General features: G+C 71.5%; 54 protein-coding genes, 2 tRNA genes and 1 pseudogene (2 of these 57 cut by a window edge). 13 read left to right on the top strand and 44 right to left on the bottom strand.

Translation table 11 applies throughout. The features are described 5' to 3' along the window. The 3 genes from FY030_RS03415 to FY030_RS03405 all read right to left on the bottom strand — a co-directional run. Positions 1–70, bottom strand: partial view of a YihY/virulence factor BrkB family protein gene (locus FY030_RS03415; RefSeq protein WP_238348530.1) — the beginning only. The gene continues 1,076 nt to the left of window position 1, outside the view; 70 of the gene's 1,146 nt are visible here — the first part of the coding sequence; its start codon is at positions 68–70; its stop codon lies off the left edge, out of view. A gap of 76 nt (positions 71–146) precedes the next feature. Further along, positions 147–222: transfer RNA gene (locus FY030_RS03410), tRNA-Lys, on the bottom strand. A gap of 55 nt (positions 223–277) precedes the next feature. Further along, positions 278–847 carry a nucleoside/nucleotide kinase family protein gene (locus FY030_RS03405; RefSeq protein ID WP_238348529.1) on the bottom strand — a complete coding sequence of 190 codons (570 nt, stop codon included), beginning with the start codon at positions 845–847 and terminating at the stop codon, positions 278–280. A gap of 114 nt (positions 848–961) precedes the next feature. On the opposite strand from FY030_RS03405, the gene tdh reads away from it, so the two are divergent. Both tdh and FY030_RS03395 read left to right on the top strand, forming a co-directional pair. Next, on the top strand, positions 962–2,011 hold the full coding sequence (gene tdh, locus FY030_RS03400; protein WP_158060288.1) for an L-threonine 3-dehydrogenase: 1,050 nt from the start codon (positions 962–964) through the stop codon (positions 2,009–2,011). Between the two features lie 10 nt (positions 2,012–2,021). Continuing rightward, complete coding sequence (locus FY030_RS03395) at positions 2,022–3,224, top strand: glycine C-acetyltransferase (RefSeq protein ID WP_158060287.1); 1,203 nt, start codon at positions 2,022–2,024, stop codon at positions 3,222–3,224. A 24-nt stretch (positions 3,225–3,248) separates the two neighbouring features. On the opposite strand, the gene FY030_RS03390 is transcribed toward FY030_RS03395, so the two are convergent. The 3 genes from FY030_RS03390 to FY030_RS03380 all read right to left on the bottom strand — a co-directional run bounded on the left by FY030_RS03390 (position 3,249) and on the right by FY030_RS03380 (position 6,363). Then, a complete protein-coding gene (locus FY030_RS03390) occupies positions 3,249–4,211 on the bottom strand; it encodes a metal ABC transporter substrate-binding protein (RefSeq protein ID WP_238348528.1) in 963 nt (320 codons plus the stop codon). A 2-nt stretch (positions 4,212–4,213) separates the two neighbouring features. Beyond that, positions 4,214–5,542, bottom strand: a complete 1,329-nt coding sequence (gene aztD, locus FY030_RS03385; protein ID WP_158060286.1) for a zinc metallochaperone AztD — start codon at positions 5,540–5,542, stop codon at positions 4,214–4,216. Between the two features lie 521 nt (positions 5,543–6,063). Continuing rightward, entirely contained in the window at positions 6,064–6,363 is a 300-nt protein-coding gene (locus FY030_RS03380) for a DUF3618 domain-containing protein (RefSeq protein WP_158060285.1), read from the bottom strand. 86 nt (positions 6,364–6,449) lie between these two features. On the opposite strand from FY030_RS03380, the gene bcp reads away from it, so the two are divergent. Next, the gene (gene bcp, locus FY030_RS03375; protein WP_158060284.1) at positions 6,450–6,926 is read left to right on the top strand and encodes a thioredoxin-dependent thiol peroxidase; all 477 of its coding nucleotides are present in this window, start codon (positions 6,450–6,452) and stop codon (positions 6,924–6,926) included. Positions 6,927–6,930: 4 nt separating this feature from the next. Here the strand turns inward: bcp and FY030_RS03370 are convergent. Beyond that, positions 6,931–7,015, bottom strand: a tRNA-Leu gene (locus tag FY030_RS03370). A gap of 82 nt (positions 7,016–7,097) precedes the next feature. Here FY030_RS03370 and FY030_RS03365 point away from each other — a divergent pair. Beyond that, on the top strand, positions 7,098–7,925 hold the full coding sequence (locus FY030_RS03365) for an SGNH/GDSL hydrolase family protein (protein WP_158060283.1): 828 nt from the start codon (positions 7,098–7,100) through the stop codon (positions 7,923–7,925). A gap of 3 nt (positions 7,926–7,928) precedes the next feature. Here FY030_RS03365 and FY030_RS03360 read toward each other — a convergent pair whose 3' ends face one another. The 5 genes and pseudogenes from FY030_RS03360 to rph form a co-directional block, all read right to left on the bottom strand. Further along, the gene (locus FY030_RS03360) at positions 7,929–8,792 is read right to left on the bottom strand and encodes a PhzF family phenazine biosynthesis protein (RefSeq protein WP_158060282.1); all 864 of its coding nucleotides are present in this window, start codon (positions 8,790–8,792) and stop codon (positions 7,929–7,931) included. Between the two features lie 36 nt (positions 8,793–8,828). Further along, positions 8,829–9,767, bottom strand: coding sequence for a homoserine kinase (locus tag FY030_RS03355; protein WP_158060281.1), 939 nt, complete (start codon positions 9,765–9,767; stop codon positions 8,829–8,831). A 7-nt stretch (positions 9,768–9,774) separates the two neighbouring features. Further along, a pseudogene (gene thrC / locus FY030_RS03350) lies at positions 9,775–10,868 on the bottom strand (threonine synthase). Positions 10,869–10,993: 125 nt separating this feature from the next. Beyond that, positions 10,994–11,704 (bottom strand): non-canonical purine NTP pyrophosphatase, encoded by a 711-nt coding sequence (locus FY030_RS03345; RefSeq protein ID WP_158060280.1) that lies wholly within the window; start codon positions 11,702–11,704, stop codon positions 10,994–10,996. Further along, on the bottom strand, positions 11,698–12,489 hold the full coding sequence (gene rph, locus FY030_RS03340; RefSeq protein ID WP_158060279.1) for a ribonuclease PH: 792 nt from the start codon (positions 12,487–12,489) through the stop codon (positions 11,698–11,700). The genes FY030_RS03345 and rph overlap by 7 nt, the downstream gene beginning before the upstream one ends. A 74-nt stretch (positions 12,490–12,563) precedes the next feature. Here rph and FY030_RS03335 point away from each other — a divergent pair, with 74 nt between their 5' ends. Next, positions 12,564–12,845, top strand: coding sequence for a DUF7218 family protein (locus FY030_RS03335; RefSeq protein WP_158060278.1), 282 nt, complete (start codon positions 12,564–12,566; stop codon positions 12,843–12,845). A 3-nt stretch (positions 12,846–12,848) separates the two neighbouring features. Here the strand turns inward: FY030_RS03335 and FY030_RS03330 are convergent, their stop codons facing one another. Further along, positions 12,849–14,093 carry an MFS transporter gene (locus FY030_RS03330; RefSeq protein WP_158060277.1) on the bottom strand — a complete coding sequence of 415 codons (1,245 nt, stop codon included), beginning with the start codon at positions 14,091–14,093 and terminating at the stop codon, positions 12,849–12,851. Positions 14,094–14,159: 66 nt separating this feature from the next. Between FY030_RS03330 and FY030_RS03325 the strand changes: the two genes are divergently transcribed. Beyond that, positions 14,160–14,804 carry a winged helix-turn-helix domain-containing protein gene (locus FY030_RS03325; protein ID WP_158060276.1) on the top strand — a complete coding sequence of 215 codons (645 nt, stop codon included), beginning with the start codon at positions 14,160–14,162 and terminating at the stop codon, positions 14,802–14,804. On the opposite strand, the gene yczE is transcribed toward FY030_RS03325, so the two are convergent. Next, positions 14,704–15,426: a membrane protein YczE gene (gene yczE, locus FY030_RS03320; RefSeq protein ID WP_158060275.1), complete on the bottom strand. Its 723-nt coding sequence runs from the start codon at positions 15,424–15,426 to the stop codon at positions 14,704–14,706. The genes FY030_RS03325 and yczE overlap by 101 nt on opposite strands. A gap of 142 nt (positions 15,427–15,568) precedes the next feature. On the opposite strand from yczE, the gene FY030_RS03315 reads away from it, so the two are divergent. Beyond that, entirely contained in the window at positions 15,569–16,834 is a 1,266-nt protein-coding gene (locus FY030_RS03315) for an MFS transporter (protein ID WP_158060274.1), read from the top strand. Between the two features lie 58 nt (positions 16,835–16,892). Here FY030_RS03315 and FY030_RS03310 read toward each other — a convergent pair whose 3' ends face one another. From FY030_RS03310 to FY030_RS03300, 3 genes are all read right to left on the bottom strand, one after another. Then, the gene (locus tag FY030_RS03310) at positions 16,893–18,536 is read right to left on the bottom strand and encodes a molybdopterin-dependent oxidoreductase (RefSeq protein WP_158060273.1); all 1,644 of its coding nucleotides are present in this window, start codon (positions 18,534–18,536) and stop codon (positions 16,893–16,895) included. Between the two features lie 62 nt (positions 18,537–18,598). Further along, a complete protein-coding gene (locus tag FY030_RS03305; protein ID WP_158060272.1) occupies positions 18,599–19,717 on the bottom strand; it encodes a DNA glycosylase AlkZ-like family protein in 1,119 nt (372 codons plus the stop codon). 63 nt (positions 19,718–19,780) lie between these two features. Continuing rightward, positions 19,781–20,599 carry an MBL fold metallo-hydrolase gene (locus FY030_RS03300; protein WP_158060271.1) on the bottom strand — a complete coding sequence of 273 codons (819 nt, stop codon included), beginning with the start codon at positions 20,597–20,599 and terminating at the stop codon, positions 19,781–19,783. Between the two features lie 100 nt (positions 20,600–20,699). Between FY030_RS03300 and FY030_RS03295 the strand changes: the two genes are divergently transcribed. Beyond that, the gene (locus tag FY030_RS03295; RefSeq protein ID WP_158060270.1) at positions 20,700–21,248 is read left to right on the top strand and encodes a DUF488 domain-containing protein; all 549 of its coding nucleotides are present in this window, start codon (positions 20,700–20,702) and stop codon (positions 21,246–21,248) included. Between the two features lie 49 nt (positions 21,249–21,297). Here FY030_RS03295 and murI read toward each other — a convergent pair whose 3' ends face one another. The 3 genes from murI to FY030_RS03280 all read right to left on the bottom strand — a co-directional run bounded on the left by murI (position 21,298) and on the right by FY030_RS03280 (position 24,314). Beyond that, positions 21,298–22,116, bottom strand: coding sequence for a glutamate racemase (gene murI, locus FY030_RS03290; protein ID WP_158060269.1), 819 nt, complete (start codon positions 22,114–22,116; stop codon positions 21,298–21,300). 7 nt (positions 22,117–22,123) lie between these two features. After that, positions 22,124–22,930 (bottom strand): fumarylacetoacetate hydrolase family protein, encoded by an 807-nt coding sequence (locus tag FY030_RS03285; RefSeq protein WP_158060268.1) that lies wholly within the window; start codon positions 22,928–22,930, stop codon positions 22,124–22,126. Positions 22,931–23,090: 160 nt separating this feature from the next. Continuing rightward, complete coding sequence (locus tag FY030_RS03280) at positions 23,091–24,314, bottom strand: amidohydrolase (protein ID WP_158060267.1); 1,224 nt, start codon at positions 24,312–24,314, stop codon at positions 23,091–23,093. A gap of 121 nt (positions 24,315–24,435) precedes the next feature. Between FY030_RS03280 and FY030_RS03275 the strand changes: the two genes are divergently transcribed. Further along, positions 24,436–25,380, top strand: coding sequence for a 3-methyladenine DNA glycosylase (locus FY030_RS03275; RefSeq protein ID WP_238348527.1), 945 nt, complete (start codon positions 24,436–24,438; stop codon positions 25,378–25,380). Here the strand turns inward: FY030_RS03275 and FY030_RS03270 are convergent. The 11 genes from FY030_RS03270 to gatC all read right to left on the bottom strand — a co-directional run bounded on the left by FY030_RS03270 (position 25,365) and on the right by gatC (position 38,304). Further along, positions 25,365–26,465: a branched-chain amino acid aminotransferase gene (locus FY030_RS03270; protein ID WP_158060266.1), complete on the bottom strand. Its 1,101-nt coding sequence runs from the start codon at positions 26,463–26,465 to the stop codon at positions 25,365–25,367. The genes FY030_RS03275 and FY030_RS03270 overlap by 16 nt on opposite strands. Before the next feature lie 118 nt (positions 26,466–26,583). After that, complete coding sequence (locus FY030_RS03265; protein WP_158060265.1) at positions 26,584–27,453, bottom strand: ketol-acid reductoisomerase; 870 nt, start codon at positions 27,451–27,453, stop codon at positions 26,584–26,586. Between the two features lie 62 nt (positions 27,454–27,515). Further along, a complete protein-coding gene (locus FY030_RS03260; RefSeq protein ID WP_158062603.1) occupies positions 27,516–28,307 on the bottom strand; it encodes an ABC transporter permease in 792 nt (263 codons plus the stop codon). Between the two features lie 59 nt (positions 28,308–28,366). Further along, complete coding sequence (locus tag FY030_RS03255) at positions 28,367–29,275, bottom strand: ABC transporter permease (RefSeq protein ID WP_238348526.1); 909 nt, start codon at positions 29,273–29,275, stop codon at positions 28,367–28,369. Next, complete coding sequence (locus FY030_RS03250) at positions 29,268–30,206, bottom strand: ABC transporter ATP-binding protein (RefSeq protein ID WP_158060264.1); 939 nt, start codon at positions 30,204–30,206, stop codon at positions 29,268–29,270. The genes FY030_RS03255 and FY030_RS03250 overlap by 8 nt, the downstream gene beginning before the upstream one ends. Before the next feature lie 154 nt (positions 30,207–30,360). Beyond that, a complete protein-coding gene (locus FY030_RS03245) occupies positions 30,361–33,246 on the bottom strand; it encodes a cell wall-binding repeat-containing protein (protein WP_192498699.1) in 2,886 nt (961 codons plus the stop codon). A gap of 139 nt (positions 33,247–33,385) precedes the next feature. Further along, positions 33,386–33,916, bottom strand: coding sequence for a SixA phosphatase family protein (locus FY030_RS03240; protein ID WP_158060262.1), 531 nt, complete (start codon positions 33,914–33,916; stop codon positions 33,386–33,388). A gap of 29 nt (positions 33,917–33,945) precedes the next feature. After that, entirely contained in the window at positions 33,946–34,821 is an 876-nt protein-coding gene (locus FY030_RS03235; protein ID WP_238348525.1) for an NAD(P)-dependent oxidoreductase, read from the bottom strand. A 95-nt stretch (positions 34,822–34,916) separates the two neighbouring features. Continuing rightward, positions 34,917–36,467 carry an Asp-tRNA(Asn)/Glu-tRNA(Gln) amidotransferase subunit GatB gene (gene gatB, locus FY030_RS03230; protein WP_158060260.1) on the bottom strand — a complete coding sequence of 517 codons (1,551 nt, stop codon included), beginning with the start codon at positions 36,465–36,467 and terminating at the stop codon, positions 34,917–34,919. Then, positions 36,464–37,999: an Asp-tRNA(Asn)/Glu-tRNA(Gln) amidotransferase subunit GatA gene (gene gatA, locus FY030_RS03225; protein ID WP_158060259.1), complete on the bottom strand. Its 1,536-nt coding sequence runs from the start codon at positions 37,997–37,999 to the stop codon at positions 36,464–36,466. Before gatA ends, gatB begins: the two co-directional genes overlap by 4 nt. Positions 38,000–38,007: 8 nt before the next feature. Continuing rightward, on the bottom strand, positions 38,008–38,304 hold the full coding sequence (gatC, locus tag FY030_RS03220; RefSeq protein ID WP_158060258.1) for an Asp-tRNA(Asn)/Glu-tRNA(Gln) amidotransferase subunit GatC: 297 nt from the start codon (positions 38,302–38,304) through the stop codon (positions 38,008–38,010). Between the two features lie 147 nt (positions 38,305–38,451). Between gatC and FY030_RS03215 the strand changes: the two genes are divergently transcribed. Beyond that, positions 38,452–39,258, top strand: coding sequence for a hypothetical protein (locus tag FY030_RS03215; RefSeq protein ID WP_158060257.1), 807 nt, complete (start codon positions 38,452–38,454; stop codon positions 39,256–39,258). Here the strand turns inward: FY030_RS03215 and FY030_RS16720 are convergent. The 13 genes from FY030_RS16720 to FY030_RS03150 all read right to left on the bottom strand — a co-directional run bounded on the left by FY030_RS16720 (position 39,233) and on the right by FY030_RS03150 (position 51,730). Then, positions 39,233–39,658 carry a glutaredoxin domain-containing protein gene (locus FY030_RS16720; protein ID WP_238348524.1) on the bottom strand — a complete coding sequence of 142 codons (426 nt, stop codon included), beginning with the start codon at positions 39,656–39,658 and terminating at the stop codon, positions 39,233–39,235. The genes FY030_RS03215 and FY030_RS16720 overlap by 26 nt on opposite strands. A 12-nt stretch (positions 39,659–39,670) precedes the next feature. Further along, entirely contained in the window at positions 39,671–41,890 is a 2,220-nt protein-coding gene (gene ligA, locus FY030_RS03205) for an NAD-dependent DNA ligase LigA (RefSeq protein ID WP_158060256.1), read from the bottom strand. Between the two features lie 121 nt (positions 41,891–42,011). Continuing rightward, positions 42,012–43,034, bottom strand: a complete 1,023-nt coding sequence (locus tag FY030_RS03200) for a uroporphyrinogen decarboxylase/cobalamine-independent methonine synthase family protein (RefSeq protein WP_238348523.1) — start codon at positions 43,032–43,034, stop codon at positions 42,012–42,014. Positions 43,035–43,048: 14 nt separating this feature from the next. Next, the gene (locus FY030_RS03195; RefSeq protein ID WP_158060255.1) at positions 43,049–43,591 is read right to left on the bottom strand and encodes a hypothetical protein; all 543 of its coding nucleotides are present in this window, start codon (positions 43,589–43,591) and stop codon (positions 43,049–43,051) included. Between the two features lie 142 nt (positions 43,592–43,733). Next, positions 43,734–44,837, bottom strand: a complete 1,104-nt coding sequence (gene mnmA, locus FY030_RS03190; protein WP_158060254.1) for a tRNA 2-thiouridine(34) synthase MnmA — start codon at positions 44,835–44,837, stop codon at positions 43,734–43,736. Beyond that, the gene (locus FY030_RS03185; protein ID WP_158060253.1) at positions 44,837–46,045 is read right to left on the bottom strand and encodes a cysteine desulfurase family protein; all 1,209 of its coding nucleotides are present in this window, start codon (positions 46,043–46,045) and stop codon (positions 44,837–44,839) included. Before FY030_RS03185 ends, mnmA begins: the two co-directional genes overlap by 1 nt. 62 nt (positions 46,046–46,107) lie before the next feature. Next, entirely contained in the window at positions 46,108–47,067 is a 960-nt protein-coding gene (locus tag FY030_RS03180; RefSeq protein ID WP_158060252.1) for an electron transfer flavoprotein subunit alpha/FixB family protein, read from the bottom strand. A 36-nt stretch (positions 47,068–47,103) separates the two neighbouring features. Continuing rightward, positions 47,104–47,895 (bottom strand): electron transfer flavoprotein subunit beta/FixA family protein, encoded by a 792-nt coding sequence (locus tag FY030_RS03175; protein ID WP_158060251.1) that lies wholly within the window; start codon positions 47,893–47,895, stop codon positions 47,104–47,106. A gap of 129 nt (positions 47,896–48,024) precedes the next feature. Beyond that, positions 48,025–48,828: a hypothetical protein gene (locus FY030_RS03170; protein ID WP_158060250.1), complete on the bottom strand. Its 804-nt coding sequence runs from the start codon at positions 48,826–48,828 to the stop codon at positions 48,025–48,027. Positions 48,829–48,945: 117 nt separating this feature from the next. Continuing rightward, positions 48,946–49,719 carry a hypothetical protein gene (locus FY030_RS03165; RefSeq protein ID WP_158060249.1) on the bottom strand — a complete coding sequence of 258 codons (774 nt, stop codon included), beginning with the start codon at positions 49,717–49,719 and terminating at the stop codon, positions 48,946–48,948. A 1-nt stretch (position 49,720) separates the two neighbouring features. Further along, the gene (locus tag FY030_RS03160) at positions 49,721–50,077 is read right to left on the bottom strand and encodes a PadR family transcriptional regulator (RefSeq protein WP_158060248.1); all 357 of its coding nucleotides are present in this window, start codon (positions 50,075–50,077) and stop codon (positions 49,721–49,723) included. A gap of 250 nt (positions 50,078–50,327) precedes the next feature. Continuing rightward, positions 50,328–51,128, bottom strand: a complete 801-nt coding sequence (locus FY030_RS03155; protein ID WP_158060247.1) for an enoyl-CoA hydratase/isomerase family protein — start codon at positions 51,126–51,128, stop codon at positions 50,328–50,330. Then, on the bottom strand, positions 51,125–51,730 hold the full coding sequence (locus FY030_RS03150; protein ID WP_192498698.1) for a hypothetical protein: 606 nt from the start codon (positions 51,728–51,730) through the stop codon (positions 51,125–51,127). Before FY030_RS03150 ends, FY030_RS03155 begins: the two co-directional genes overlap by 4 nt. Positions 51,731–51,801: 71 nt before the next feature. Here FY030_RS03150 and glgX point away from each other — a divergent pair, with 71 nt between their 5' ends. The 3 genes in view from glgX to treS are tightly spaced (at most 44 nt apart) and all read left to right on the top strand, a layout consistent with a single transcriptional unit that may run on beyond the window. Then, positions 51,802–54,039: a glycogen debranching protein GlgX gene (gene glgX, locus FY030_RS03145; protein ID WP_158060246.1), complete on the top strand. Its 2,238-nt coding sequence runs from the start codon at positions 51,802–51,804 to the stop codon at positions 54,037–54,039. A gap of 44 nt (positions 54,040–54,083) precedes the next feature. Further along, positions 54,084–56,171, top strand: a complete 2,088-nt coding sequence (locus FY030_RS03140) for a maltotransferase domain-containing protein (protein WP_158060245.1) — start codon at positions 54,084–54,086, stop codon at positions 56,169–56,171. A 13-nt stretch (positions 56,172–56,184) separates the two neighbouring features. Next, positions 56,185–56,553: the 5' end (the start) of a maltose alpha-D-glucosyltransferase gene (gene treS / locus FY030_RS03135; RefSeq protein WP_158060244.1), read on the top strand. The gene runs 1,368 nt beyond the window's last position; only the first 369 of its 1,737 coding nucleotides appear in the window; the start codon lies at positions 56,185–56,187; its stop codon lies beyond the right edge, outside the window.

Here is a 56,553-nt window from a genome sequence, read left to right as displayed (position 1 = left end):
CCTGCGCCCGCTCGAACTTCCCGTCGTCCTTGCCCCGCTCGATGGTCTCTCGATGCTGCGTATCACTCACGTCGAGAAGTGTGGCACGGGGATGCAGAAGGGGCAGGCCCGAACCGGACCTGCCCCGTGCTGATGCTGCCGTGCGATGGTGCGCCCACAGGGACTCGAACCCCGAACCCGCTGATTAAGAGTCAGCTGCTCTGCCAATTGAGCTATAGGCGCGCAACAGCGAAGAATATTACCACCCGCCGATACCTCGGCGAAATCGGCGAACTCCTCAGGTCCGGACCAGCACGTCTGCCCGCTCACGGGTGCCGTCCGCCCTGAACAGGACCTCCTCCTGGGCCGCCCACCGCTCCCAGTGCGGGCGGTAGCTCTCCCCGTCCCGGGCCAGCCCGCGCCGCATCCGCTCCGCCGGGTCCGCCTCCACCCAGACCGCCACCGCGACATACCTCGCGGCTGGTCCGACGCTGCTGCCGCACCCCTCGACGACGAGCAGTTGCGTGGGCGGGACCGCAACTGACTGCGCCCAGTCGTCCCGGTGCCAGTCCCAGCGCCGGTATGCCGCCCGATCACCCCGCGCAAGCGGCTCCAGCACCTGCGTGGCAAGCAGACCGGGCGCCTGCGCCAGCCCGCCCCAGCCCGGGAAGAGGTCATCCATGTGCACCAGGGGCGCGTCCAGCCGCGCGGCCAGAGCCGTGCCCAGCACCGTCTTGCCGGACCCGCTGGGCCCGTCCACGGCGACCACCAGCGGACCATCCGTCGAGCGCCGACCCCCCTCCCGCCGGACGACGGCCAGCACCCGGGCCACGTCATCCTCGTGAGCCACCCCCACCTCCCGCGTCACCACAGGCCTCCTGCGATCGTCTCCACCCGCTCCTCCACCGCGCCACCGTAGCGGCAGGTCGACCGGCACCCCCGCACCGCGGTCTGGGCTGACGGATACGTCAGGATGGGGACCATGCGCGCCCTCGTCAAGCCCAGTGCCGGGCCCGGCCTGGTCCTTACCGACGTCCCCGAGCCCTCCCCCGGGCCGGGCGAGGTGAAGATCAGGGTGCTGCGGGCGGGGTTGTGCGGCACCGACCTGCACATCCAGGCCTGGGACGACTGGGCCGCCTCCATGCTTCAGCCGCCGCTGGTCGTCGGGCACGAGTTCTACGGCGAGATCGTCGAGCTCGGCCAGGGGGTGCCCGGCGACCGCTACGGACTGCAGGTCGGGCAGCGCTGCTCGGTCGAGGGGCACGTGGTCTGCGGGCACTGCCGCAACTGCCGCGCCGGCCGCCGGCACATGTGCGTCAACACCTCTAACCTCGGCGTCAACCGCGACGGCTGCTTCGCCGACTACGTGGTCGTGCCCCACAGCAACGTCTGGGTGCAGCCTGACCTCATCGACCCAGACCTGGGCGCCGTCTTCGATCCGCTCGGCAACGCCGTGCACACCGCCCTGTCGTTCCCGCTGGAGGGCGAGGACGTGCTCATCACCGGCGCGGGGCCGATCGGGGTGATGGCCGCCGCGGTGGCCCGGCACGCCGGCGCTCGGTATGTCGTGGTGACTGACGTCTCGGCGCCCCGTCTGGAGCAGGCGCGGGCGGTCGGGGCCGACCTGGCCGTCGACGTCTCCCGCGAGCGGATCTCGAACGCTCAGCGGCGGCTGGGCATGACCGAGGGCTTCGACGTGGTGCTGGAGATGAGCGGCAGCCCGCGCGCGATGAGCGAGCTCATCGACAACTGCACCCACGGCGCCAAGGTGGCCATGCTGGGGCTGCCCGCCGAGCCCTACGCGATTGACTGGGGCAAGGTGATCACGCACATGATCACGCTGAAGGGGATCTACGGCCGGGAGATGTACGAGACCTGGTACAAGATGACCGCCATGCTGCAGACCTCGCAGCTGCTGCGGGACCGGATCCGCTCGGTCATCACCCACCGCTTCCCCGCCGAGCAGTGGGAGCAGGCCTTTGCCGCCGCCCGCTCCGGCGAGGTCGGCAAGGTCATCATGGACTGGAGCTGAGGAGAGAGACATGTACGGAGTCAAGGACCAGCTGCGCGCCGAGCTCGACCAGATCGAGGCGGACGGGCTGACCAAGAAGGAACGGCTGATCACCACTGCCCAGAGCAGCCACATCGGCACCACCCAGGGCGACGCGCTGAACTTCTGCGCCAACAACTACCTGGGCTTGGCCAACCACCCCGAGGTCGTCGCCGCCGCGCGGGAGGCACTCGATGAGTGGGGTTTCGGGATGGCCTCGGTGCGCTTCATCTGCGGCACCCAAACTCTGCACCGGGACCTGGAGCGGGCCATCGCCGACTTCGTCGGCACCGAGGACGCCATCCTCTTCCCCTCCTGCTTCGACGCCAACGGCGCGATCTTTGAGGTCCTGCTCACCGCCGAGGACGCGGTGATCTCCGATGAGCTCAACCACGCCTCGATCATCGACGGCGTCCGGCTGTCCAAGGCCCAGCGCTTCCGCTTCCGCAACCGGGACATGGTCGACCTGCGGGCCCAGCTCGAGGCCGCACGTGCGGCCGACACGCGTCGCACCTTGATCGTCACCGACGGTGCCTTCTCGATGGACGGCTACCTCGCCCCGCTGGAGCAGATCTGCGACCTCGCCGAGGAGTTCGGCGCGATGGTCATGGTCGACGACTCGCACGCGACCGGTTTCGTCGGTCAGGGCGGCCGTGGCTCGCACGAGGCCTGCGGGGTCTTTGACGGCGTCAACAACCGTATCGATATTCTCACCGGCACCTTTGGCAAGGCCCTCGGGGGCGGCTCGGGCGGCTTCGTCGCCGGTCCGCAGGAGGTCGTCGACCTGCTCAAGCAGCGTGGCCGGCCCTACCTGTTCTCCAACGCCGTCGCGCCGTCGGTGGTCGCCGGGTCGCTGAAGGCGCTGGCGATCGCCCGCGACTCCGACGAGCCCCGCCAGGTGCTGCGCCGCAACGCCGAGCTCTTCCGCTCGCTCATGACCGAGGCCGGTTTCGACCTCCTGCCCGGCGAGCACGCGATCGTCCCGGTGATGTTCCCCGGCGAGGACGGCGCCCTCAAGGCCAGCCAGATCGCCGACGTCATGCTCACCAAGGGTGTCTACGTCATCGCCTTCTCCTTCCCCGTCGTCCCGAGAGGCCGGGCCCGGATCAGGGTCCAGCTCTCCGCGGCCCACTCCGAGGACGACGTCCGCGCCTGCGTCGGCGCCTTCGTCGCAGCCCGGGACGAGGTCGGTTGACCCGGCGCTGACCACGCCGTCAGCTCAACTGCACCCCTGGCCGTCGCGAAGCGCCTCGAGGTTGCTGCGCATCACCTCCAGGTAGTTGGAGCCGGGGCTGGCTGACGTAATGCCCTCGACGGGGTCGAGGACGAGCACTCGGGCTCCCGTCTCGCTGGCGATCGTCTCGGCGAGCTGGCTACCGAGGATGACCTCGGCATAGACGGTGTCGACGTCGTGCTCCCGGACGACGGCGGCGATGTCAGCCATCCGCGCCGGGCTGGGCTCCGCCTCCGGCGCCAGACCGGAGATGCCGACCTGCACCAAGCCGTGGGCGTCGGTGAGGTAACCGAAGGCCTCGTGCGAGGTGACAACGATCTGCTGCCGGCACTGGGCCAGCCCATCCTCGTACTCCGCGGCGAGCTCGCCCAGGTCACCCGCGAGCGCCTCCGCGCCACGACGGTAGGCGTCGGCACCAGCCGGGTCCAGGAGGCTGAGCTCGTCGGCGATCACCCCGGCCGCGACGGCGTAGCGGTCCAGATCAAGCCACCAGTGCGGGTCCACCGGGTGAGGGGTGCCTTCAGCATCGGACACCTCCTCGTCGACGCCCGCCCCGGTCCGTTTCAGGTCCAGCAGGGGCGCCACGTCCAGGGCATGGACGTCTCTTGTGGCGTGCACGACAGAGTCCACTGGAGCCTGCATGCCGCCGGAGTAGACCACCAGGTCTGCCTCGGCCACCGTCCGCACGTCCCCCGGTGACAGTTCCAGGGTGTGCGGGTCCGCGCCCGGTGCGGTCAGTGTCGTCAGTTCCACGCGATCACCCGCGACCCGCTCCACGGCATACGCGAGCGGGTAGAAGGCGGCGACCACGGCGAGGCTGTCCTCGTCGCTACCACCGGAATCCTTCGTGCTGGCCTCGTCAGGGGGACCGGCGCCGCCGCAGGCGGTGAGCATGAGCGCCGTGGCTGCCGCGACGCCGGCCCGGAGCAAAAGATGGGCGGCGACCACGGTCAGCCCGAGACCCCGGTGATCTCGTTCGGCACCTGCGGTAGTTCGGCGTCGTCGATCACCTCGCCGCTGCGTAGGTCCACCACGTGCAGCTGTGAGGTGGCGGGCTCGGTCACGTAGCCAAAGTTGCCCAGCACGTGCAGCGTCGGCCGCGGCTCCTGCCAGTCCGTAGGCTCCTCCCACGGCGCCACGACTGCGATCGAGTCGAGGATCTCCCCCTGCTCGGTGTCGATGACGTGCAGCGCGCCGTCCGTGCCGAGCACCAGCGCCTGACCGTCCGGCCCGATCCCCAGGGAGCGGAAGCTGTAGCTGGCTGGCAGCTCGACCAGGGTGAGCTCCTCGGCCTCGACGTCGATGAGAGAGACCGTGGTGGGACGCTCCAGATCGGCGTCCGGGTCGGTCTTGTAGTCACCCAGCACAACCGGGAAGTCCTGATGACCAGCGAGGTTGCCGATGCGGGAGTACTCCTGCCCGGTGCTCACCTTGTGGAAATGGTCCCCGTGCAGGACCAGCACGCCGTCCTCGCAGCCCAGCACAACGGCGTCCCCGCCTGCCACGGCCTCACCGTGCACACCGGGGCACTGCTCGCTGCGTGCCAGCTCCTGGCCGTCGGCGTCGACGATGGCGGCGCCGACGCGGGCGTCCTCATCGCCCAGGGTATGCAGCAAGGACCCGTCCTCGAGAATGAGCGCCACCCCGTGGTGCGGCTCGGGGGTGCTGTGCTCAACCGTTGCCGGCAGAGCGTCGATGGTCAGCTCGTCGGGGTCGAGCACGGTGATCTGCCCGGTGCCGTCGTCGAAGAGCACGGTCTGGTCAGCGTGGGTGACCACGTGGCCAGGTCGTTCGGCCTGGAACGCGAGGTCGGTCAGCAGCGGCTCGGTGGTGTAGGAGTGGTCGTGGTCACCGTGCGGCACGCTCCACGCGCCGGTGTCGAGGAGACGGAAGCCGGGACCTCCGGTCAGCAGCAGGTGCCGGTCGTCACCGGCCGGGTTGAGCCGCACGAAGCCCTCGGCGGGGAAGTCGCCGAGCACCTCCAGCGTCATCGCGTCGACGACCAGGACCCCGCCGTCGTAGGTCAGGCCCAGCCGGGGGCTGGCACCGGCCACTTCGGCGCTGGGACGAGCATCGTCCGCCGAGCCGCCCGGGTCGTGGTCGTGCCCATGGCCGTGGTCGTGGTCGTGCCCATGGCCGTGGTCGTCGTCGTCGCCATGGTCCTCGGTCTGGCCTTCTTCGTCCTGACCGCCCGCCTCAGCTGTGCCAGTCCCCTCCTCGCTGACCTCAGCAGTCGGCTCGGTGGCGGGGTCAGGGGCGTCTTGGGCGCATGAGGACACGCTAAATGCCAGCCCAAGGACAGCGGCGGGCCACAGGACGGAACGGCCCGAAAGGGTCAGTGTTGGAGTACGCATATGAGAATGATTGTCATATCGCTTCTCACAAGTCAAGCGCGCTCGTCTGCGCGCCGACTGGCTTCCGAGGGGTCGCCGCAGGGACGGCTCGGCCGCGGGGGCGGCCCCGGACTAGCACACTGCGCTGACGCCGCAGGGGTCGCGGAGGGACGGCCTCGCCGCGGGGGCCTGCCCCGAACTGCAGGCTGCGGTGACGCCGCAGGGGTCGCGGGATTGCCGCAGGCCTGGTGACTCGCCTCCAGATGGCGTACTTCACGCCCGCCGCAGCCGCGGGCACCCCCTACCTGTGCGGGCCGCGCACGGCCTCACCTGCGCACAGGGGGCCCTACGGGGCGGACAACCACCCTCCGGCGGCGTTCTGGGCTACGTGGTGCTCACTGCGCGCTGACCCATCTGGCCGACACGCCGTAAGACCTGTCCGTCCTGGACAGGTCTTAGGGCCAGAGTCAGCCCCTGTTGAAGAGCCTGCGCAGGGTGCCCAGGGTGAGCGCGGTCGCGGCCACGCCCCCCAGCGCCTTGGCGATGTTCTCGTAGCGCGGCTCCCCCGTCGGATCCACGACCTTGTCCTGGGCCCGGTGCACGACCTGCTGGATCTCGCCCTGGACGCGGGCGATGGCGTTGGCCTTGAGGGTCTGCGGGTTCACCCGGTAGGCCAGCTCGTCCACGGTGCGCGCCATACGGCTGCGGGTCGCGGCGATGTCGGCCTCGATCTCCTGCATGGAGCGGTCGGGCTGCTTGTCGGCCATGTACGGGTCCTCCGATGGAGAAGGTGAGCGGTCCGTTTGAGACGATAACCCAACTTGCCCCCAGACGAATCTTCGGAGGTCACCCCATGTCCCGACTCGAGCCCGGCCAGCCCGCCCCTGGCTGGACCTTGACCGACGCGGCGGGCAGGACGGTGAGCCTGTCAGACTTCGCCGGCCGCAAGCTGATCATCTACGTCTACCCCGCCGCGATGACCCCGGGCTGCACCACCCAGGCCTGCGACTTCCGCGACAACGAGGCCGTCTTCCAGCAGCACGGGTATGCCGTGGTGGGGGTCTCCCCGGACTCCTCCGAAAAGCTCGCCCGGTTCGCCGAGAAGGAGTTGTTGCCCTTCCCGCTGCTCTCCGACCCCGACAAGGAGATGCTCACCGCCTACGGCGCCTACGGGGAGAAGAAGAACTACGGCCGGACGGTGGTCGGCGTCATCCGCAGCACCTTCGTCATTGACGAGGAGGGCGTGCTCGAACTGGCGAAGTACAACGTGCGCGCGACCGGCCACGTGGCCTCGCTGGCCAAGCAGCTGGGGATCGCCCTGCCTGCCTGACCGCTGGTGCGCTCGGCGGGACTTGAACCCGCACACCCGAAGGCACAGGAACCTAAATCCTGCGTGTCTGCCAGTTCCACCACGAGCGCGTCGAGGGTCAGCCTAACGACCCTCGGTTGGGCCCGGGCCCACACCTGGCCTGGCGGGTCGTCGACCGACTAGCCTCCTGGCATGAACACCCCTCACCCGGGCCGCCGTCACCTGCTCATCGTCGCCGGCTGCGGGCTCGCCCTCGCCGCGGCGAGTGCCTTCCCCGCCAACGGTTCCCCGCAGCGGTTCGTCTACGACGCCCTGGGCGACTCCTTCGCTTCGGGCTCGGGTGCGGCGGCAGCGCAGGACGCGTGCGGACGCAACGACCTGGCCTACCCGCACGTCCTGGACGGGCGCATGCGGATCGCCCTGGATGACTTCGCCGCCTGCGGCGGCGCCACGATCCCCAGCATGCTCGCCACCCAGATGGCCGCGCTGGGCACCGAAACCGACCTGGTCACGGTCTCGATCGGCGGCAACGACATCGGCTGGTCGGCAGCCGTGACCGCCTGTCTGGTCGGAACCGAGGCACAGTGCGCCCAGTCCATCCAGGCCACCACCCAGTCCATCGAGCAGCAGCTCCCTGCGGACCTGGGCGCGGCCTACACCCAGATCCGGGTGGCAGCCCCGGACGCCCACGTGGTCGTCACCGGTTATCCCCGCCTCTTCTCGCCCGAGCACGGCGACTTCGTGCCCTTCCCGCAACTGCCTGGGATGATCTCGGTGGCCGAGCAGCGGCTGCTGAACGACGGCGCCGACCTGCTCAACGCGGTGATCGCCGACGTCGCTGCGGACCATGGTTTCCAGTTCGTGGACGTGACCAGCAGGTTCACCGGCCACGGGGTCAACGCCGGTGATGCGTGGCTCACCGGTCTCGACCACCCGGTGCCCCTCCACCCGACGGCCGAGGGCCAGCACGCCTACGGCGTGGCGCTGCGCTCGCAGATCAACCCGACCAGCCTGCGTTGACGTTCACCGGAGCAGCACCTGCCCCCTGACGGTCACCGTCGCGTCGCCGCCGACCCAGACCTCGCCGGCCTCGCTCACGACATACACCCGGCCGTCGCGGCGCAGCCGCGAGCCCTGACCCGCGACATACCGGTCTGGCAGGCGGCCCTGGCCGACGAGCCACTGCGCCAGTCCGGCATTGAGGCTGCCGGTGACCGGGTCCTCCATAAAGGCCACACCGTCGCCGTAGAAGGCCCGCACCTCGACGTCCTTGCCTGCCGCCTCGGGATCGGGCCAGCGGCCGACGAGCCCGGCCTTGAGCTGCCCACTCAGGTGCAGGACCGGTTCGACCGCCAGCACCTCCTGCGCGCTGACCAGCTCGATCCCCACCCAGCCGGGGCCGTTGTCGACCCAGCCCATCTGCAGCACCTGCTCCTCGTGCAGGCCCAGGGCCTGCCGCACCACGGCGGCCTGCCCGGCGTCGACCGGGCCCGAACGCAGCAGCGGCGGCGCAGCGAAGGCCAACCGCTCGCCCCGGCGCACGGGCACCAGCCCGACCCCGCACTCCTGCACCACCCGATCGGGGTTCCGTGGCACCCCACCCGCCTCCAGCCAGGCGTGGGCGCTGCCCAGGGTGGGGTGGCCCGCGAACGGCAGCTCGCCGCCGGTGGTGAAGATCCGGACTCGGTAGTCGGCGGCCGGGTCGGTCGGCCGCAGCAGGAAGGTGGTCTCGGACAGGTTGGTCCAGCGAGCGAACGCGCCCATCGTCTCCTCCGCCAGCCCGTCGGCGTCATGGACCACGGCGACCGGGTTGCCGTGCAGCCCGCTGGCGCTGAAGACGTCCACCTGGGAGAAGCGCAAGGTGGCGGGCGAGGCTGACGTGGTCATGCGGTGCATCCTCGCACCACCGGACGAAGCCTCACCTCACCGCAGCTGTAGCCCGATGCCCGGAACGCCCGGGGCAGCCACCTTCCACTCCCTGCCCCACGAGCGGGCCTCGGCCACCACGACGTCCTTCAGCTCGCGGGTGGTCAGGCAGAGGACGGTTGGCCCGGCACCGGAGACCACCGCGGCGTGGCCCAGCGCGCGCAAGGTCTCGACTGCGCCCATCGTTACCGGGTAGACCTCCCGGCGCTGCTCTTGGTGCATCCAGTCCTCGGTCGCGTCCAGCAACAGCGTCGGCTCGCTGGTGAGAGCGTGCACGAGCAGGGCTGCCCGACCGGCCTGACGGATCGCGTCGACCCGAGCTACCTGTGGGCCCAGCACGGACCGGGCCAACGCCGTGTCCAGGCGGTGCCCGGCAGGCATCAGCACGACGGGCACGACGTCGGGGTGCAGCACCGGCCGGGCCGTGCGCACCACCTGGGGCGAGGGCATCCAGGACACGGTCAGGCCGCCGTAGACCGATGCTGAGGAGTTGTCGGGGTGGCCCTCCGTCACCCCGGCGTGCGTGTTGACCAGCCCCAGGTCGGCCTCGGTCAGTGCCCCGTCCCGGACCAGCGCGAAACCCAGGCCCAGCCCGCCGACGATCGCCGCGGCGGAGGACCCCAGACCGGCGGACATGGGGATGGTGTTGCGGCAGGTCAGCCGCAGTCCGTAGCCGCCCAGCCAGCCGATGCCGCCGGCCTCCAGCGCCTCCCGCAGCCGACCGGCCACCAGGTGCCCCTCGTCGGTGGGTAACTGTCCAGCCCCCTCCCCCTCGAGCAGGACCTCGAGGTGACCCGGCTCTGGCAGCACCTGCACCGCATACTCGTCGTGCAGCCCGAGCGCCAGCCCCACCGTGTCGAAACCGGGCCCGAGGTTGGCCGTGCTCGCCGGGACCCGCACCGCCACCGACAGGCCGGCCCGCAGCGCACCTGTCATCCCGGGCTCACCCCAGCCCCAGCGCGTCGGCCGCGCTGACCACGTCGACGCTGACGCGCACCGGCTCCACCTCGTCACCGTCGGCGTTGCGCAGCGCCCACTGCGGGTCCTTCAGACCGTGACCGGTGACCGTGCACACGACCGTCGAGCCTGGGGGCACCAGCCCGGCCGAGTGCGCCTTCAGCAGCCCGGCGACCGACGCCGCCGAGGCTGGCTCGACGAAGATCCCCTCCCGGGAGGACAGCAACCGGTGCGCCGCCAGGATCTCCTCGTCGGTCACAGCGTCGATCAGCCCGCCGGACTCATCGCGCGCGGCCTCGGCCTGCGCCCAGGACGCCGGGTTACCGATCCGGATGGCGGTCGCGATCGTCTCCGGCTCGTCCACCGGGTGACCGAGCACGATCGGCGCTGCCCCCGCGGCCTGGAAGCCGAACATTCGCGGTCGCCGGGTGGCCACCGCGACGCCACCTGCCCCCGGGCGCCGGCGTCGGCATACTCCGCGTAGCCCTGCCAGTAGGCGGTGATGTTGCCGGCGTTGCCGACCGGCAGGCAGTGGATGTCCGGGGCGTCGCCCAGCGCGTCGACGATCTCAAAGGCAGCGGTCTTCTGACCTTCGATCCGGGCCGGGTTGACGCTGTTGACCAGCTCGACCGGGTAGGCCTCGGCCAGCTTGCGGGCCACGGTCAGGCAGTCGTCGAAGTTGCCGTCCACCTGGATGAGCGTCGCCCCGTGCGCGATCGCCTGCGACAGCTTGCCCATCGCGATCTTGCCCTCCGGCACCAGCACACCGCAGGTCATCCCGGCCTTGGTCGCGTAGGCGGCGGCGCTGGCCGAGGTGTTGCCGGTCGAGGCGCAGATGACCGCACGGGCACCCTTGCGGGCCGCGTCGCTGATCGCCGCGGTCATGCCCCTGTCCTTGAACGACCCGGTCGGGTTCAGCCCCTCGTACTTCACGTGCACCTGAGCCCCTACGAGCTCGGAAAGGTGCTCGGCCGGGATGAGCGGCGTGCCGCCCTCGCGCAGGGTCACGACCTGCTCCGTGAGGCCGGCGGGGAGCCGGTCGGCATACTCGGCGATCACGCCGCGCCACTGGTGCGCCATGGGTACCTTCTTCTGACGGGTGACGTCGAGTCTCTTCTGACGCGTGACGTCGGGTCAGGGCAAGAGTATGGCGTGCCGCAGGCACCGAGCGAACGGCACCTGGGCAGGTGCCCGGCGGGCGCCGGTCAGCCCAGGAGCCGCTCGATGTCCCCGGCCAGCTCGCGGAAGGCCGCGCCGCGGTGGGAGATCGCGTTCTTCTCCCCGGCGGTGTGCTCGGCCAGGGTCCGACCGTCGGGCCGGACCAGGAGCGGGTCGTAGCCAAAGCCGTTGGCCCCCCGGGGCTCGCGGGCGAGCACGCCGCGGCAGGTGCCCTCCCGGACCACCTCCGTCGCGGCGACTCCACCACCGACTCCACCACCGGCTCCACCGCTGCCAGCTGCACGGCCCGCCTCGCCCTCGACACCTCCCCGCCCGGGCACCACCAAGGCCGCGGCGCAGACGAAACCGGCCCCTCGGTACTCGTCCGGCACGTCGGCCAGCTGGGCCAGGAGCAGCCGGTTGTTGGCCTCGTCCTTGGCGACACCGGTGGCCTGCGCGAGCGGCCCGGCCCACCGCGCGGAAAAGACACCGGGCGCGCCGCCCAGCACGTCGACCGCCAGCCCCGAGTCGTCCGCGAGCGCCGGCAGCCCGGTGGACGCTGCGGCATACCGTGCCTTGAGCAGGGCGTTCTCGGCAAAGGTGACCCCGGACTCGACCACGTCCTCCAGACCCGCGAAGGCATCGAGCCCGACGAGCTCGAGCCCGGTGGTCCGGAGCACGTCGGCGAGAATCTCGCGCAGCTCGCCGACCTTGTGACCGTTGCGGGTGGCCAGGACCAGTCGGCGCTCGCTCACCACGTGGGCGGACCCAGGTCGATGGCGGCGCCCGCCTCGTGTGAGTCGGCCCCGCCCATGTCGTCGCCGCCGAAGGCCATCGCCTGCCGAGCGGTCAGCTCGGCGCAGCCCTCGGCCGCCAGGTCCAGCAGGGCGTCGAGCAGCTCGCGGTCGAAGGGCACCCCCTCGGCGGTCCCCTGGATCTCAACGAACCGGCCGTCGCCGGTCATCACGACGTTCATGTCGGTGTCTGCGTCAACGTCCTCCACGTAATCCAGGTCCAGCACCGGCTCCCCGGCGACGACCCCCACGCTGACCGCGCACACCGACCCGGTCATCGGCTCCTTGCCCTTGGGGATCAGGCCCTGGGCGCGGGCGTTCTCGATCGCGTCGACCAGCGCGACGTAGGCCCCGGTGATCGCGGCAGTGCGGGTGCCACCGTCGGCCTGGAGCACGTCGCAGTCGATCTGGATGGTGTTCTCCCCCAAGGCCTGCAGGTCGACGACCGCCCGCAGGGACCGCCCGATGAGCCGGCTGATCTCGTGCGTGCGCCCGCCGATCCGGCCACGGACCGACTCACGGTCCGAGCGGGTGTGCGTGGCGCGCGGCAGCATCGCATACTCGGCCGTCGTCCACCCCTTGCCGCTGCCCTTGCGCCAGCGCGGCACCCCCTGGGTGAAGCTGGCGGCGCACAGCACCCGGGTGCGGCCGAACTCGACCAGCACGCTTCCCTCGGCGTGGTCGAGCCAGTTGCGGGTGAAGCGGATGTCGCGGAGCTGGTCGGGCGTGCGGCCGTCGTGGCGGGTCATGCTTATCAGGGTATGCGGTCCCCCACGGACCCCTCAGCCTGCCGCGCGGGGCGGGACGGCATATCGTCGGGCTCATGGCGCAGAAGAAGCAGGAGGAGGACCCCGGCCCGAGCGTGAAGGACCCGGAGGTGTACGAGGCCCTGCGCGACGATGGGGCGTCCAAGGAGAAGGCGGCCCGGATCGCCAATGCGGCCGCCAACAGCTCCCGCAGCGAGGTCGGCGAACGCGGCGGCGAGGCCGGCAGCTACGAGGACCGCACGGTGGAGGATCTGCGCAAGCGCGCCGCCGAGCTCGATATCGAGGGGCGTTCCTCGATGACCAAGGGCGAACTCATCGACGCGCTGCGCAACCACTGACCCTCAGGCCTGCGGCTCGGGCCAGTCGGCCGGCCGGGGCAGCGTGCGCAGGCCCCGATCCGCGAGGAGGGCCAGCACGGCCAACAGGCAGATCGTCCCTGCCGTCATCAACGTCGGGGTCAAACCCACCCAGGCCAGGCCGAGGCCGGCGATGACCGGCGAGAGCGGGACCGCTCCGGTGGTGAGCAGGGAGGCGCCGCTGAGGGCCCGACCCAGCAGCCGGCGCGGCACCAGGTGCATGAAGTAGCTCATCATGGCGGCGTTGCAGGCCGGGGCGCCGAGCGTACCGACGAAGAGCACGGCCAGGGTCGGCCAGAAGCCCGGCACGAACGGTAGCGCGGCCATCGACAGCCCGGCCATCGCCATCCCTACCGTCGCCACGACGCCCGAGGGCACGTGCTGCACGATCCGGGTCGCGGCCACGGCCCCGACCAGCATGGCCGAGCCGATGGCGCTGGTGACCAGACCGATGCGGGCGGGGTCCAGCCCCTGCACGCTCAGGCCGTAGATCAGCGTGGTGACGCCGCTGGTGAGCCCCAGGTTGAGCAGCATCGCAACGCACAGAATCCGACGCAGCACCTGCTGGCCCCAGAGCCAGCGCACCCCGTCGGCCGCCTCACGCCAGGCCGAGCCGGCGGTGGAGGGGTCGCGGTCGGCCTGAAAGTCGCCCTTGAGCGCCAGCGCGGAGAGCGCGCTGGTGACGAAGACCGCCGCAGTGGTCAGCAGCGCGATCACCGGGCCGAGCACCAGGAGGGCGCCACCCGCCGGGCCGGCCCCGAGCTGCACGGCGGCGTCCCGGGCCTGGTTGGCGCTGGAAGCAACCGGCAGCTGCTCGCTGCTGACCACCTGCTTCAGGGCCGCGTCGGAGGCGACGCCCAGCAGCCCAGCGCGAATGCCGGCGAGCATGTTGAGCACGGCGAGCGCCGTCACGCCGAGGCCGGTGGCGTAGGCCACCGCCATGAGGACAGCCAGCCCGGCGCCGAGCCCGCCGCTGAGGACCATGAGCCGGCGCAGGTCGTGCCGGTCGGCGAGCACGCCTCCGACCAGGGTGGTCACCACCCGGGCGCCGACGCCGAGAGCGGCGACGGCCCCGGCCAGGGCGGGGTCACTCGTCAACAGGATGACGACCAGGGGGAGCACGAAGGCCTGCACCTGGGTCGCGAGCCCCACCGCGGTGTCGGTCAGCAGCCAGGTCAGGTAGCCCGGTTGGCGCCACAGTGGCGCCGCCGAGGAAGCAGGTCGGAACATATCCGCAACATATAGTGCGCAACTACACTTGCGCAACTGTCCTTGCGCACTTGGTAGACTGCCTCTATGGCCGCCCACGTCCGGATGACCTCGCCCATGCTCAAGGCGATGACTCACCCCCTGCGCCGCCGCATCGTGAGCCTGATGCGGCACGACCAGCCGATGCGGGCTGTGGACCTGGCCCGCCAGCTCGACGTGCCGGCCAACTCGGTGAGCTTCCACCTGCGCACGCTGGCCGACGCCGGGATGATCATCGAGGCGCCCGAGCACGCCCGCGACCGCCGGGACAGGGTCTGGGTGGCGGCGGGCGACGGGTTTAGCGTCCCCGACCCCGGCACCCTGCAGGAGGAGGACGAGCCGGCCCTGCGTGCCTACCTGGACCAGGCCGGCATCGACCTCCAAGAGTTGGTCCGCACGGCGCTGGTCTGGGCGGTGGAGTGGAGCAGCGGGCGGGACGAGGTGCAGCGGGCCGCGATCAGCCTGGGCACCCTGAGGGCCACCCGTGCGGAGATCGACCTACTGGTTGAGGAGCTGGAGTCCGTCATCAGGCGGACGCGCCAACGGCTGCAGGAGTCGGAGGCGGGCGAGGTCCGTCAGGACTGGGACTTCCTCACCCTGGTGGCTGAAGCAGGCCTGGGTCAGGCTGGCTCCGCGCAGGCTGCACCGGCACCACGAGCCACGGCAGCAGCAGCTGGGTCAACGGACCGATGAACAGGGCGTAGAGCACCGTCCCAAGGCCCAGGACGCCGCCCAGGACGAAGCCGACCACGACCACCCCCACCTCGATAAGGGTGCGCACCAGCCGAATCGAGCGGCCGGTCGTGCGGGCCAAGCCGGTCATCAGCCCGTCGCGGGGGCCGGGACCCAGCTGGGCGCCGATGTACATCGCCGTCGCCAGGGCGTTGAGCATGATCCCGGCCGTCATCAGCCCGATCCGGGGAAGCCAGCCCTCCGGCGGGTCCACCCAGGACAGGACCGGGTCGACGACCAGCCCGACAAGGACCGCGTTGGCCACCGTCCCCAGGCCCGGTGACTGGCGCAGCGGGACCCAGATCAGCAGCACCGCCACCGAGGTGAGGATGACCACCTGGCCGAAGGTCAGCGGCACGTGCCGGGCCAGGCCCTGGTGCAGCACGTCCCAGGGCATGACCCCCAGGGCGCCGCGGATGAGCAGGGCCATCGAGACGCCGTAGAGCACCAGCCCGAGCACCAGCTGCGGGATCCGCAGACCCAGTCGCCCGGCGCGCAGCTGCTCCAGCGGACCCAACGCCTGGAGCTGACGGCGGGGGTCGGCCGCCCGGGCTGACACACGCTCGCGTCGATGGCTCGTCATGGGCGAAGCGTATGTCGAGCCAGTCCTGCGTCTGCGCCGGTGGGGTACCATGGGAAATTGCATCAAGGGTCCCGTGCGTCGGGAGGCAGGGACGGCGCACACGTCCTTCGACGGACCCTTGCCCGAAAGGTCTTCCTCACGGATGTCTCCTGTGCAGTCTTACCTCCGACTGTTCGGCCTCACCGGCCCCCTCTATGTCGCCGTCGCCTTCATCGGCCGCCTGCCGATGGCGATGTCGCAGATCGCGGCGCTGCTCGCGGTCACCGCAGCGACCGGGTCCTACGGCGCGGGGGGCGCCACCGCCGGTGCCCTGGCCGTGGCCAACGCGATCGGCGCCCCCATCGCCGGCTCCCTCACCGACCGGGTCGGACAGCGTCCGGTCCTGCTCGTCCAGAGCATCGCGGGGGCCATCGGGCTGGGCGTGCTGGCCGTCCTCACCGCCACTCACGCCCAGGGTGACCCGTGGTGGCCGCTGCCGGTGGTGGCGGCCCTGGGCGGGGCTTTCGTCCCCCAGGTCGGCACCATGGCGCGGGTGCGCTGGCGGCCGATCAGCCGGGCGGCCGGCAGCGAGGATCCCCGGGTCATGGACGCCGCCTTCTCCTACGAGGGCGCGGCCGACGAGGCCTCCTTCGTGCTCGGCCCGGCGGTCGTCGGGCTCATCGCCGCCCTGCTCAACCCGATGGCCGCGCTGGCCGTGGCCGCCGTCATGCTGGGCATCTTCGCCACCTGGTTCGCCGTCCACCCGACCGGCGCGCTGGTCATCCCCGCCGGCCTGACCGGTGCGGGCCGGGGCCGGCTGCTCACCCCCGCCCTGCTGCTCCTGGCTGCGACCCAGCTGTCCATCGGCATGGTCTTCGGCTCGGTGCAGACCGGCACCTCGGTGCTGGCCACCCAGGCCGGCGAGCCCGGCCTAACCGGGCTCCTGCACGCCCTGCTGGGCGTCGGCAGCGTCATCGCCGGTCTCCTGGTCGTGGCCCTGCCCCAGCGGTTCGCCTACCCCCAGCGGCTACGCGTGTTCACCTCCTCGATGCTGGTGCTCGCCCTGCCGCTGCTGCTGGTCGACACCCTGGTCGGCCTGGCCTTCGCCCTGCTCGGCCTGGGCGTGGCGATCGCGCCGTCGATGATCACCACCTTCACCCTTGCTGAGCGGGCCACCCCCGTGGAGCGGCTGGGCGCGGCGATGACCATCCTCTCGGCGACCACCGGCACCGGGTATGCCGTGGGCGCGGCCCTCGCCGGCCGGCTCGCCGACATCGGTGGCCACCGGCCTGCCCTGGCGGTCTCGGTCGGCGCGACCGCCCTGGCCTGCGCGCTCGGCGTCGGCGGCTACCGCCTGCTGACCCGGACCGACCGCGCCCGGTCCGAACCAGAGCCGGCGCCGCAGCACCCGGAGCTCAGCGCGCGCTGATCCGGCGGCCTGGAGTCGGCCCACACGGCCCAGGGATGCCCCGAGTCGACCCACCCGGTCAGGTGACGCGGACGCTGACCTCGTGCCACCCGCTGGCCCCGTCCGGTGCGGGCCGGGCGACGAGGTCCGTCTGCACCTCTCCCGTAGCGTCCGTGGCCCGCACCCGGAGCCGGTGCCGGCCCGGTGTCGCGTCGGGCCACGTCCAGCGCCACAGCCGCCAGGCGTCCACCGACGGCTCGGCCAGCAGCTCGGCCACCTGCCACGGACCGTCGTCGACCTGCACCTGCACCTGATCCACGCCGCGGAGCTGGGCCCAGGCGACACCGGCGACGACCACCTCCCCGGCCACGACCCGAGCACCGGTCCGGGGCACGTCGATCCGCGAGGCCGTCTTGATCGGCCCGAGAGCCGACCAGCCGCGGGGCGTCCAGTAGCCTTCGTCGGCATCGAACCGGGTCACCTTGAGCTCGGTCACCCACTTGGTCGCCGAGACGTAGCCGTAGAGTCCGGGCACGACCAGTCGGACGGGGTATCCGTGCCTGGCCGGCAGCGGCTCACCGTTCATGGCCACCGCCAGGAGGGCGTCGCGATCGTCGGTCAGCGCCTCCAACGGCGTGCCGGCCGTCCACCCGTCGACGCTGCGGGAGAGCACCATGTCGGCCTCGGGAGCCACCCCGGCGCGCGCGAGCAGGTCACGCACGGGCCAGCCCTGCCAGCGGGCGTTGCCGACGAGGTCGCCACCCACCTCGTTGCTCACGCAGGTGAGGGTGACCAGCGCCTCGACGTGCTGCTCCGCCAACAGGTCGGCATAGCTCATCTCGATCTCCCGCTCCACCAGGCCGGTCACCCGCAGCGTCCAGGTCTCAGGGTTCACCCGCGGCACCCGCAGTGCGGTGTCGATGCGGTAGAAGGCGTCGTTCGGGGTCAGGTATGCCGTGTGCCCCGGTGTGCTGCTGCCCGCAACGTCCGGGACGCCCACCGTGCGGATCGGTCGGGGCAACGGCATCGCCGGGGTCGCCGGGCCAGCCGTCCTGAGCAGGCCGCTGCCACTGGTGCCGATCGCCACCCCGACCAGCCCGAGGGCGGTGAGGCCGCCCGCCGTGCGGAGCACCTCCCGGCGCGGTGCACCGACCGGCATGGGCTCGACGGCTGCGGGATGCGCTCCGGGATGCGCTCCGGGATGCGCTGCGGCACGCCGGGGATGGGCGAGGGGCGGCACTGGACCGGCCTGAGCCGCCCGGCCCTGGTCGCTCAGCCGCCCCAGCAGCCAGGTGCCGACGGCTGCGCCCACCACGGTCGGCACCGCGTCCAGCAGTCCGCTGTCCGGCCGGCTCAGCACCGCTGCCACCCCCAGGGCAGCCACCGCCAGGAAAAGGACCTGCGCCAGGTCCTTGCGCCGGGTTGCCAGCAGGCCCACGGCGGCACAGACCACGGACAGGACGAGCGCCATACCCACCCCGAGCGCGATCTTGTCCGCGGTCCCGAAGATCGCGATTGCCCAGTCCTTGAGCCAGGCAGGCGTGCGGTCCACAAAGGCGGCGCCCACGGCCAGCAGCGGCGAGGGTGTGCCCGCGCTGGCGAGCGGCCCGGACCAGGCTGCGGCCAGCAGCTCGGCGGTGCCGAGGGTGACCGCCCCGGCGGCGATGCCGGTCAGCCCCGCACCACGAAGGTCGCTAGCGCGGCGCACGGTGCGGGTGTCCATGCTGCAGTGTCCACCCCCAGCCTGGACGTTGCCCGGTTCAGCCGTCGCCTCGCAGCACGACGTCACCGGTCCCCGACGACCACGTCCACCTGCAGGTCTGCTCCGAGGAGCTTGGCCAACCGGCCTGCCTCCTGGCGCAACTCATCCCTGGGTGGGGGTCCATCGTCCAGCCAGTGCACCGTGAGCTGGTCCTGCTTGCGCACCCAGGTCCCACGCACCACTCCACCGAGGAGGACCGGGTTGGCCTTGCGGGTCATCAGCTGCCGTCGCGACGCCGGGGTGATGGAGGTCTCCTGGGTCCCGGGCCCGATGACCCACTGGTCGTGGCCGGGCAGGAACCGGACCGCCTCCGACGGTCGCGCCGCCACCAGCGCGTCGAGGTGCTCCCGCACCACATACGCCCTGGTCCCCTCGACGTCGACCTCGACCAGGCGGTCGGCCAGGCTGCCCCACCAGGCGACCAGCCGTCGCCGACCTGCGCTGAGGCCGTCCCCGAGCCAGTAGTGCACGTGGTCGAGGGTGGCCGGGCCATAGGTGCGGAGGTAGGCGGTGATCGCCCCGGGGCCGGCGACGTCCAGGTCGGTGATGCCGCCCCAGCGCGGGTTGGTGTCGAGCCGTTGCAGGGTGAGACGGCCCCCGCGCGGGGGTCCGATGCTGACGTCGCCCTGCCAGGTCAGCGGCTTGATCAGGGTCCCCGCACCCTCCTCGAAGACCGGCCGGAGGTGCCGGTAGTCAGAGTGCCGAGCGACCACCTCACCGAGCTCGGTCACGGTCAACGGCCCGTCTGCCACCGCCTCCCGCACCGCGGCCCGGAAGTGCGGCCACTGGGCCGCAGTGAGCCGGTAGTGCTCGACCCAGCTGCGCAGCTCCCACTGCCGACCCGCCGCACGCACGGCAAGGTAGATCCCGCCTTCCTCCGGCGAGAGGTAGTGGACAGCACCCCGGAACGCGAAGGCCTTGATCACCTCCCCCGTCGCCAGCGCGGCCGCGAGCCCGCCGGGCGGGTCGGTCATGCTCCGGGTGCGCACCGCGAGCTCGGCCAGCCCCTCGTCCATCGAGAGCACGGCGCCGAGACGGCGCACCACGCCAGCCGGCGGCTCGGCGCCGACGGGGTCCAGCAGGTGACGCGACAGCCGCCACGACAGCGCCTGCGCCCACGACACCCGTGCCGTCCCGGTCATCGACTCAGTGTGGCACCGACGGGTGGCGACGGTGCTGATGGCCGGGGCGGGGGGTGTGCGCGGTCACACCCCCGAGGCGGCTCCGACCGTCCCTCTCCCTGGCCCGATCCGGTAGGTCGCACCCGGCCGCACTACGTCTGTCGCGCCGTCCCAGACGTCCCGCGCCTCGCCGAGCACGACCTCCGGCGGGGTCCAGGGCGGCAGGTGGGTGAGCAGTAACCGGCCGACCGGTCCCTGCCCGCCCTGCTGTCCGGCCTCGACCACGGCCTCCGCAGCGCGGCGTCCGGTCAGGTGCAGGCCCCGCGCCTCGTCCCGGCCCTCGACGAAGGCGGCCTCGGCCAGCACCATGTCCGCACCGGCCATCAGCGGCACGAGCCCAGGGCAGGTGTCCGTGTCTCCCGTGTAGGCGAGCACGGCGCCGTCCGCCTCCACCCGCAGCCCGAAGGTGGGGACGGGATGCCGCACCCGGTGGGGCGTGATGCTGAACGGCCCGACGGTGAAGGACTGCCCGTCCGCGAGGGTGCGGAAGGTCATCCCGGTCATCGGCGAGGGCTTGTCCACGCCGTAGGCCCGGGCCATCCGCTCGGCCGTCCCTGCCGGCCCGTAGACGCGCAGGTCGGCGCCGGGCCCGCCGGGCCCGTGGCTGCGCCAGACCTTGAGCGCGGTGAGGTCCAGGCAGTGGTCGGGGTGCAGGTGGGACAGGACCACCGCGTCGAGGGAGTCTGGATCGGTGTGGCGTTGCAGCGCCCCGAACGCCCCTGAGCCGAGGTCGAGCAACACGCGCCAGAGCCGATCCCCGTCGGCGGCGGTGACCAGGTAACAGCTGGCGGGGCTGTCCGGGCCGGGGACGGACCCGCTGCAGCCGACGATGGTGAGGTCCATCCATCCATCGTGCCAAACACCCGCAGGCCCGTGCAGGACTGCGCGACCCACGTCAGCGCATCGCGACGACACACGGCATCCCCGTCCCTAGCATGGCGGCATGCCAGAGCAATCCACTGTGCTGACCGTGGGGCACGGCACGCTGGACCGCCACGGCCTCGGTGACCTGCTGACGCGGGCCGGGGTGGAGCATCTCGTCGACGTCCGCCGCTTCCCCGCCAGCCGGCACAACCCGGACTCGCGCCAGGAGGCGCTCCAGGAGTGGCTCCCGGCGCGCGGCGTCGGCTACCGGTGGGACGAGCGGCTCGGCGGGCGCCGCCGGCTGACCGCCGAGGATGACGCGCAGAGCCCGGACCCCTGGTGGCGGGTCGACCAGTTCCGTGCCTACGCCGCCGGGACCCGCACCCCACCGTTCGCCGCGGCCATGGAGCAACTCCTCGCCGACGCGGCAGCGCGGCGCACGGTCATCATGTGCAGCGAGACGGTCTGGTGGCGGTGCCACCGCCGGATCGTCGCCGATGTCGCCACGCTCCGGTATGACGTCGAGGTCCGCCACCTCATGCACGACGGCCGGCTCACCGACCACCCGGTGAGCGAAGGCGCTCGGTTGACCAGCGACGGTGAAGTGGTGTGGGACAGGGTTGCGTAGTCCGACTCATCCTCGTGGAGCTGCTCGCGGCGACCCGGCGCCACCGACGTCAGACCCGCTCCTCGGCCCGCCCCACGAACGCCTGGTGCACCTGCTCGACCTCGGGGCCCAGGAAGCGCCTGGCCAGGAAGGTGAAGCCGTGCGGGTCGCCGGTCGTCAGCCACTGGTGCGCCGGCTTGTTGTGGCGGGGGGCCAGCAGCCCTCTCTCGGTGAGCACCCGGTAGAGGTCGGCGGCTGTGGCGGCGGCTGAGGAGACGAGCGAGACCTGCTCCCCCAGGACGTACTGCAGCGCCGAGGCCAGCAGGGGGTAGTGCGTGCAGCCCAGGATGAGGGTGTCGATCTCCTGCTCGTGCAGGGGGGCGAGGTAGTCCCGGGCGACCTGGAGCACCTCGGGCCCGCTGGTGATGCCGGCCTCGACCAGCTCCACGAAGCGGGGGCAGGGCTGGGAGAACACCTCGACGTGGGGCGGGGCGGCGACGAAGGAGTCGACGTAGGCACGGGACTGGTGGGTGGCCTGCGTGCAGATCACTCCGATCCGTCCGGACCGGGTCACCGCCACTGCGCGGCGCACGGCCGGCCGGATGACCTCCACGACCGGCACGGCATACCGCTCCCGCGCGTCGGCGAGGACCGCCGCGGAGGCGCTGTTGCAGGCGATGACGAGCGCCTTCACGCCGTGGTCGACGAGCCGGTCCAGGCACTCCAGAGCCAGTTGGCGCACCTCCGCGATCGGCCGCGGTCCGTAGGGGGTGCGGGCGGTGTCACCGAGGTAGAGCACCGACTCCTGCGGGAGCTGGTCGAGGATCTCCCGGGCCACCGTGAGCCCGCCGAAGCCGGAGTCAAAGACCCCGATCGGGGACTGGGGCACGGCCTGCTCAGCCCTCGTCGACAACCGGGTCGGCGCCCGCAGGCTCGGCCGCCACGAACGGGTTGCTCAGCGAGCCGATGCCCTCGGCCGCCACCTCGCAGCGCTGGCCCGCGGTGATCGGGCCGACCCCGGCCGGAGTCCCGGTGAGCAGGATGTCACCAGGGAGGAGGGTGAACGCCGCCGACGCGTGGGCGACGATCTCGCCGATGCCGAAGACCATGTCCGCAGTGGTGCCGTCCTGGCGGGGCTCGCCGTCGACGAAGCTGGTCAGCCGCACGTCGGCGACATCCAGGTCGGTCTCGATCCAGGGCCCGAGCGGGGTGAAGGTGTCCATGCCCTTGGCCCGCGCCCACTGCCCGTCACCGCGCTGCAGGTCTCGCGCGGTGACGTCGTTGGCGACGGTGTAGCCGAAGATCACGCCCGGGGCGTCCTCGACGGCGACGTCCTTGCACATCCGGCCGATGACCACGGCCAGCTCGACTTCGTACGACACCTCGGACACGAAGGAGGGGATGACGACCGGGTCACCGGGACCGCACACCGAGGTGTTGGGGATGAGGAAGAGCATCGGCTGGGTCGGGAGGCCGTTGCCCATCTCCCGGGCGTGGTCAGCGTAGTTGCGCCCGACCGCCACCACCTTGCTGCGCGGTATGACGGGGGCGAGCAGTCGGACGTCGTCGACCTGATGGGTGTGCCCGGTCAGCTCGATGCGGCTGTAGAGGGGGTCCCCGGTGATCTCGGCGATCTTCTCACCGGCCCCGTCCACAAGACCGAACCGCGGGTCGTCACCGGTGGTGAATCGGCAGATACGCATAGGCTCAAGGGTAGGCGCTGCCGCCGAGGGCGGATGACCCGCTCCGCGGCGAGGCAGGAGGAACTGCCCATGCAGGGTCACTGGCTGCGAACGTGGAGATATCCCCTGCGGTCGACCATTGTCCGTGCCCAGGGATCTGGCCAGCGGCTGGTGTCTCCTCTCAGTGCCCGACCCGGCTCAGCAGCACCGCCAGCGCAGCCCGCAGCCCGGTGTCCAGCGTCGGCTGGGCGACGGGGGCGAAGTGCGGGCTGTGATTGCCCGGCACGGGTTGGTCACCTTCGAGCACCTCCCGCGGGTGCCCGCCGTTGAACCAGTAGACGAGCGGCGCCCCGATCGCGCTGGCCAGCACCCCGACGTCCTCGCTGCCGGTCACCGGCTCGACGACCTTCACCTGGTCCTCGCCCAGCTCCGCGCGCAGCACCTGCAGCACCCGCTCGCTCTCCTCCGGGTCGTTGACGCAAGCGGGGAAGCGGTAGAGCTCTTCGATCTGCGCCTCCGGCGCACCGGACGCGAGCACCTCCCCCTCCACGGTGCGCCGGATCCCGGCCAGCACGGTGTCGCGGACCTGGTCTGTGAAGGCCCGCATGTTCAGGCCCAGCACGGCGGTCTGGGGGATGATGTTCTCCTTGGTGCCGGCGTGAAAGGTGCCGACGGTGACCACGGCCACGTCGCGGGGGTTCACGGTGCGGGAGACGACGGACTGCAGCCGGGTCACCAGGTGCGAGCCGAGCACGATCGGGTCGATGGAGTTGTGCGGCTGGGAGCCGTGCGCCTGGCGGCCGCGCAGGGTGATCTGCCACGAGTCGGCCATCGCCATCGCGGTGCCGACCGGCAGCCTGATGGTGCCGGCCAGGTGCGCCATCACGTGCTGGCCGTAGACCGCCTCTGCGCGCGGCGCGCGGTCCCACAGCCCGTCCGCCACCATCGCCGCGGCGCCGGCCGCGGTCTCCTCGCCCGGCTGGAAGACCAGCACGACCGTCCCCGCCCACTCGTCCCGGTGCTCGAGCAGCGCGCGGGTCAGGGCCAGCGCGACCGCGACGTGGGTGTCGTGACCGCACCCGTGCATGACCGGGACCTCCGTCCCGTCCGGCAGCCTTCCGGTCGCCTCGCTGCTCCACTCCAGGCCGGTCTCCTCGGCGATCGGCAGCCCGTCGGTGTCGGCCCGGTAGGCGAGCGTAGGGCCGTCCCCGTTCCGAAGCACTGCCACGACACCCGTTCCCCCGCAACGGAAGTGCTCCACTCCCAACTCGCTCAGCCGCCCTTCGATGAAGCCCGCCGTGCGGTGCTCCTGCATCGACAGCTCCGGGTGGGCGTGCAGGTGCCGATAGTCGGCCTCAAGCTGCGCGCGCAACTCCTCGCTGATCAGGCTCTGGGCTGCTGTCATGGGGCCCAGTCTGCCGCCGGGCCTTCCGGTGCGCCAACCAAGGCCCCTGCACCGGCGGCCGAGTGAGCGTGGGCGTGGGCGTTCGAACCGGCGGTGCTGAAAGCACCTACGCTGGGACGTCGTGCAGGTCCTTCTTCAGTCCGAGTGGCGCCCCCGCGCCGAGCAGCACGCCGCTGCCGTGGAGCAGCTGGCCGCCGACCGCCTCGCCCGCCGGGTCGAGGGCCGCACGCACCCCGTCGACGACTTCCTCTGGGAGTACTACTCCCTGCGCCCCGCCCAGCTCTCCCGCTGGCACCCCGGCCCCGGTCTGGCGCTCGAGGGCGCCAGCGAGCGGGCCGGCTGGAGCGGGTATGCCGTGTCCCCCGCAGACGGCACCGCATACGTGGACGTGGCCGCGGTGCTGACCCGGCGGCGTGGGGCCGTCGACTTCGTCCGGGACCTGCTGCGGGGGACCCTGTCCCGCCCCGGCCGGTTCGGCTGCTTCGGGCTGCACGAGTGGGCGATGGTCTACCGCGCCGATGAGGAGCAGCTCCGGCACCAGAGCTGGCCGCTGCGCCTGGGGGCCGAGGGCACCGACGAGGTCGTGGAGTCCCACCAGGTCGCCTGCTCGCACTTCGACGCCTACCGCTTCTTCACCCCGCAGGCCGCCCCACGCAACACGCTGGCGCCCACCCGTGAGGGCCAGACCGCGACGGAGCAGCCAGGCTGCCTACACGCCGGGATGGACCTCTACAAGTGGTCCTACAAGCTCAGCCCGCTGGTGCCGAGCGAACTGACCCTGCGCGCCTTCGCGCTCGCCCGCGACATCCGTGAGCTGGACATGCGCGCCGCCCCCTACGACCTGCGCGAGCTCGGCTACCAGCCGGTGCGGATCGAGACGCCGCAGGGCAAGGCGGAGTATGTCGAGGCGCAGCGCGCGTTCACCGTGCGCAGCAACGCCCTGCGGCGCGAGCTGCTGGACGTGCTGGAGACGGTCGTCGGCGCCGGGGACACCGCGTTGTCCGACCCGCCCGGCATCCCGGCGGCGGACCCGGCCCAGACGGTCGTTGGTCAGACCAGCTGGTAGAGCCAGCCGTGCCGGTCCTCGGCGCGGCCGTACTGGATGTCGAGCAGCTCTTGGCGCAGCTCCATGGTCAGCGTGTGCTCCTGCGGCATGTCCAGCTCGCCACCGTTCCAGGCCAGCTTGCCGACGGGGGTGATGACCGCGGCGGTGCCGCAGGCGAAGACCTCGGTGATCTCACCGGAAGCCACGCCCTCGCGCCACTCGTCGATGCTGAACCGGCGCTCCTCCACGACGAGGCCGCGTTCGCGGGCCAGGTCCAGGAGGGAGGCGCGGGTGACCCCCGGCAGGATGGTGCCGGACAGCTCCGGGGTGACCACCCGGCCGTCGGCGTAGAGGAAGAACAGGTTCATCCCGCCCAGCTCCTCGACATACCGGTGCTCGACCGCGTCGAGGAAGACCACCTGGTCGCAGCCGTGCTGGATACCCTCGGCCTGGCTCGCCAGGGACGCGGCGTAGTTGCCACCGGTCTTGGCGAAGCCGGTCCCGCCCGGGGCGGCGCGGACGTACTGGTCGCTGACCCAGAGGCTGACCGGCGTGAGCCCGCCGCTGAAGTAGGACCCGGCCGGGGAGGCGATCACGGTGAACAGATAACGGTTGGAGGGGCGGACACCCAGCGCCTCCTCGGTGGCGATCATGAACGGGCGCAGGTAGAGCGAGGTCTCCCCCGTGCCGGCCGGCGGCACCCAGCCCTGGTCGACCTCGACCAACGCCCGGATCGCGTCCAGGAAGATGGTCGGCGGCAGCTCAGGCATCGCCATCCGGCGGGCCGAGGAGTTGAACCGCTCCGCGTTGCGCTCGGGACGGAAGGTCCAGACCGAGCCGTCGTCGTGCCGGTAGGCCTTCATCCCCTCGAAGATCTCCTGGGCGTAGTGAAAGACCGCCGCGGAGGGCTCCAACGGGAGCGGCCCGTAGGGCATCAGGCGCGCGCCGTGCCAGCCCTGCTCGCGGTCCCACTCCACCAGCACCATGTGCTCGGTGAACAAGGAGCCGAACCCTGGGCTTTCCAGCAACTGGGAGATCTCGTCGGCGCTGGTGCGGTCGCTGCGCAGACTGATCTGGAAGGGCGTGGGCGACGACGTCTGGGTCATGGGGGTCAGGTTACCGTCCACGTCATGCTGCACCTCACGGGTGTCGCCGTCACGCGCACGGGGTCAGGCGGGGCCTGCGGTGACTCGGCCAGGAGGTGGCTGTCGGACGGCCTGCCGGTCAGCGGATCCAGCTCATCATCGCCCGGACCCGCTGGCCGACGCGCTCCAGCGGGTGCGCCGCCCGGGCTGCCTCCCGACGGGAGCGGGCACCTTCCCGGAGCTCCTCGCCCGGACGCCCGTCGGGTCCGTGCTGGGCGGCCAGCCCGGCGACGTAGATCTGGTCCACGCGGGTCTTGAGGTCGTGCACGACGGCCAGGTAGGCGACCTCCTCCTCGACGCCCTTCGCCACCAGCTCGTCGAAGGCATCGGTCAGGGACCGGAGCAGCGGCAGATGAACTCGGCGCTCGGCGTGCTCCTGGGCCAGCGCGTGATGCTCGAGGGTGGTGATGACAGCGCCCGAACGCAGCGACCCCATGGCCGCGGCGTAGGCCGTCAGGGTCGCCCAGGCCGCCCCGGACTGGTCCTGGGCCACCGCGACCAGGGCCGGGCAGCCGCGACCGTCGAGGTACTCCTCGCGCACCCGGTCCCCGTCCCCCACAGCGGCCAGCATCACCAGATCGACCCCGTCGGGCACCGGCGGCGGGGCGGTGGCGCCGGTGACGATGACCATGTCACCGGGCTCGGTGTGCCCGGCGAGGAGGACCCGCAGGTCCTGGTCGGACAGGCCAGGGACCACACCGTTCTCCGGGGCGACCAGGACGATATCGCTGGCGTCGAGAGCCTGCGTGGGGGTCAGCACCATCAGTCCGTCGAGCTCGGCCCGGGCCGCGGCCCGGCTGTCCGGGTCGATGCCGACCCGCACGTCCACCCCGCTGTCCCGCAGGTTCAGCGCGTGCGCCGCCGCCATCGCGTCATACCCCAGCACCGCCACCTGGCGGTCCTGGAGCAGGGTCAGGTCGGCGGACTCGGGGTCCAGCAGGCTGCTCACGTCCCCCAGCCTACGAAAGTCGTCGGCGGGCGAACGGATGGGCCATGACCCGGCCCGCGGCGCTACCGCAGGAAGAGGGCCCGCAGGCGGACCGTGGTCAGCCACAGACCCACGACGGTCATGCCCAGGAAGTAGCCGACGTGCACCAGCGTGGCCCCGGTCAGATGGCCGACCGACAGCTGGCGCATCAGCTCCACGCCATGCCACAACGGCATCGCCATGACCAGCCACTGGACCGCCTCGGGATAGACGGTGATGGGGTAGAGGGTGGCCGAGAAGAGAAACATCGGCAGCATGAGAAAGTTGATGAGGTCCATCTGCTGGAAGCTGGTCAGATAGCTGGTGACCGCCATCCCCAGGGCCGCGAAGCCGAAGGCGATCAGCACCGCGACGGGCACCATCGCCAGTGCCCACCACGAGGTGACCAGCCCCATCGCCGCGAGCACCCCGAGGAAGCCCAGGGCGTAGATGAAGCCACGAAAGAGCGCCATGAAGATCTCGCCCAGCGCCACGTCCAGCGGGCCCAGCGAGGTCTGCAGCATCGCCTGGTAGAGCTTGGCGAAGCGCAGCTTGAAGAAGACGTTCCAGGTCGAGTCGTAGATTGCGCCGTTCATCGCCGAGGTCGCCAGCAGCGCCGGGGCGATGTAGGCGGCGTAGGTGATCGGCGCGCCGCCCGGCCCTTCGACCTGGCCGACGAGCATCCCCATGCCCACGCCCATCGCGAGCAGGTAGAAGACCGGCTCGAAGAAACCGGAGACCAGAATCATCCAGTTCTGGTTGCGGATGACGGTGAAGCCCCGCTCCAGGACGGCCCGCACGTTGCCGGAGGACAACGAGGCCAGGCCGGCAGGCATGCGCTGCGTCCGTCCGGCGTGCGCTCCCGCCTCCCCCGTCGTCGGGGTCTGCTGCGTGCTCACGCGCCCAACCTCCGCCGGTAGACGCGGACCCCGGCCAGCAGGCCGCCGACGATGCAGGCCAGCAGGAAGACCAGGTGCACGGCCATCAGCCACGGCTCGACCTCAGCGCCGTAGGACGCGACCCGGGCCAGCTGCGTGCCGTGCCAGACCGGGCTGATCCAGCCGATCCACTGCAGGTAGAGCGGCATCACCGTCAGCGGGAAGAACGTGCCTGCGAAGAGGAACATCGGCATGACGACGAACCGCTGCACGAACGCGAACTGGAAGCCCTCGTCCTTGACCGTGGCGGCATAGGCCTGCAGCAGCGCGCCGAACGCCATGGCCGAGAGCACCCCGATCGGCACGAGGAGCATCGAGGTGAGCACCTGGGTGGAGGCGCCGAAGGCCTGCATGACCGCCCAGAAGACCAACGACTGAAGGGTGAACCGGATGGCGACCGCGGTGAAGTGCCCGACGGCGATCTGTCCAGGTGACACCGGGCTGGCGGCGGGCCCGTAGTAGAGCCGTTGCCACTTGAACCCGCTCATCACCGGATAGGTCATCTCGCCGCTGACCGACATCACCACGGTCGAGACGAGCAGCGCGGGCGCGACGAAGGTGAGGTAGTCGACGTCGTCGACCGTGCCCACGCCGCCGCTGACCAGCGCCGCGAGCCCGATGCCCATGGCGACCAGGTAAAGCAGCGGCTGGCCGATCGCGTAGAAGGTGATCGGCACGGCATACGCGCGCATGCCCCGCAGGTAGGTCTCGGCGTAGTACCACCAGCCGAACCGGCGGGCGTGCTCGGCCATCTGGGTATGCGGCGGGATGCGCCCGGAGTACGCGAGCGTGGTGGCGTCGGGCTCGGGGGTGGTGGCCGCCGCTGCGTCCGGGGCGGTGGGTTCAGTGGGTGGGTGCTCAGTCAACGAGCGACCTCCCGGTCAGCCGGAGGAAGACATCCTCCAGCGAGCTGCGCCGGACCAGCGAGGTCACCGGGTGCAGGTCGCGGCGGCCGATCTCCTCGAGTGCGGCCTCTCCGTCCTTGGTGTAGATCAGGATCCGGTCGGGGAGCACCTCGTTGCGCTCGCCCACACCCTCCAGCCGGTCGACGACCTGGGCGTTGCGTTCGGAGCCGAAGCGGACCTCGACCACCTCGCGGGTGGAGTAGTCGCGGATCAGCTCGCGGGGCGAGCCCTGCGCCATGATCGCGCCGTGGTCGACGACGATGAGCCGATCGCACAGCTGCTCGGCCTCGTCCATGAAGTGAGTGGTCACCACCAGGGTGGTGCCGGCCTCCTTGAGCCGAAAGAGCCGGTCCCAGAGGGTATGCCGCGCCTGCGGGTCCAGACCGGTGGTGGGCTCGTCCAAGAGCAGGATGCGGGGCTCGTTGACCAGCCCGCGGGCGATGGTGAGCCGGCGTTTCATCCCGCCGGAGAGGTTGCCAACCTTCTCTTTGGCCTTGGCCTGCAGCTGGGCGAACTCCAGCAGCTCCTCCGCCTTGGGCACCAGGTAGGAACGCGGCAGGCCGAAGTAGCGGCCGTACATGATGATGTTCTCCCGGACGCGCAGCTCCTCGTCCAGGTTGTCCTGCTGCGGGACGACGCCCAGGTGGGCACGGACCTCCGGTCCATGGGTGCCAGGGTCCAGCCCCAGGACCTGGAGCTGGCCGCCGGACCGGTCCAGCGTGCCGCCGATCATCCGCATCGTGGTGGACTTGCCGGCCCCGTTGGGGCCCAGCAGCCCGAAGCTCTCTCCCGGCTCGACCTCGAAGTCGATGCCGTCCACGGCAGTGAAGTCGCCGTAGGTCTTCCTCAAGCCCCGGGCCCGGATCACCGGCGCCCCGTTCGTCTGCGTCACGGACGAGAACTCTAGGCCTCGGGTCCGACAGACCCAAACCGTTATCCCGCCCTGCAGGGGCGGCCGGCCCGGGCGGGGATGCGGAAGGGCCGGGGCGACATGCGCCCCGGCCCTTCCTCGACTGCTCTAGCGATCAGTCGGTGATGCGCTCAGCTCAGTCGTTCCAGATGTCCTCGATCTGGTTGACGACGTTCTCAGACACCGCGACCTGACCACCAAGGACGACGATGCGCTCGGGGTTGAGGCGCTCGAGCTCGGCAGCCGTGGAGTTCGCCAGGTTGGCCTGACGGGTCAACAGCACCGGAACACCCTCGTGGCCGGCGAGCGCGGAGCCCGCCAGCGCGTCCGGGTAGTTCTCGCCGGAGGCGATGTAGACAACCGGGACATCGGCGTCGTGGATCTGCGAGATCGCCACGGCGGTCCCGTACCGGTTGCCACCGGCGATCCGGGTCACCTCGCCGTACTCGGCCAGCGCCTCCTCGACACCGTCGTTGATGGCCACCGGGCCACCGACGATGACGATGTTGGCCGGGGCCAGGGTCTCCAGGGCCTCGGCGGTCGCGCTGTGAACCTCGTTCGAGCGGGTCAGGAGGACGGGGACGTTCTCCATACCGGCCCGGGCCGCACCGGCCAGGGCATCCGCATAGGCGCGGTCGTCGCCGGAGGCCAGGTAGACAGTGTCGACGTTGTCGAACATCATCGCCAGGTTGGCGGCGGTCTCGTACCGGTTATCACCGGCGACGCGGGAGACCTCGCCGTACTCGGCCAGCTCCTCCTCGACGTCCTCGTTGATCGCCACCGGGCCACCGAGGATGATGATGTTGCTCGGCTCCAGCGCCTCCAGCGCGTCGACCGTGTCGCTCATCAGCTCGTCGTTGCGGGTGAGCAGCACCGGGGCGGGGTCACCGTCCGGGGTGTTCATCACCTGCATGTGGCCCTGGGGGAGCAGACCGCTGGACGCCGGGGCGGACCCGGCGAGCGCGTCGGCGAAGCCCTGCCCAGAGGCGACGTAGACGGTGTCGGCGCCCTCGGGGAACATCTGCGAGACCATCGCGGCGGTCTCGTAGCGGTCATCGCCACCAACCCGGTCGATCTCCGGGCCGGGCTCGGGCTCGGTGTCGTCCGCGACCTCGCCGCGGGCGACCACCGGGATCTCGACGACGGTCTCGCCGGCGGTCCAGGTGATGTCACCCTCCTGCCAGGCGTCGACAGCCGCACCGGTGTTGGCCACCGTGATGGTGACCTCGGCGGAGCCGCCGGCGGGCACGGTGACGCTGGCCGGGCTGACCTCGACGTGCAGGGTCTCCGGGCCCGCGTAGGCCGCGGTGAAGGTGGCCTCGGCGTCACCGGGGTTGGTGACGGTGCGGGTCACGGTCGTCGCGGTGGTGCCCAGCGCCGGGATGACGACGTAGGCGGCGTTCAGCTCGTGGCCGCTGGCCGGGTCGGCCAGGAAGGCGTCCCAGTCGGCCTCGGTCGAGTCGAAGACCAGGCCGGGGGCCAGGAAGTTGCGCGGCTCCACGAAGCCCGTGCCACCCTCGAACGCGGCGTTGCTCGCAGCGTCGGTGTAGTCACGCGCGGAGGTCTGCAGCGCAGACTTGACCGCCATCGGAGACCAGGCCGGGTTTTCCCCCGCGAGGAGGGCGCCCAGACCGGCCACGTGCGGGCTGGCCATGGAGGTGCCGCTCAGTTCACCGAACCGCGGACCGCCTTCGGAGCTGTAGGCCGCCAGCACGTCGACGCCGGGGGCGCCCAGGTCCGGCTTGAGGATCGTCTGCTCCGCCGCGTTTGGCACGGCGACCGGGCCGGGGTTGGAGAAGGGTGCGATCGACGGGGCGTCCGCAGCCTTGTGGGTGGCGGCGCCGACCGTGGTCATCCACGGGCCGATGTGGTTGGCGGTGCCGCCTTCCTCGCCCTCGTTGCCCGAGGCCGCGGCGACGAAGACGCCAGCGGCGGCGGCGTTCTTGAACGCCATGTCGACCGGGTTCTCGTAAGTGGTGGGGTCACCGCTGATCGAGAAGTTCAGCACGTCGACCCCGTCGGCCAGCGCCGTGTCGATGGCGTCGATGGAGTCGGCGTCGAAGCAGCCGTTGACGTTCTGGCCCTGGTTGACGAAGTCCCAGCAGACCTTGTAGCTGGCCAGGTGGGCACCCGGTGCCATGCCGGCGATGTCGAACTCCTGGCCGCCGCCGGTCAGCGTGACCTCACGACCGACAGCGGTGCCGGCCACGTGGCTGCCGTGGCCGTCGTTGTCGACCGGGTTCACGGCCTCAGTGGGCTCGAAACCGGCGGCGCGAATACCGTCGGCGTGGTAGGTCGCGCCGACGATCTTGCCGTTGCAGGCGTCGGCCGGCAGGCCGCCGTCCTCGCCCGGCTCGCACTCGCCGGTCCAGCCCTCCGGCGCGGACGGCATGCCGTCACCGCTGAAGGAGGGGTTGTCGTAGGCGATGCCGGTGTCGATGACGCCGACGACCAGACCCTGACCGGCCGCCATCGGCCCGCCGATCTGGTCCCAGACGCCGCCCTCACCGCGCAGCCCCAGGAAGTCCGGGGATACGTCGGTGGTGGGCACGTTCACGCCGTCGGGCAGCTCGTAGGTCTCGCCCGCGGTCAGGGTGCGCATCGTGCTGGGCGTGATCGAGACCACGTCGCCACGGGCCGCCAGGGCGGCGGCCTGCTCGCTGGTGAGATTCGCGGAGAAGCCGTTGAGCGCGACGGTGTAGTTGTGGGTCGCCTCGGCCTCGACGGAAGCGAGGGCCGCAGCCTGCTGGGAGAGCAGGCGCTCGGTGTGCGAGAGTGCGGCCGCGGAGGTGGTGTCCACCTTCGACGTTGCCGAGCCGGCCGTAGCCGGGAAGGTGGCGAGCGGCTGGTCCGCCAGAACGACGATGTAGCTGCCGTCCTCGAAGGCGTCGTTCGCGGTGATCGGTGCGGCGGGTGCCGCTCCGCCAACCGCGTGCGCGGCCGGCAGGACGCCGGCGACCAGGCTGAGCCCGGCCGCGAGCGCAAGGGCGCGGGAGACGCCCTTCTTCTTCTGATGCTGCACTGTTGTACCCCGTTCAGTGTCGTTGCGCCACCGGGAGCGAATCATCTCGCCTTGGCGCTGGTGAAGGATCGCGACGGCCCCCGTGGTCGTCGCGCTCTGACCGTACCTCACCTGAACGATGTCTGAAAGGGGGGGTCGATCAGTGCCCTTCTGCGCGACCGGTGTGCAAGGCGAGAAGACGGGATTCCCCGGTATGCAGCTCAGCCCACTCTCCGGGCACCTCCAGCACGGCTGCGGTCGCCGTAGGAAAGCCCCTGGTGACCTGGTGCACGAGCCCGCCTGCGGACCGAGGGCCCGCCAGGTCGCCCGCCGCCCCGGACATCACCGGTTCGTGACCCACCACCCAGAGCACCTCAGGTGCGTCCGACACCTCGCGGATCGCGGCCAGGACGCCGTCGGTCCCGCCGTCGTAGACCCGACGCTCTGGCCAGACCCGATCCGCACCGCCAGTGTCCTCCCCCAGGGCCCGGCGCAGGGCGTCCCACGTCTGCTGTGCCCGCTCGGCTGTCGAGACGAGGACGTGGTGCGGCCGCAGTCCCTGTTGGGCGAGCCACCGGCCGAGCTCGGTCGCGTCGGCCCTTCCCTGCGCGGTGAGGACCCGCTCATGGTCCCCTCGAGGATCGGCGTCCACAGCCTGCGCGTGCCGGACCAGGACCAGTCGGTGACTCATGGTCACGGACCCTAACCGCGTCGTGCGGGCTACGGCACGACGAGGTGCTGCAGGCGCCCGGTGTCTCGGTATGCGGTGAGCTGGTGGTGCAGGTAGCGCGCCATCCGGGGCATCGAGGCCGGGGAGGCACCACCGATGTGCGGCACGACGAGGACCCCGGGGGTGGACCACAGGGGGTGCCCGTCCGGCAGCGGCTCGGGGTCAGTGACGTCCAATGCCGCGCGCAGCCGCCCGGAGGCGCACTCGGCGACGAGGGCGTCGGTGTCGACCACCCCACCGCGGGCGACGTTGACGACGAGGGCGCCGTCGGGCAGGGCCGCCAGCGCTTGCTCCCCCACCAGACCGGCCGTCCGCTTGCTGAGCGGCACGCTCACGGCCAAGATGTCGGCCCGCGGCAGCAGCTCGGACAGCCGGTCGATGCCGTGGACCTGGTCCACCAGGTCGTCGCCCGGCTTGTCCGTGCTGGCCACGGCGAGCACCTCACACTCGCTGGCGAGCAGTCGTCGGGTCAGCGCCCGGCCGATCCCGCCGTACCCCAGCACCAGGACCGTGGAGTCGGCCAGCGAGCGCCACGGCATACCGCCCGGGGTTGAGCGGTGCCAGGTCTGCGCCTGCTGGGAGAGCACATGCTGGGGCAGGTAGCGCTGGGCGGCGAGCATGAGCGCCAGCGCCAGCTCGGCGGTGGCGGTGTCGTGCACCCCGACCGCATTGGCCAGGGCGACCCCGTCCGGCAGGTGGGGCAGCACGTGCTCGTAGCCGGCGGAGGACAGCACCACCGAGCCCAGCCCGGGGATCTCGTTGAGCCGTTTCAGCCACGGTCCAGCGATCATCGGGAGCGCCAGTACGTCGACATCCCCGCCGCCGCCGGGCACCGTTCCGGTGTCGCGGGGGTCGTAGAAGCGCACCTGGACACCGTCGAGCGGAGGCAGCAACTCGCGCAGCTCCTCCGGGACGGCCGCGACGGGAGGCCGGGGACGAGGTCCTGTACCAGTGATGGCGATCAGCCCTCGACCTCGAGCGTGGACAGGATCAGCTCGCGCGCCCGGGCGGCGTCCGCCTGCCCGCGCATCTGCTTCATCACCTGACCGATGAGGGCACCGACCGCCTGGACCTTGCCGCCCTTGATCCGCTCCACCACCTCCGGGTTGGCCTCGAGCACCGTGTCGACCGCGGCCTGCAGGGCTGAGTCGTCCTGGACCAGCTCCAGCCCGCGGGCGTCGGCGACCTCCGTCGGGGTCCCCTCGCCGGCGAGCACACCCTCAAGGGCCTGCCGGGCCATCGAGTCGTTGAGCCGGCCGCTGGTGACCAGGGCGTCGAGCTCGGCGATGTGCTCGGGGGTCACGCCAAGGTCGGTGATCGCCACGCCGTCGGCGTTGGCCCGGCGCGCGAGCTCGCCGGACCACCACTTGCGAGCTGCTGCAGGCGAGGCGCCGGCGGCCACCGTCTCCTCGATGGTCTCCACCGCGCCGGCGTTGACGACGTCGCGCATCTCCAGGTCCGTGTAGCCCCACTCCTGCTGCAGGCGCCGGCGACGCTGTGCGGGGGGCTCGGGCAGGGTCGTCCGCAACCGCTCCACGTCCTCGCGGCTGGGCGCGACCGGCACGAGGTCGGGCTCGGGGAAGTAGCGGTAGTCGTCGGCGTCGGACTTCGGCCGGCCGGCCGTGGTGACGCCGGTGTCCTCGTGCCAGTGCCGCGTCTCCTGGAAGACCCTCTCGCCGGCGTCGAGGATCGCCGCGTGGCGGGTGATCTCGTAGCGGACGGCCCGCTCCACCGAGCGCAGCGAGTTGACGTTCTTGGTCTCGGTGCGGGTGCCGAAGGTCTCAGCCCCGATGGGCATTAGCGAGACGTTGGCGTCGCAGCGCACATTGCCCTGCTCCATCTTCACCTCGGAGACGTCCAGCGCCTTGAGCAGGTCACGCAGGGTGGCGACGTAGGCCTTGGCCACCTCCGGTGCCCGGTGACCGGTGCCGGTGAGCGGCTTGGTCACGATCTCGATGAGCGGGATGCCGGCCCGGTTGAAGTCGACCAAGGAGTGCTCCGCCCCGTGGATGCGGCCGGTGGCACCACCGACGTGGGTCGACTTGCCGGTGTCCTCCTCCATGTGCGCGCGCTCGATCTCAACGCGGTAGGTGAAGGCCTCACCGGTCTCGCTGGCCGGGACCTCCACCTCCAGCCAGCCGTTGAACGCGATCGGCTCGTCGTACTGGCTGGTCTGGAAGTTTTTGGGCATGTCCGGGTAGAAGTAGTTCTTCCGGGCGAACCGGCACCACGAGGCGATCTGGCAGTTCAGCGCCAGCCCGATCCGAATGGCCGACTCCACCGCGGCGGCGTTGACCACGGGCAGCGCTCCAGGCAGGCCCAGGCACACCGGGCAGGTCTGGGTGTTCGGCTCTTCCCCGAAGCCGGTCGCGCAGCCGCAGAACATCTTGGTGGCAGTGTTGAGCTCGACGTGGACCTCCAGGCCCATCACCGGCTCATAACGGGACAACGCGTCCTCATAGGACGGCAGGGTCCCGGGCGCCGGGTCGTGCGGGCGGGTGGAGACGGTCATGACCTCACCTCGATCTCGGGAGCCTTCTCGAAGACGTAGCCGTCCTGGGCCACCCGCAGGGCCTCCTCCAGCGCTGCGCCCACGGCATACAGACGCTGGTCCTCCATGGCGGGGGCGAGGATCTGGATGCCGACGGGCAACCCGTCCTCCTTGGCCAGCCCGGAGGGGATGGACATGCCGGGGACGCCGGCCAGGTTGGCCGGGATGGTGGCGATGTCGTTGAGGTACATCGCCATCGGGTCCTGCATCTTGTCGCCGATCCGGAACGCCGTCGTCGGCGCGGTCGGGCTGACCAGGACGTCAGCCTGCTCGAAGGCGGCCTCGAAGTCCCGCGCGATGAGCGTGCGGACCTTCTGGGCCTGGCCGTAGTAAGCGTCGTAGTAGCCGCTGGACAGCGCGTAGGTGCCCAGGATGATGCGGCGCTTGACCTCGTCGCCGAAGGCCTGGTCGCGGCTGGCGGCCATCACCTGCTCGGCGCTGGGGCTGTCATCGGGGGTGGTTCGGGCGCCGTAGCGCATCGCGTCGTAGCGGGCCAGGTTGGAGCTGGCCTCGGAGGGCAGGATGAGATAATAGGCGGCCATCGCGTAGACGAAGTGGGGGCAGGAGACCTCCACGATCTGGGCGCCCAGCGCGCGCAGCTGCTCCAGGGACTCCTCAAAGCGCTGGATGACGCCGGGCTGGAAGGCCGAGCCCTCGCCGGTGTCGCCGATCTCCCGGACCACGCCGACTCGCAGGCCGGTCAGGTCTCGGGTGCCGGTCGCGGCGGCCACCACGGGCGGGACGGGGGCGTCGATGCTGGTGGAGTCCAGGGGGTCGTGACCGCCCAGCACCTCGTGCAGCAGCGCCGCGTCGGCGACGGTGCGGGCGCAGGGACCGATCTGGTCCAGCGAGGAGGCGAGCGCGATGACGCCATAGCGGCTCACCCCGCCGTAGGTCGGCTTGACGCCGACGGTCCCGGTGACGGCGCCGGGCTGACGGATCGAGCCGCCCGTGTCGGAGCCGATGGCCAGGGGGGCCAGGAAACCGGCGACCGCCGCGGAGGAGCCACCGCCGGAGCCGCCGGGTATGCGGTCCAGGTCCCACGGGTTGCGGGTGGGGCCGAAGGCGGAGTGCTCGGTGGAGGAGCCCATGGCGAACTCGTCCATGTTGGTCTTGCCGAGGATCGGCATCCGGGCGGCCCGCAGTTTGCCGACGATCGTCGCGTCGTAGGGCGGGACGAAGCCCTCCAGCATCCGGCTGCCGGCGGTGGTGGTCAACCCCTTGGTGCAGGCGATGTCCTTGACCGCGATGGGCACCCCCGCAAGCCGTGGCAGCTCCTCGCCCCGGGCGCGGGCCTCATCGACCTCGCGGGCCGTGGCCAGGGCACCCTCGGCGTCGATCAGCAGGAAGGCGTTGAGGCTGGGGTTGTACCGCTCGATGCGGTCCAGGTGGGCCTGGGTGAGCTGGACCGAGGTCGCCTCGCCCGCGGCGAGGGCATCGGCCATCTGCACGGCGGTGAGCCGGGTCAGGTCACCGGTGGTCGTGGTCGTCATACCGGCGTTCACTCCTCGTCCAGGATGCGCGGGACGCCGAACCGGCCGTCATCCGCCGCCGGGGCGTTCGCCAGCGCCTCCTCCTGGGACAGGCTGGGCCGCACCTCGTCGGGCCGGGTGACGTTGACCAGGGGCAGGGGGTGGGACATCGGCGGCACGTCGTCAGCGGCGACCTCGTTGACCTGGCCGACCCAGTCGACGATCTGGTCGAGCTGGCCCGCGAGGCGGTCTAACTCGTGGTCCTCGAGCTGGATGCGCGCCAGCATGGCGACGTGCGCGACGTCGTCGCGCGAGAGGTTGGACATGCGGGCCAGTCTAGGTCGCCTTCCGCACCGGTTCGGACCTCTCCCCCGGCCCTGCCGACCAGAGGTGCCGCGTGCCCGCGCCGTCCCGCCCGGAGGACGCCCACACCACCCGGCGTACCTGCTTGACAGCAGGAGGAGCATGAGCCTGTGCCTCAGTCCCAGACCCACGAACCCGGCCCGGACGACTTCCGGGCACTCGCGCGCAGCTCTCCGTGGCTGTTCGCGACGCTGCACTGGCGGCACGGCCGGGTTGAGGCCTGGCTGGACCGGCCGTCGGGGCGCGTCACGGTCCGCGACGCGGATGGCCGGGTCGAGGTGGCCGAAGGGGCGCCCTACAGCACCTCGCGGCTGAGTCTCCCGCTCGAGGACGGGGAGGCCGCCCCTGATGAGGCCCATCCCGCCGATCCTGTGGTCCTGGCCGGTGGTCGCCTCGGGACGCACTGCTCCGCGGCCGACGACGGCGTGGTGCGACGGGCCGACGGACTGGTGTTGGCGCGGCCGCGCGACTGGCACTACGAGCACGGCGACCCGATGTGGGGCAACTACCTCTGGACCGCGATGCTGGACCCGGTCGAGCTCGCCGACGGCGTGGAACCGGACGCTGACCTGCCCCCGCAGGACGTCCCCGGAGTGCTGGTCAGCGAGGTCCAAGATGTCACGCACCGGGGCCGTCGCACCTGGCAAGCCATCTGCCGGCCCGTCGTCGACGCCTACGACCCGCGGTGCGGGTGCTGCCCGCTGCTCGACAGCGTGGCCAGCCGGCTGCAGGAGTACGGACCCGACGACCCCAACCTGGTGACGGACGGCCTGCCGACGGCCTACCTGGTCAGCCTGGACCTGCGCACCGGGATCGTCGTGGACGTCTCCCCGCTGGACGGGACCACCGGCTCCAGCCTGACCAACGAGATCTACGCGGTCGACGAGGCGCTCAGCCCTCCGCCAGCCGGTCCCTGACCAGTGCCGGGTCCGGGTTGGTGTGTGGCGTGCCGTCGATGACGACGGTCGGCACGACCTCGTTGCCGTCGTTGACGCTGCGCACGAAGGCGGCGGCCTCCTCGTCCTGCCAGATGTTGACCCAGACGGCCTTGTCGCCGTCGGCCCCGAGGCTGGACTTCAGCCGGGCGCAGAAACCGCACCCGGGCCGCCAGTAGATGACGACCTGACGCTCGCTGTCGGGCATGGCCAGGACCTCCTGATGGGTAGTGGTGCGGCCGCCCCGGAAGGGGGCAAGCCACCAGACGAGCAGCAGCCCGCCGACGAGGTAGACGGCGGCCAAACCGTAGTCGCCGTCGCGCACCGCGAACCCGGCGACGACCGCCACGAGGGCGAGCATCGGGACCCACAGCCAGCGCATAGCTGCAGTGTGTCAGACCTCGTCGGGCTGACCGGTCGCCAGCAGCCGGACGAACTGCGCCTCGTCCAGGATCGGCACGCCCAGCTCCTCGGCCTTGTCGGCCTTGGACCCGGCGTTGGCGCCCACGACGACGTAGTCGGTCTTCTTGCTCACCGATCCGGCAGCCTTGCCGCCGCGGGTGATGATCGCCTCCTTGGACTCGTCGCGAGAGAAGCCCTCCAGGGACCCGGTGACCACGACGGTCAGGCCCTCCAGGGTCCGCCCCACGGACTCGTCGCGCTCGTCGGCCATGCGGACACCGTCGGCAGCCCATCGGTCCACGATCTCGGTGTGCCAGTCGACCGCGAACCACTCCTTGACCGACTCGGCGATCACCCCGCCCACGCCCTCGGTGGCCGCCAGCTGCTCCACCGACGCTGAGCGGATGGCGTCCATCGAGGCGAACTCGGTGGCCAGAGCGCGCGCCGCGGTCGGGCCGACGTGCCGGATCGACAGCGCCACCAGCACCCGCCACAGCGGCTGACGCTTAGCCTGCTCCAGGTTGTCGACCAGCTTCTGGCCGTTGGCGGAAAGCACGCGGCCGTCCACGACGGCGCCCTCGGGATCGGTCCGCTTGGCCGTCCGGGTGTAGAGGGGCACGCGCCGCACATCCTCGGCGGTGAGCGAGAAAAGGGTGGCCTCGTTGGTCAGCACGCCGGCCTCCAGGAGTGCGTTGACCCCCTCCCCGCCCAACGCCTCAATGTCGAAGGCGCCGCGGGAGGCCAGGGAGTAGAGCCGCTCGCGCAGCTGCGCCGGGCAGGACCGGGCGTTGGGGCAGCGGATGTCCTTGTCCCCCTCCTTCGCAGGTGCCAGCTCGGTGCCGCACGAGGGGCAGTAGGTGGGCATGACGAAGGCTTGCTCGGAGCCGTCGCGCAGGTCCACCACCGGGCCGAGGATCTCGGGGATGACGTCACCGGCCTTGCGCAGCACCACGGTGTCGCCGATGAGGACGCCCTTGCGCTCGACCTCGTGCTGGTTGTGCAAGGTGGCCCGCTCCACGGTCGAGCCGGCCACCAGCACCGGCTCCATCAGGCCCCAGGGCGTGACCCGGCCGGTGCGGCCGACGTCGACCCGGATGTCCAGCAGTTTGGTGGTGACCTCCTCGGGCGGGTACTTGTAGGCGATCGCCCAGCGTGGGGCGCGGGAGGTGGAGCCGAGCCGGCGTTGGACGGCGACCTCATCCACCTTGACCACGACCCCGTCCAGCTCGTGCTCCACGTCGTGCCGGTGCTCGCCGTAGTAGGTGGCGTAGTCCCGGACCTCCGCCAGGGACGAGAGCACCGTGGCCCGGCCGGAGACCGGGAGTCCCCAGGCGGCCAGCAGCTCGTAGGCCTGCGACTGGCGGGTGATCTCAAAGCCCTCCCGGGCGCCGATGCCGTGCACGAGCATCCGCAGGCCGCGCTGGGCGGTGATGCGGGGATCCTTCTGCCGCAGCGAGCCGGCGGCGGTGTTGCGCGGGTTGGCGTAAGGGGCCTTGCCCGCCTCGACCAGCGCGGCGTTGATCTCCTCGAAGACGCTCACCGGCAGGTAGACCTCGCCGCGCACCTCGACCAGCCCTGGCACCGGCACCGGCTCCACCTCCTCTGCCCCGCCCTCGACCACGGCGGCCTCCTCGGCCACCCCCTCAGCTTTCTGCTGCTCCGGCGCCCGCAGCTGGAGGGGCACGCCCTCGATGGTGCGCACGTTGAGCGTGACGTCCTCCCCCGTCCGCCCGTCACCCCGAGTGAGAGCCCGGACCAGCCGCCCGTCCTCATACAGCAGGTTGACAGCAAGACCGTCGATCTTCAGCTCACACAGGTAGTGCACCTCGGCGCCCCCGGCGTCCCGCTCGACCCGCTCGGCCCAGGCGTCCAGCTCCTCCAGACTGAAGGCGTTGTCGAGGCTGAGCATCCGCTCCAGGTGGTCGACCGCCGTGAACTCGGTGGAGAAGGTTCCCCCCACCACCTGCGTCGGGCTGTCCGGCGCCCGCAGCCCCGGGTGCTCCTCCTCCAGCGCCTGCAGCTCGCGCAGCAGGGCATCGAACTCTGCGTCGCTGACCGTCGGCGCGTCCTTGACGTAGTAGGCGAACTGGTGCTGGCGGATCTCCTCGACCAGCTCGACCCATCGGTGCCGTGCCGGCTCCGGGATCTCCTCACCGTCAGGGCGGGGGGGTGCCTCGGTCTCCGTGGGGCTCTGCTCGCTCACGCTGACCATCTTCGCAGCCGGCTCCGACACTTCGCGCTGTGGCAGAAGGTGTCCCGTGGAGCAGGCCACCAGCGGGCACTGTCACGGGACATCATTCGCGGCGGAGGGTCAGGGCCGAGTCACCGGGAGGTCAGGACCGCGCCGTCTCGGCCAGTCGGGCCGCGAGCTCCACGGCCCGCCGGGTCGCTGTGCGCGCACCGTCCGGAGTCACCCCCGCCAGCCCGCACGGGGGGATGACGCCTACCTCGCCCAGGTCGCGCACGGGCAGGCCCAGCTCGGACCAGACCCGGCGCAGCGGCTCGGCAGCCTCGGCGGCGTCGAGGTCCATCCCGGCCCAGAGCCGGACGCCCGCCTCGTGGGCGACGGCAACCTGCTCCCACCGGCGCCCGTCCAGGCGGGCCAGGTCGAGGGCGAGGAAGCGCGCCCCAGCCCCGACCAGCACGTCCACAGGTGGGTCGTCGGCGCAGCAGTGGGCGCCCCGGTCTGCGGCGGCGGGCTGGTCCAGCACCCGACCCAGAGCCGTCTGCGCCTCCTCCCGCTCAGGCGTGCGCAGGGTCCGGTAACCGCTCTCGGACCGGATCCGGCCGGCGAACACCGCGCTGAGCGAGGGCTCGTCCACCTGCAGGACCACCTGAGCCCCCGGGATGAGTCGACGGACATCGGCCACGTGGGCCGCCACGCCCTCGGCGAGGGACTCGGTCAGGTCCCGGGTGGCCCCCGAGTCGCTGAGCACCTTGTCCCCCAGCGGCTTCCACAGCGCGGCCGCCATCGTCCACGGGCCGACCACCTGCACCTTGAGCGGACCGGCATACCCGTCGAAGGTTTCGGCGAGCTCGTCAAGATCCTGGCGCCACAGCGACAGCGCGCGCTCCACGTCGCGACCGGGGCGGTCGACGAGGCGCCAGCCCTGCGGTTGCAGGTCGACGGGAAGGTCGACCAGCAACTGGGCGGTGCGGCCGATCATGTCCGCGCCCGGGCCCCGGGCAGGCAGCTCGGCCAGGTAGGGCAGCGCGACGACACCATCCGGGGCCTGACCGGAGGCCAGCTCCCCGCGCAGCACCCGCAGCGCCTCGCGCACGTCCTGGCCGGGCCAGGAGCCGACGCCCGTGGCCACCACCCCGGTCAGGACAGCTGCCCCCGGCGGCCCACTCACCTGCGCTCCCGCGCTCAGCGGCGAGCGCGGGCGGCGAAGAAGGCGCTGGCGTCCGGGCGCCAGAGCAGGACCACGACGGCCAGGGCGAGCGCGCCGGTGACCACGGACAGCACCATGGACAGGGTTCCGCCCGCCGCGCCGCCGGGCACCAGCGCGGTGCCGAACAGCCCCACGAGGGTCACCAGCACGCCCAGGACACCGAGGATGGTGGCCACGATCCGGGCCCAGCCGATGCCCTTGCCGTTCAGCCAGCCCATGAGCGCCCAGAGGGCGGCCCCGACCACCGCGGCGACGATGCCGCTGATCATCCCGAACTGCATGGCGGCGTCGAGCGAGGCCTCGTCGGTGGCCTGGCCGGCCGCCTCGAGCTGGTTGCGCAGGGTCTCGCGCAGCCCGTCCCGGTCGACGAACAGGCTGAGCAGGCCGCTGACCAGCGTGATCGCGGCGCCGCCGTACATCAGTTTCTCCGCCAGCGCGACGCTGCCGGGCTTGGCCGCCGTCGGGCCCGGGGCCCCGTGACCCTCGGTCGGCATACCGGGTGCGGGCTCGTAGCTCATTGTGTCCCCTGTTCCTTCATCGACGATCGTCAGTGGGCCGACCCTGGGGTCGGCGATGGACAGGGTAACCCGCCGCGGGGCCCCGGGCGGGGAACATGCCCGGTATGCCGCCCAACTGCTCAGGACGTATGCCGTCCGGTGCTCACGCCCTGCGCCCGCTGCCACTGATGGTCGAGGACCCCACCACGCGGGTGCCGTCGTAGAGCACCACCGACTGGCCGGGGGCGACGCCGCGGATGCGCTCGTCCAGGTGCACGGTGAGCCGATGCTCCCCGTCGACCCGGGCGGTGGCGGGGTGCTCCTGGCCGTGCGCCCGGATCTGGGCGCCGACCCGGACCTCGCCCGTCGGCGCAGGGCCGCACCAGCGCAGGTGGTCGCCCTCGATGACGTCGACGCCGAGCAGCTCCTCCGGCCCCACCACCACGGTGTTGGAGCGGGTGTCGGTGGCCACCACGTATCTCTTGGAGCCGTCGGCCGGGGGCACCTTGAGCCCCAGCCCACGGCGCTGCCCCACCGTGTAACCGTGGGCGCCCCCGTGCTCGCCGAGGACCTGGCCCTCGTGGTCGACGATCGGGCCGGGGCGCTGCCCGAGTCGGGCGCCGAGCCAGCCGCGCGTGTCGCCGTCGGCGATGAAGCAGATGTCGTGGGAGTCCGGCTTCTTGGCCACGGCGAAGCCCCGCTCGCGGGCCTCCAGCCGGATCTGCGGTTTGGTGGTGTCGCCGAGCGGGAAGAAGGCGCGCGCCAGCTGCCCATCGGTGAGCACGCCGAGCACGTAGGACTGGTCCTTGGCCATGTCCACTGCCCGGTGCAGCTCCCGGCGCACTCCCTGCCGCCCGGCGGGGTCCGGCACCTCGACCACCTGGGCGTAGTGGCCGGTCGCCACCGCGTCGAAGCCCAGCGCCAGCGCCTTGTCCAGCAGCGCGGAGAACTTGATCTTCTCGTTGCAGCGCAGGCAGGGGTTGGGGGTGCGGCCGGCGGCGTACTCCGCGGCGAAGTCGTCGACGACGTCGGCCTTGAACCGCTCGGCCATGTCCCAGACGTAGAACGGGATGCCGAGCCGGTCCGCGACGCGCCGGGCGTCGCCGGCGTCCTCGATGGTGCAGCAGCCGCGGGCGCTCTCGCGCAGGGTTGCCGCCGACTGGGCCAGGGCGAGGTGCACCCCCACGACCTCGTGGCCGGCGTCGAGCATGCGGGCCGCGGCGACCGCGGAGTCCACGCCCCCGCTCATGGCGGCGACGACGCGCATCAGGAGGCCGCCCTGGCCAGGCGGGCCCGCTGGAGAGCGTCCGGCAAGGCCGCGAGCAGGCGGGCGACGTCGTCCTCGGTGGAGGTGCGTCCCAGCGAGAGCCGCAACGCCCCACGCGCCCGGTCCTCGGGGATGCCGCAGGCGAGCAGCACGTGGCTGGGGCGGGTGACGCCGGCGGTGCAGGCGGACCCGGCCGAGCAGGCGATGCCAGCGGTGTCGAGCAGGTAGAGCAGGGCGTCGCTGTCGGCTCCGGGGACCTGCAGGTGGGCGTTGCCGGGCAGGCGGCGGGTCGTGTCGCCCGACGCCCACGGCCCGCTCACCACGATGCTCGGGTCCAGTCCGAGGGCGCCCTCGATGATGCTGTCCCGCAGGGCGGCCACCCGGGTGGCGTGCTCGGCGCGGTGCTCCACGGCATACCGGACGGCGGTGGCGAGCCCGGCGATCGAGGCGACGGGGAGGGTCCCCGGGCGCAGGCCGCGCTCCTGGCCGCCGCCACGCAGGGCGGGCTCGGGCTTCTGTCCTCGGGCGGCGAGGAGCAGGCCGACGCCGACCGGGCCACCGATCTTGTGCCCCGTCAGGGCCACCAGGTCGGGGGCGCTGCCGCTGCCGAGACCGGCGAGGGGCAACTCGACCTGCCCGAGTGCCTGGACCGCGTCGGTGTGCAGGGGTACGCCGACGGCACGGCATACCTCGGCCAGGGCGGGGATGTCCTGGACCGTGCCGATCTCGTTGTTGGCCCACATCACCGAGACGACGGCGACATCGGCCGGGCCCTCGCCCTCCTCGAGCGCGGCCTGCAGGGCCTGAGGGGTGATGACGCCCTCGGAGGTCGGCTCCACCCAGGTCACGCGGGCGCCGTGACCGGCAACGAGGTGCTCCACGGAGTCGAGGACGGCGTGGTGCTCCAGGCCGGTGGTGACCACGCGCGTGCGGTCGGGGTCGGCGGCGCGCCGCGCCAGGAACGAGCCGGTGACGGCGATGTTGTCCGACTCGGTCCCGCCGGAGGTGAAAACCACCTCCGTGGGGTGGACACCGAGGGCCTCGGCGATGTCCTCCCGGGACTCCTCGACCGTGCTGCGCGCGTGGCGACCGGGGCCGTGGGTGGACGAGGCGTTGCCGACCTGGCCCATGACGCGGGCCACGACCTCCACGACCTCGGGGAGCACCGAGGTCGTGGCGGCGTGGTCAAGATAGGTGGTCGTGCTCACGCCATCCAGGGTAGGTGAGGAGGACGTGATCTCCGGCACGACCGGGCAGATCGACCAGGCGCTCAGCCCTTGCGCTGGTTGACCGCGTCCGTGGCCTGGGGCAGGACGGTGAACAGGTCACCGACGATGCCGTAGTCGACCAGCTCGAAGATCGGGGCCTCGGCGTCCTTGTTGACGGCCACGATCGTCTTGGAGGTCTGCATGCCGGCCCGGTGCTGGATCGCCCCGGAGATGCCGGCGGCAACGTACAGCTGGGGTGAGACCTGGACACCGGTCTGGCCGATTTGGTGGGAGTGGGGGTACCAGCCCGCGTCGACCGCGGCGCGCGAGGCGCCCACGGCCGCGCCCAGACTGTCGGCGAAGGCCTCCACCGGGCCGAAGTCGCCCCCGGTGCCGCGCCCACCGGAGACCACGATCGCGGCCTCGGTCAGTGCCGGGCGACCGCTCTGCTCCTTGGCGGTGCGGCCGGTGATCCGGGCCGCCTTGGCCGCCTCGGAGACCTGCACCGAGACCCGCTCGACCGCCGGGGCCGACCCGCCGGTCTCCTGCGCGGGGATGCTGTTGGGCTTGACCGCGATCACCGGGCTCCCCGTGGCGACCTGGGAGACCACGGTGTAGTTGCCGGCGAACACCGACTGGGTGGTGCGCACCCCACCGTCGCCGGGCTGGACATCCACGGCGTCGGTGATCAGACCGGAAGAGGTCTTCAGGGCCAGCCGGCCCGCGATCTCCTTGCCGTCGTTGGTGGACGCGACGAGGACCGCGGCCGGGGAGCGCTGGGCGACCAGGTCAGCCAGCAGCTCGGCCAGGGGCGCCACCAGGTAGTCGGTGAGCCCGGGGTCGTCGGCGACCAGCAGGCTCGTCGCGCCATAACGGCCCAGCTCCTCGGCCGCGGCGTCCCCGCCGGCCCCGACCCACACCGCAACCGGCTCACCCAGGCGGGCGGCCGCGGTGAGCATCTCGAAGGTCGCCTTGCGCACCTGCCCCTCGACGTGGTCGACCAGCACCAGCACATCACTCATGTCGTCTTCTCCTTCTGCAGTCTGTCGGGCAGGCTTTCAGGCGAAACGCCGGGAGGCGAGGAACTCGACGAGCTTGGCTCCGCCGTCGCCCTCGTCGGTGACGAGCTCGCCGGCCTGGCGCGGCGGTCGCGCCTCCGCGCTGACCACGCTGGTCCAGGAGGCACCCAGTCCCACCTCGGAGGGATCCACGCCCAGGTCGGCCAGGCTCCACTCCTCCACCGGCTTCTTCTTGGCCGCCATGATCCCCTTGAACGAGGGGTAGCGGGGGTCGTTGATCTGGTCGGTGACCGAGACCACGGCCGGCAGGTTGGCCTCCACCGTCTCGGTGACGGCCTCGTTGTGGCGGGTGATCCGCGCCATGCCGCCCTCGACGGCCAGCTCGGAGGCCCAGGTGACCTGCGGCATGCCCAGACGCTCGGCGAGCATCGCCGGGAGGACCGACATCGCGCCGTCGGTGGAGCCCAGACCAGTGAGAACGAGATCGACACCACCGCCCTCAACTCCGATCTTCTCGATGGCCTTGGCCAGCACCAGCGAGGTCGCCACAGCGTCAGAGCCGGCGATCGCCACGTCGTTGACGTGCACGCCCTTGTCGGCGCCCATCTGCAGACCCTTCTTGACCGCTGCGACGGCGTCGTCCGGGCCCATCGTCAGCACGGTGATCTCCCCCTCACCGGCCTGCACGATCTTCAGGGCCTCCTCCACGGCATACTCGTCCAGCTCGGAGAGCAGGCCGTCCACCGTCTCGCGGTCGGTGGTGTGGTCGGTCTTGAAGGTGCGATCGGCCTGGGCATCCGGCACGTACTTCACACACACGACGATGTTCACGTCTCACGTCCTCGTTCGAAAGGTTGTGGGTCGATGTCCATCTTCTCACCTGCCTTCCCCTCCTGATGCAGCCGCCCGCCCCGACGGTGGTGGTCGGGGCGGGCTGCGGTATGCGGTCCGATGGGGTCGTCAGGACAGCCTGGCCACCAGCAGGCTGAAGCCGACCATGGCGACGGTGAGGACTGGGAACATCAGGAGCGTCAGTCCACCGAACCAGTCGAGCCTGCGCCGGGCCGGCCGCCCCTCGCCGGGGCCCAGGATCGGGTCCTCGAGCTGGCCGGCGGTCCGGCTGCGCCACTCCAGCAGGGTCCCCAGGGCCAGCGTCGTGACGCCGACCGCCACGGTGGCCCCCGCCGGAACGTGCGCCACCGGGGTCCGCAGGAAGACGAACGCGGCGACCATGGCGGCGAAATGCAGGACGAACAGCCCCAATGTGGACCATGGCCGGCGGAGCACAAACCGCAAGAAGGGCTCGGACGCCAGGTGCAGGAGCGCAAACGCCACGACCACCAGCCCGAGCGCCACCAGATGGCCGACCGTCAGCGCCAACCGCCCGTCCCCGTCGATCCAGGCCTGGACCCCGAACAGGGTGAGCAGCATACCGGCCAGGCCGAGTCCTGAGCCCAGGATCCAGGAGAGATCCCGGTCATCGTCGACCCGCCGCGTGGAGGCCGCCTCCCGTGCGTAGGCCACGGGGTCGCCGAAGGCCTCGTGGACGCTCTCACCGGACTCGGCGACGTGGCTCTGGACCAGGGCGAGCGCGTCGCCGATGCGGTCCCCAGGGACCCCGAGCAGCCGTTGCTCAAGGACGAAGTCCTCGACCCAGGCCGGCTCGACGCTCGGGGCCAGGCGGAGGTGGTCGGTGGTGCGCGAGTGGGTCTCGGTGACGGCGCGAGGGTCACCTTCGGTGGGCCTCTTGGCAATGCTGTTCATGGTCGTCTCTCTCTGGGCCGGCGGGCCGGGTCGGCCACGCGGGTGGTATGGGGTGCGGTGGAGCAGTGTCCGATGCGGTGGTGGGGCCCTGGGGGGCGCCGCCTCAAGGAGGGGGAGTCAGGTGACGATGAGGTGCAGGACCCAGGTGAAGATGAACAACCCCAGGGTCATGAGCGGGAAGATGAGCACCGCGGCCATCCGTGACTTCGTGGTCACCGTAGGGGCCTGACCCGGTGCGGTGACCTGGTCCAGGCCGGCTGGCTCCTCGACCCAGCTCAGGAGCACGCTCGCGGTGAGCGAGAGGACGCCGGCGACGCCGACCGCTAGCGCGGGCAGCTCGAAGAGCGGCTCGTCGAGCGCGATGTGGAGCCCTACCAAGCCACCGACCAGCAGGGCCGGGACCGGCAGCGCGAGCCATCGGTGCTCGACCAGCATGCGGAGAGTGGCAGTGAAGAAGAGTGTGCTGGCCAGCAGGATGAGGACCGCCAAGCCCACCAGCTCCCCGGTCGTGACCCCGATCGGCTCGCCGTCGAGCCAGCTGCCGAAGGCGCGCACGCTGAGCAGCATCCCGGCCAGGCCCAGCAGGGTGCTGGCCACCGTCGCCGCACTGACGCTCCAGCCACGAGCGGCAGTGCCCGTCGCAGCCGCGACCTCCCTGGCGTAGGTCTTGGCCTCGCCGAAGGCGTCCTGCGCCTTCTCACCGGACTCGGCCACGTGGCTCTCGACAGTCATCAGCGCATCGCCGATGGCCTCGCCGGGGAGCGAGCGCAGCCGAAGCTCGATGATGAAGTCGTCGCGCCAGGCCTTCTCGACGCTGGGTGCGATAGCACCCGGGTCGCCAAAGATTCGCTCGACCATCGGTCCGGTGGCTCGCGTGGCCTTGGAATTCATGTCAGTTCCTCCCCGTCGTCTGCGCCAGGGCCTCGTCGGTCAGGCTGCGCGTGGTGGTGGTGAAGTCGACCCAGCGAGCGGACTGCTCGCCGGCCTCTGCACGTCCCTGCTCGGTCAGGGCGTAGAACTTGCGGCCGGGGCCGCCTTCGCCGGGTCGCCAGTCCACCTCGACGTGCCCTGCCTCCTCAAGACGGCCGAGCAGCGGGTAGAGGGTGCCCCCCTTGACGGTGCCCAGGCCAGCCTCAGCCAGGCGTTGGGTGATCGCGTAGCCGTAGCTGGGCCCGTCGAGCAGGATGCGCAGCACGCACACCCCGAGCACTCCGCGCAGCCACTCGCTCGGCCACTGTTCCGTGTTCATGACTAGATCGTATATCTGACTAGTAAGATAAGTCAACTAGTGGGACCGCTACCTACCGCCTCGCATAGCGCACGCATTACGGCACAGGACACGCCACAGGGCGCGACAGGACACGTGACAGGGACCGACTGAGCACGCGAAACGGGCCATACCCAGATGGCATGGCCCGTCTCGCGTGTCCCTCTCGAGACTTATCGCGTGTTCTGTCGCGCCCTGTGGCGTGTTCTGTGGGGACTTTTCGCGCGTCCGGTCAGCGACCTTCGAAGGTCGCCTTGCCCGGGCCCTCCTTGACGAAGGAGGTCATCCCGATCTCGCGGTCCTGGGTGGCGAAGACGCCGGCAAACTGCATCGCCTCGATCGCCAGGCCGGTCGCGAGGTCCCCGTCGAGGCCGCGGTCGATGGTCTCCTTGGCGGCGCGGAGGGCGAAGGCCGGCCCGTGCACGTAGCGCTGGGCCATCTCCACCGCGGTCGCGTACGCCTCGCCGGGCTCGGCGACCTTGTCCACCAGACCGATCTCCTGGGCCTCGGCGGCATCGATCATCCGACCGGTGTAGACGAGGTCCTTGGCCTTACTGACCCCGACCAGGCGGGCCAGCCGCTGGGTGCCGCCGGCGCCGGGGATGACGCCCAGCAGGATCTCCGGCTGCCCGAGCTTGGCATCAGCGGCAGCGACCCGGAAGTCGGCGCACATGGCCAGCTCGTTGCCGGCGCCCAGGGCGTAGCCCTCGATGGCGGCGATGACCGGCTTGGGGATCCGGGCGACCTGCGTGAAGCAGTCTTGGATGATGCTCGCGCGCTGCACCATGTCGGTGTAGCCCATCGTCTGCATCTCCTTGATGTCCGCCCCGGCGGCGAAGACCTTCTCCCCCCCGTAGATCACCACTGCCGCAACCTCGTCGTCGGCCGTGACGATTCGGGCGGCCTCCGCCAGGGCGTCCTGCACCTCGATCGACAGCGGGTTCATCTTGGGCCGGTCGATGCGGATCGTGGCGATGCCAGAGTCGACCTCGACCCGGACGAACTCGCTGGCCGTCTGAACCGTCCGGCTCACGCCCGCCCCTCCGGCTCCCCACTGGTGTCGGAGCCGGTCTGGCCGCCGGCAGCGTCGTCTCCGGCGCCCTGCTGCCCCTGGGACCCGATCGACAGCCAGGGACCGACCTCGGTGCCCTCGGGCGCGTCGGCGGGCAGCTCCGGCTCCTCGCCCCGCTCGACGGCCGCCTTGGCGATGACGTTGCGGTGCCACAACTGGAGCGCCTGCAGGATCAGCCCGGTCGCGATCTGGACCTTGGCCTTCGGCGGCTCCTGGCGGGCGATGATCTGCTCGACGGCGAGCACCAGGTTGCCGTTGGCGATGCCAGCCTTGACCAGGTTGACCCCCAGGGTGACGTCGTTGCAGCCGTTCAGACGGGTGGCCAGGTCCTCCGGCACGGTGCCGGCGATCTGCCACTGGCCGAAGAGGCGCATGATGTCGAACTGGTCGCCCTGGATCACCTTGACGAAGAGCTTCTGGCCGCGAACCTCGAAGGCGACGTCGCCCTGCGGGTCGAGGTTGGGCGACATCTGCAGGTCCTGCAGCGCATCCAGCACCCGCCCGGTGAGGGGGTGCTCCTCGGGCGGAGGGGGAAAGTTCGGGAGTGCGGTGGGATCGCTCATACCCCCAACGTAACCGACTCCCCGTCAGCCCCGCGAAGCCCGGCCGGCCTCCCCGCCTAGGCTTGGGGGTCATGCCACCCCTGAGCCGTCCGCGCCGCAGCACGGACCGTCCCCCTCCCTTGGGGCTGACCCGCACCGAGGCGGGACCCGAGCTTGCGGTGCTGGCCCGGCACGCAACGTCGGTGGAGGTGGAGATCTTCGGCCCCGACGGTGCGCACGCCGTGACGGTCCCGCTGACCCGCAACGCCTACGGCATCTGGTGGGACAGCGTGCCGCAGCTGACCCCAGGGACCCGCTACGGGCTGCGGGTGCACGGTCCGTGGGCACCGGATCAGGGCCACCGGCACAATCCGGCCAAGCTCCTCCTGGACCCCTACGCCGGTGCGGTCGAGGGCGAGGTCAGCTGGGTCCCGGAGGTCTACGGCCACCGGGTCGACCGCCACCGCGGAGGGGGTCACCTCGCCGGCGACCCGGTCGTGCGCGACGAGCGCGACTCGGCGCCCTACGTGCCGCGTTCGGTGGTCGTTGACCATGACGGCTTCGACTGGGCCGGGGACATCCTGCCCCGCGTGCCCTGGACCGACACGGTGATCTACGAGGCGCACGTGCGGGGCCTGACGATGCGTCACCCCGACGTGCCGCCCGAGCTGCGCGGCACCTACGCCGGGCTGGCCCACCCGGCGGTGGTAGAGCACCTGGTGCAGCTGGGGGTGACCACCGTCGAGCTGCTGCCGGTGCACGCCTTCACCTCCGAGCCGGCCCTGGTCCGGCGAGGGCTGAGCAACTACTGGGGATACAACACGCTCGGCTTCTTCGCCCCCCACGCTCGGTATGCGGCGGCGCAGGACCCCCAAGGCGTCGTGGACGAGGTGAAGGGCGCGGTGCGTGCCCTGCACGCCGCCGGGCTGGAGGTCATCCTCGACGTCGTCTACAACCACACAGCTGAGCAGGGCAGCGGGGAGGGACCCACGCTGTCCTGGCGCGGCCTGGACAACCACAGCTACTACCGGCTGGATGCCCGGGGCCGCGACGTCGACGTGACCGGCTGCGGCAACACCGTGGACCTGCGCGAGCCGATGGTGGCGCGCATGGTGCTGGACTCGTTGCGCCATTGGGTGGAGCGCTACCACGTCGACGGCTTCCGGTTCGACCTCGCGCCCGCCCTGGCCCGGGGCCGGGACGACGCCTACGACCGCGACCACCCCTTCCACGTCGCCCTGCAGACCGACCCGGTCCTCTCGCGGGTCAAGCTCATCGCCGAGCCGTGGGACGTCGGCGTCCACGGCTGGCGCACGGGCCAGTTCCCCGGGCCCATGGCCGAGTGGAACGACCGCTACCGCGACGGCGTGCGCAGCTTCTGGCTCTCGGACGTCGGTCGGGCGCTGAACGGGGCGCCGGGGCAGGGCATCCGCGACCTGGCCACCCGGCTGGCGGGCTCGGCGGACCTGTTCAGCCATGACGACCGCGGCCCGACGGCCTCGATCAACTACGCCGCCAGCCACGACGGCTTCACTCTCGCCGACCTCACTGCCTACGAGCAGCGGCACAACTACGCCAACGGCGAGGACAACCGGGACGGGCACGGCGACAACCGGTCCTTCAACCACGGCGTCGAGGGATCGAGCACCGACCCTGTGGTTCTGACCTCCCGCGAACGCTCCGTGCGCAACCTGCTGGCGACGGTCCTGCTCTCCACCGGCGTCCCCATGCTGCTGGGCGGTGATGAGCTCGGCCGCACCCAGGAGGGCAACAACAATGCCTACTGCCAGGACAACCCCATCACCTGGGTGGACTGGCAGCTGGAGCCGTGGCAGCGGGAGCTCCTGGCCGACGCCCGCACCCTGACCGCGCTACGCCGCGAGCTGGCCGTGCTGCGCCCGCCCGAGTTCCCGCTCCACCAGGCCGTGCCCGGACGGACCCGGCTGCGCTGGTATGACGAGCACGGTCAGCAGGTGAACGAGCAGGGTTGGCAGGACCCCAGGCGCCGCACGGTCGTCGCCGTCTACGACTCCCTCCACCAGGACTTCGACGGCCTGGGCGGCAGCGACGCCACCGGCACCCCGCCCCAGGTGGTTGCGCTGGTGCTGCACGCCGGGCCGGACCGCATCGGGGTGACCCTGCCGGTCCTCGAGCGAGTGCTCGACTGGACCGTGCGCTGGAGCAGCGAGCGCCCGGTCAGCGAGGACGGCAAGGAGGGGCAGGCCCCCGACCCGCAGCAGCCGCTCAGGGAAGGGCAGACCCGCTCCACCGGGGCCACCTCTTTCACGGTCCTGGTGGGCCGGGTCGACCCCGCTACGCCGGGACGCTGACGACCGCGTGGTCCGGATCGTCCCGTCCGGGTAGCGTGGGGCGCGTGACCGAGCACTCGACCACGTCTGCCCAGCCCGCGTCGTCCCCACCCGCCCCGGACCGCTCCGTCCTGGCCCTGCTCGGACAGGAGCCGATCGACCGCATTCCCGTCCTGGATGTCGAGCCCATCGTCGACGGTGGACGACGACCCACCAAGTCCGTCGTCGGGGAGCTGTTCACCCTCTCCGCCACCGTCTTCCGCGAGGGTCACGACGCCGTCAACGCGACGGCCGTGCTCGTCGACCCCGACGGGCAGGAGCGCCACGTCCCCATGGTCAGCACCAACCCCGGCCTGTCCCACTGGCGCACGGTGGTGCATGCCGATCGAGAGGGGGTCTGGGGCTTTCGTGTCGAGGGGTGGTCCGACCCCTATGGCACGTGGGAGCACGACGGCACCATCAAGGTCCGCGCCGGGGTGGACGTCGATCTGATGCTGGAGGAGGGCGCCCGGGTCCTGGAGCGGGCGGTCGAGGAGGTCGACCACACCGACGAGGACCGGACCGTCCTCAAGGAGGCCATCGACCTGCTGCGCCGCAGCTCACTGCCCGCCGAGGAGCGCCTGCAGGCCGGCATCGACCCCCGGGTCCGGGAGGTGATGGCCAGCAGCCCGCTGCGCGACGCGGTGAGCGCGAGCCCGACCTACACCTGGTGGGTGGAGCGACCCCTGGCCCTCACCGGCGCCTGGTACGAGATCTTCCCTCGGTCCGAGGGCGCGACCCACGACCCGGAGACCGGGTTGTGGACCACCGGCACCTTCGCGACCGCGTCCGAGCGGCTGCCAGGCATCGCCGAGATGGGCTTCGACGTGGTCTACCTCACCCCGGTGCACCCCATCGGCACGACGAACCGCAAGGGCCGCAACAACAGCCTGACCACCGAGGAGCACGACCCTGGTTCGCCCTATGCGATCGGGTCCCCCGACGGCGGCCACGACGCGCTGCACCCGGAGCTTGGCGACTGGGAGGACTTCGACGCCTTCGTCGCCCGCGCGGAGGACGAGGGGCTGCATGTCGCCCTCGACCTGGCCCTGCAGGCCTCCCCCGACCACCCGTGGGCCAGCGAGCACCCGGAGTTCTTCACCACCCGAGCTGACGGCACCATCGCCTACGCGGAGAATCCCCCGAAGAAGTACCAGGACATCTACCCGCTCAACTTCGACAACGCCCCCGACAGCATCTACGCCGAGGTACGCCGGGTGGTGCAGGTCTGGATCGACCACGGAGTCAAGATCTTCCGCGTCGACAACCCACACACCAAGCCGGTGGAGTTCTGGCAGTGGCTCATCGCCGACGTGGCGGTGGACCACCCGGAGGTCATCTGGCTCTCCGAGGCGTTCACCAAGCCGATGATGATGCGCACCCTGGCCAAGGTCGGGTTCCAGCAGTCCTACACCTACTACGCCTGGCGCAACACCGCCGAGGAGCTGCGGGAGTACGTCACCGAGCTGGCCACCGAGACCGCGCCGTACATGCGCCCCAGCTTCTGGCCCACCACCCACGACATCCTGACCCCCTACATGCAGGTCGGCGGGGTCACCGCCCACCTGGTCCGTTCGACCCTCGCCGCGACCCTGGTGCCCACCTACGGCATCTACGCCGGCTTCGAGCATGTCGAGAACGTCCCACGGCCCGGCGCCGAGGAGCACATCGACAACGAGAAGTACGAGTACAAGGACCGCAGGTGGGGCGAGGCTGTGCCGGGCCGCGAGGACCTCACCGGGTGGTTGACCCTGCTGAACCGGATCCGCCGCGAGCACCCCAGCTTGCACTGGCTGCGCAACATCACCTTCCACGACGCCGACAACGAGAACCTCCTCGTCTTCTCCAAGCACGGCGGCGGCGCGGACGACGGATCGGCCCAGGACACGATCATCGTCGTGGCCAACCTCGACCCCTTCGGCATCCACGGTTCCCGGCTGCACCTGGACCTCAGCGCGCTGGGGCTGGGCCTGGGCGAGCAACCCGGCCAGCGCTTCCGCGCCCACGACCTGGTGACCGGCGCGGACTGGATCTGGGACGAGACGCCGTACGTCGAGCTCGGCCCGGGCTACGGGCGGGAGCCCGTCCACATCGTCCACGCGACCACGGCTTGAGAAAAGGAGCACGATGCGCGGGCTGAACCTGCACCAGCCGGGCCTGAAGCACGACCCCGACTGGTTCCGCAAGGCTGTCTTCTACGAGGTGCTCGTCCGAGCCTTCGACGACTCCGACGGCTCCGGGTCCGGCGACTTCACCGGCCTGATCAACCGCCTCGACTACCTGCAGTGGCTGGGGGTGGACTGTCTGTGGATCCCCCCGTTCTACGCCTCCCCCCTGCGCGACGGCGGGTATGACGTGGCCGACTACACGGCGGTACTGCCCGAGTTCGGCACGCTGCCAGACTTCCGCGAGCTGATCAGCCAGGCGCACGAGCGGGGCATCCGGATCATCACCGACCTGGTGATGAACCACACCAGCGACCAGCACGCCTGGTTC

Source organism: Ornithinimicrobium pratense (genome assembly GCF_008843165.1).
GTDB classification, from domain to species: domain Bacteria; phylum Actinomycetota; class Actinomycetes; order Actinomycetales; family Dermatophilaceae; genus Ornithinicoccus; species Ornithinicoccus pratensis.
Note: the sequence above shows the minus strand (reverse complement) of the source record. Positions and strands in the feature narration are given on the sequence as shown.

Coding starts and splice junctions, on each gene's coding strand:
- tdh (WP_158060288.1), top strand. CDS start 962: ATGCGCGCCCTCGTCAAGCCCAGTGCCGGGCCCGGCCTGGTCCTTACC.
- FY030_RS03395 (WP_158060287.1), top strand. CDS start 2,022: ATGTACGGAGTCAAGGACCAGCTGCGCGCCGAGCTCGACCAGATCGAG.
- FY030_RS03380 (WP_158060285.1), bottom strand. CDS start 6,363: ATGGCCGACAAGCAGCCCGACCGCTCCATGCAGGAGATCGAGGCCGAC.
- bcp (WP_158060284.1), top strand. CDS start 6,450: ATGTCCCGACTCGAGCCCGGCCAGCCCGCCCCTGGCTGGACCTTGACC.
- FY030_RS03365 (WP_158060283.1), top strand. CDS start 7,098: ATGAACACCCCTCACCCGGGCCGCCGTCACCTGCTCATCGTCGCCGGC.
- FY030_RS03360 (WP_158060282.1), bottom strand. CDS start 8,792: ATGACCACGTCAGCCTCGCCCGCCACCTTGCGCTTCTCCCAGGTGGAC.
- FY030_RS03355 (WP_158060281.1), bottom strand. CDS start 9,767: ATGACAGGTGCGCTGCGGGCCGGCCTGTCGGTGGCGGTGCGGGTCCCG.
- rph (WP_158060279.1), bottom strand. CDS start 12,489: ATGACCCGCCACGACGGCCGCACGCCCGACCAGCTCCGCGACATCCGC.
- FY030_RS03335 (WP_158060278.1), top strand. CDS start 12,564: ATGGCGCAGAAGAAGCAGGAGGAGGACCCCGGCCCGAGCGTGAAGGAC.
- FY030_RS03330 (WP_158060277.1), bottom strand. CDS start 14,093: ATGTTCCGACCTGCTTCCTCGGCGGCGCCACTGTGGCGCCAACCGGGC.
- FY030_RS03325 (WP_158060276.1), top strand. CDS start 14,160: ATGGCCGCCCACGTCCGGATGACCTCGCCCATGCTCAAGGCGATGACT.
- yczE (WP_158060275.1), bottom strand. CDS start 15,426: ATGACGAGCCATCGACGCGAGCGTGTGTCAGCCCGGGCGGCCGACCCC.
- FY030_RS03315 (WP_158060274.1), top strand. CDS start 15,569: ATGTCTCCTGTGCAGTCTTACCTCCGACTGTTCGGCCTCACCGGCCCC.
- FY030_RS03310 (WP_158060273.1), bottom strand. CDS start 18,536: ATGGACACCCGCACCGTGCGCCGCGCTAGCGACCTTCGTGGTGCGGGG.
- FY030_RS03305 (WP_158060272.1), bottom strand. CDS start 19,717: ATGACCGGGACGGCACGGGTGTCGTGGGCGCAGGCGCTGTCGTGGCGG.
- FY030_RS03300 (WP_158060271.1), bottom strand. CDS start 20,599: ATGGACCTCACCATCGTCGGCTGCAGCGGGTCCGTCCCCGGCCCGGAC.
- FY030_RS03295 (WP_158060270.1), top strand. CDS start 20,700: ATGCCAGAGCAATCCACTGTGCTGACCGTGGGGCACGGCACGCTGGAC.
- FY030_RS03285 (WP_158060268.1), bottom strand. CDS start 22,930: ATGCGTATCTGCCGATTCACCACCGGTGACGACCCGCGGTTCGGTCTT.
- FY030_RS03280 (WP_158060267.1), bottom strand. CDS start 24,314: ATGACAGCAGCCCAGAGCCTGATCAGCGAGGAGTTGCGCGCGCAGCTT.
- FY030_RS03270 (WP_158060266.1), bottom strand. CDS start 26,465: ATGACCCAGACGTCGTCGCCCACGCCCTTCCAGATCAGTCTGCGCAGC.
- FY030_RS03260 (WP_158062603.1), bottom strand. CDS start 28,307: ATGCCTGCCGGCCTGGCCTCGTTGTCCTCCGGCAACGTGCGGGCCGTC.
- FY030_RS03240 (WP_158060262.1), bottom strand. CDS start 33,916: ATGAGTCACCGACTGGTCCTGGTCCGGCACGCGCAGGCTGTGGACGCC.
- gatB (WP_158060260.1), bottom strand. CDS start 36,467: ATGACCGTCTCCACCCGCCCGCACGACCCGGCGCCCGGGACCCTGCCG.
- gatA (WP_158060259.1), bottom strand. CDS start 37,999: ATGACGACCACGACCACCGGTGACCTGACCCGGCTCACCGCCGTGCAG.
- gatC (WP_158060258.1), bottom strand. CDS start 38,304: ATGTCCAACCTCTCGCGCGACGACGTCGCGCACGTCGCCATGCTGGCG.
- FY030_RS16720 (WP_238348524.1), bottom strand. CDS start 39,658: ATGCGCTGGCTGTGGGTCCCGATGCTCGCCCTCGTGGCGGTCGTCGCC.
- ligA (WP_158060256.1), bottom strand. CDS start 41,890: ATGGTCAGCGTGAGCGAGCAGAGCCCCACGGAGACCGAGGCACCCCCC.
- FY030_RS03195 (WP_158060255.1), bottom strand. CDS start 43,591: ATGAGCTACGAGCCCGCACCCGGTATGCCGACCGAGGGTCACGGGGCC.
- mnmA (WP_158060254.1), bottom strand. CDS start 44,837: ATGCGCGTCGTCGCCGCCATGAGCGGGGGCGTGGACTCCGCGGTCGCC.
- FY030_RS03180 (WP_158060252.1), bottom strand. CDS start 47,067: ATGAGTGATGTGCTGGTGCTGGTCGACCACGTCGAGGGGCAGGTGCGC.
- FY030_RS03170 (WP_158060250.1), bottom strand. CDS start 48,828: ATGAACAGCATTGCCAAGAGGCCCACCGAAGGTGACCCTCGCGCCGTC.
- FY030_RS03165 (WP_158060249.1), bottom strand. CDS start 49,719: ATGAATTCCAAGGCCACGCGAGCCACCGGACCGATGGTCGAGCGAATC.
- FY030_RS03160 (WP_158060248.1), bottom strand. CDS start 50,077: ATGAACACGGAACAGTGGCCGAGCGAGTGGCTGCGCGGAGTGCTCGGG.
- FY030_RS03150 (WP_192498698.1), bottom strand. CDS start 51,730: ATGAGCGATCCCACCGCACTCCCGAACTTTCCCCCTCCGCCCGAGGAG.
- glgX (WP_158060246.1), top strand. CDS start 51,802: ATGCCACCCCTGAGCCGTCCGCGCCGCAGCACGGACCGTCCCCCTCCC.